This is a genomic window from Burkholderia sp. BCC1644, from assembly GCF_902833225.1.
In the GTDB taxonomy this organism is placed as follows: domain Bacteria; phylum Pseudomonadota; class Gammaproteobacteria; order Burkholderiales; family Burkholderiaceae; genus Burkholderia.
Map to the genome: position 1 here is coordinate 1 of NZ_CADFEI010000015.1, position 57,671 is coordinate 57,671.

General features: G+C 67.5%; 49 protein-coding genes (1 of these 49 running past the window's edge). 32 read left to right on the forward strand and 17 right to left on the reverse strand.

Annotated elements, in window-relative coordinates; translation table 11 throughout:
* The first annotated feature begins 140 nt into the window (after positions 1-140).
* Entirely contained in the window at positions 141-1,007 is an 867-nt protein-coding gene (locus tag HWX87_RS26495; RefSeq protein WP_176050042.1) for a LysR substrate-binding domain-containing protein, read from the forward strand.
* Positions 1,008-1,192: 185 nt separating this feature from the next.
* Here HWX87_RS26495 and HWX87_RS26500 read toward each other — a convergent pair whose 3' ends face one another.
* On the reverse strand, positions 1,193-2,911 hold the full coding sequence (locus HWX87_RS26500) for a SulP family inorganic anion transporter (protein WP_176050043.1): 1,719 nt from the start codon (positions 2,909-2,911) through the stop codon (positions 1,193-1,195).
* Positions 2,912-3,405: 494 nt separating this feature from the next.
* Here HWX87_RS26500 and HWX87_RS26505 point away from each other — a divergent pair, with 494 nt between their 5' ends.
* Positions 3,406-4,647 (forward strand): mechanosensitive ion channel family protein, encoded by a 1,242-nt coding sequence (locus HWX87_RS26505; RefSeq protein WP_176050044.1) that lies wholly within the window; start codon positions 3,406-3,408, stop codon positions 4,645-4,647.
* 57 nt (positions 4,648-4,704) lie between these two features.
* Here HWX87_RS26505 and HWX87_RS26510 read toward each other — a convergent pair whose 3' ends face one another.
* Complete coding sequence (locus HWX87_RS26510; protein ID WP_176050045.1) at positions 4,705-6,126, reverse strand: PLP-dependent aminotransferase family protein; 1,422 nt, start codon at positions 6,124-6,126, stop codon at positions 4,705-4,707.
* A gap of 155 nt (positions 6,127-6,281) precedes the next feature.
* On the opposite strand from HWX87_RS26510, the gene HWX87_RS26515 reads away from it, so the two are divergent.
* Both HWX87_RS26515 and HWX87_RS26520 read left to right on the forward strand, forming a co-directional pair.
* Complete coding sequence (locus HWX87_RS26515; RefSeq protein ID WP_176050046.1) at positions 6,282-8,606, forward strand: FdhF/YdeP family oxidoreductase; 2,325 nt, start codon at positions 6,282-6,284, stop codon at positions 8,604-8,606.
* A 12-nt stretch (positions 8,607-8,618) separates the two neighbouring features.
* A complete protein-coding gene (locus tag HWX87_RS26520; protein WP_176050047.1) occupies positions 8,619-9,539 on the forward strand; it encodes a bestrophin family ion channel in 921 nt (306 codons plus the stop codon).
* Positions 9,540-9,544: 5 nt separating this feature from the next.
* On the opposite strand, the gene HWX87_RS26525 is transcribed toward HWX87_RS26520, so the two are convergent.
* Entirely contained in the window at positions 9,545-11,575 is a 2,031-nt protein-coding gene (locus HWX87_RS26525; RefSeq protein ID WP_176050048.1) for an FUSC family protein, read from the reverse strand.
* Positions 11,576-11,721: 146 nt separating this feature from the next.
* Between HWX87_RS26525 and HWX87_RS26530 the strand changes: the two genes are divergently transcribed.
* The 6 genes from HWX87_RS26530 (at position 11,722) to HWX87_RS26555 (ending at position 18,837) form a co-directional block, all read left to right on the forward strand.
* Positions 11,722-12,624 (forward strand): LysR family transcriptional regulator, encoded by a 903-nt coding sequence (locus HWX87_RS26530; RefSeq protein WP_176050049.1) that lies wholly within the window; start codon positions 11,722-11,724, stop codon positions 12,622-12,624.
* A gap of 407 nt (positions 12,625-13,031) precedes the next feature.
* Positions 13,032-14,591, forward strand: coding sequence for a DHA2 family efflux MFS transporter permease subunit (locus tag HWX87_RS26535; RefSeq protein WP_176050050.1), 1,560 nt, complete (start codon positions 13,032-13,034; stop codon positions 14,589-14,591).
* 151 nt (positions 14,592-14,742) lie between these two features.
* Positions 14,743-15,072, forward strand: coding sequence for a hypothetical protein (locus HWX87_RS26540; protein WP_176050051.1), 330 nt, complete (start codon positions 14,743-14,745; stop codon positions 15,070-15,072).
* Between the two features lie 255 nt (positions 15,073-15,327).
* Positions 15,328-15,660, forward strand: coding sequence for a sugar ABC transporter ATPase (locus HWX87_RS26545; protein ID WP_176050052.1), 333 nt, complete (start codon positions 15,328-15,330; stop codon positions 15,658-15,660).
* A gap of 128 nt (positions 15,661-15,788) precedes the next feature.
* Complete coding sequence (locus HWX87_RS26550) at positions 15,789-17,378, forward strand: ABC transporter substrate-binding protein (RefSeq protein ID WP_176050053.1); 1,590 nt, start codon at positions 15,789-15,791, stop codon at positions 17,376-17,378.
* A gap of 205 nt (positions 17,379-17,583) precedes the next feature.
* The gene (locus HWX87_RS26555) at positions 17,584-18,837 is read left to right on the forward strand and encodes a hypothetical protein (protein ID WP_176050054.1); all 1,254 of its coding nucleotides are present in this window, start codon (positions 17,584-17,586) and stop codon (positions 18,835-18,837) included.
* A gap of 18 nt (positions 18,838-18,855) precedes the next feature.
* On the opposite strand, the gene HWX87_RS26560 is transcribed toward HWX87_RS26555, so the two are convergent.
* On the reverse strand, positions 18,856-20,163 hold the full coding sequence (locus HWX87_RS26560; RefSeq protein WP_176050055.1) for an Nramp family divalent metal transporter: 1,308 nt from the start codon (positions 20,161-20,163) through the stop codon (positions 18,856-18,858).
* 93 nt (positions 20,164-20,256) lie between these two features.
* Entirely contained in the window at positions 20,257-21,489 is a 1,233-nt protein-coding gene (locus HWX87_RS26565) for an oxalate decarboxylase family bicupin (RefSeq protein WP_244137772.1), read from the reverse strand.
* Here HWX87_RS26565 and HWX87_RS38115 point away from each other — a divergent pair.
* Positions 21,370-21,651: a hypothetical protein gene (locus HWX87_RS38115; RefSeq protein WP_244137775.1), complete on the forward strand. Its 282-nt coding sequence runs from the start codon at positions 21,370-21,372 to the stop codon at positions 21,649-21,651. The two genes, HWX87_RS26565 and HWX87_RS38115, sit on opposite strands and share 120 nt — an antisense overlap.
* Before the next feature lie 238 nt (positions 21,652-21,889).
* Here HWX87_RS38115 and HWX87_RS26570 read toward each other — a convergent pair whose 3' ends face one another.
* Together HWX87_RS26570 and HWX87_RS26575 are read right to left on the reverse strand one after the other, a co-directional pair.
* Complete coding sequence (locus HWX87_RS26570) at positions 21,890-23,224, reverse strand: type II toxin-antitoxin system HipA family toxin (RefSeq protein WP_176050057.1); 1,335 nt, start codon at positions 23,222-23,224, stop codon at positions 21,890-21,892.
* A gap of 3 nt (positions 23,225-23,227) precedes the next feature.
* Positions 23,228-23,476 carry a helix-turn-helix transcriptional regulator gene (locus tag HWX87_RS26575; protein WP_176050058.1) on the reverse strand — a complete coding sequence of 83 codons (249 nt, stop codon included), beginning with the start codon at positions 23,474-23,476 and terminating at the stop codon, positions 23,228-23,230.
* Positions 23,477-23,725: 249 nt separating this feature from the next.
* On the opposite strand from HWX87_RS26575, the gene HWX87_RS26580 reads away from it, so the two are divergent.
* The 9 genes from HWX87_RS26580 (at position 23,726) to HWX87_RS26620 (ending at position 31,639) form a co-directional block, all read left to right on the forward strand.
* Positions 23,726-24,613, forward strand: a complete 888-nt coding sequence (locus tag HWX87_RS26580) for a MurR/RpiR family transcriptional regulator (RefSeq protein WP_176050059.1) — start codon at positions 23,726-23,728, stop codon at positions 24,611-24,613.
* Between the two features lie 17 nt (positions 24,614-24,630).
* Complete coding sequence (gene ddpX / locus HWX87_RS26585; RefSeq protein WP_176050060.1) at positions 24,631-25,194, forward strand: D-alanyl-D-alanine dipeptidase; 564 nt, start codon at positions 24,631-24,633, stop codon at positions 25,192-25,194.
* A 61-nt stretch (positions 25,195-25,255) separates the two neighbouring features.
* A complete protein-coding gene (locus tag HWX87_RS26590; RefSeq protein WP_176050061.1) occupies positions 25,256-26,857 on the forward strand; it encodes an ABC transporter substrate-binding protein in 1,602 nt (533 codons plus the stop codon).
* Between the two features lie 10 nt (positions 26,858-26,867).
* On the forward strand, positions 26,868-27,938 hold the full coding sequence (locus HWX87_RS26595; RefSeq protein WP_176050062.1) for an ABC transporter permease: 1,071 nt from the start codon (positions 26,868-26,870) through the stop codon (positions 27,936-27,938).
* A gap of 66 nt (positions 27,939-28,004) precedes the next feature.
* Positions 28,005-28,919, forward strand: a complete 915-nt coding sequence (nikC, locus tag HWX87_RS26600) for a nickel transporter permease (protein WP_176050063.1) — start codon at positions 28,005-28,007, stop codon at positions 28,917-28,919.
* A 1-nt stretch (position 28,920) separates the two neighbouring features.
* Positions 28,921-29,814 carry an ABC transporter ATP-binding protein gene (locus HWX87_RS26605; protein WP_176050064.1) on the forward strand — a complete coding sequence of 298 codons (894 nt, stop codon included), beginning with the start codon at positions 28,921-28,923 and terminating at the stop codon, positions 29,812-29,814.
* Entirely contained in the window at positions 29,811-30,587 is a 777-nt protein-coding gene (locus HWX87_RS26610; RefSeq protein WP_176050065.1) for an ABC transporter ATP-binding protein, read from the forward strand. Before HWX87_RS26605 ends, HWX87_RS26610 begins: the two co-directional genes overlap by 4 nt.
* A gap of 130 nt (positions 30,588-30,717) precedes the next feature.
* Positions 30,718-30,972, forward strand: coding sequence for a GlsB/YeaQ/YmgE family stress response membrane protein (locus tag HWX87_RS26615; RefSeq protein WP_176050066.1), 255 nt, complete (start codon positions 30,718-30,720; stop codon positions 30,970-30,972).
* 331 nt (positions 30,973-31,303) lie between these two features.
* Entirely contained in the window at positions 31,304-31,639 is a 336-nt protein-coding gene (locus HWX87_RS26620) for a type 1 fimbrial protein (RefSeq protein WP_176050067.1), read from the forward strand.
* A 37-nt stretch (positions 31,640-31,676) separates the two neighbouring features.
* Here HWX87_RS26620 and HWX87_RS26625 read toward each other — a convergent pair whose 3' ends face one another.
* The 3 genes from HWX87_RS26625 to HWX87_RS26635 form a co-directional block, all read right to left on the reverse strand.
* Positions 31,677-32,549 (reverse strand): LysR substrate-binding domain-containing protein, encoded by an 873-nt coding sequence (locus HWX87_RS26625; RefSeq protein WP_176050068.1) that lies wholly within the window; start codon positions 32,547-32,549, stop codon positions 31,677-31,679.
* Between the two features lie 106 nt (positions 32,550-32,655).
* Positions 32,656-33,555: a class A beta-lactamase gene (gene bla, locus HWX87_RS26630; RefSeq protein ID WP_176050069.1), complete on the reverse strand. Its 900-nt coding sequence runs from the start codon at positions 33,553-33,555 to the stop codon at positions 32,656-32,658.
* A 210-nt stretch (positions 33,556-33,765) separates the two neighbouring features.
* Positions 33,766-34,617 carry a peptidoglycan DD-metalloendopeptidase family protein gene (locus HWX87_RS26635; protein WP_176050070.1) on the reverse strand — a complete coding sequence of 284 codons (852 nt, stop codon included), beginning with the start codon at positions 34,615-34,617 and terminating at the stop codon, positions 33,766-33,768.
* Positions 34,618-35,116: 499 nt separating this feature from the next.
* Here HWX87_RS26635 and HWX87_RS26640 point away from each other — a divergent pair, with 499 nt between their 5' ends.
* From HWX87_RS26640 to HWX87_RS26650, 3 genes are all read left to right on the forward strand, one after another.
* Positions 35,117-36,013 carry a LysR substrate-binding domain-containing protein gene (locus tag HWX87_RS26640; RefSeq protein ID WP_176050071.1) on the forward strand — a complete coding sequence of 299 codons (897 nt, stop codon included), beginning with the start codon at positions 35,117-35,119 and terminating at the stop codon, positions 36,011-36,013.
* A gap of 35 nt (positions 36,014-36,048) precedes the next feature.
* Complete coding sequence (locus HWX87_RS26645; protein WP_176050072.1) at positions 36,049-36,435, forward strand: ester cyclase; 387 nt, start codon at positions 36,049-36,051, stop codon at positions 36,433-36,435.
* Positions 36,436-36,933: 498 nt separating this feature from the next.
* Complete coding sequence (locus HWX87_RS26650; protein WP_176050073.1) at positions 36,934-39,099, forward strand: hypothetical protein; 2,166 nt, start codon at positions 36,934-36,936, stop codon at positions 39,097-39,099.
* A 117-nt stretch (positions 39,100-39,216) separates the two neighbouring features.
* Here the strand turns inward: HWX87_RS26650 and HWX87_RS26655 are convergent, their stop codons facing one another.
* Together HWX87_RS26655 and HWX87_RS26660 are read right to left on the reverse strand one after the other, a co-directional pair.
* Positions 39,217-39,957, reverse strand: coding sequence for a sulfite exporter TauE/SafE family protein (locus tag HWX87_RS26655; protein ID WP_176050074.1), 741 nt, complete (start codon positions 39,955-39,957; stop codon positions 39,217-39,219).
* A 133-nt stretch (positions 39,958-40,090) separates the two neighbouring features.
* On the reverse strand, positions 40,091-41,092 hold the full coding sequence (locus HWX87_RS26660; RefSeq protein ID WP_176050075.1) for an aldo/keto reductase: 1,002 nt from the start codon (positions 41,090-41,092) through the stop codon (positions 40,091-40,093).
* A gap of 142 nt (positions 41,093-41,234) precedes the next feature.
* Between HWX87_RS26660 and HWX87_RS26665 the strand changes: the two genes are divergently transcribed.
* On the forward strand, positions 41,235-42,146 hold the full coding sequence (locus HWX87_RS26665) for a LysR family transcriptional regulator (protein ID WP_176050076.1): 912 nt from the start codon (positions 41,235-41,237) through the stop codon (positions 42,144-42,146).
* Positions 42,147-42,211: 65 nt separating this feature from the next.
* Here HWX87_RS26665 and HWX87_RS26670 read toward each other — a convergent pair whose 3' ends face one another.
* Positions 42,212-43,366, reverse strand: coding sequence for a porin (locus HWX87_RS26670; protein WP_176050077.1), 1,155 nt, complete (start codon positions 43,364-43,366; stop codon positions 42,212-42,214).
* Between the two features lie 381 nt (positions 43,367-43,747).
* On the opposite strand from HWX87_RS26670, the gene HWX87_RS26675 reads away from it, so the two are divergent.
* Positions 43,748-44,845: an OpgC domain-containing protein gene (locus HWX87_RS26675; RefSeq protein ID WP_176050078.1), complete on the forward strand. Its 1,098-nt coding sequence runs from the start codon at positions 43,748-43,750 to the stop codon at positions 44,843-44,845.
* Positions 44,846-44,906: 61 nt separating this feature from the next.
* Positions 44,907-45,842, forward strand: a complete 936-nt coding sequence (locus HWX87_RS26680) for an alpha/beta hydrolase-fold protein (protein WP_176050079.1) — start codon at positions 44,907-44,909, stop codon at positions 45,840-45,842.
* A gap of 108 nt (positions 45,843-45,950) precedes the next feature.
* On the opposite strand, the gene HWX87_RS26685 is transcribed toward HWX87_RS26680, so the two are convergent.
* Positions 45,951-47,165, reverse strand: a complete 1,215-nt coding sequence (locus HWX87_RS26685; protein ID WP_176050212.1) for an FAD-dependent monooxygenase — start codon at positions 47,163-47,165, stop codon at positions 45,951-45,953.
* Positions 47,166-47,331: 166 nt separating this feature from the next.
* On the opposite strand from HWX87_RS26685, the gene HWX87_RS26690 reads away from it, so the two are divergent.
* The 3 genes from HWX87_RS26690 (at position 47,332) to HWX87_RS26700 (ending at position 49,981) form a co-directional block, all read left to right on the forward strand.
* Entirely contained in the window at positions 47,332-48,276 is a 945-nt protein-coding gene (locus HWX87_RS26690) for a LysR family transcriptional regulator (protein ID WP_176050080.1), read from the forward strand.
* Between the two features lie 140 nt (positions 48,277-48,416).
* Complete coding sequence (locus HWX87_RS26695; RefSeq protein WP_176050081.1) at positions 48,417-49,175, forward strand: SDR family oxidoreductase; 759 nt, start codon at positions 48,417-48,419, stop codon at positions 49,173-49,175.
* Between the two features lie 188 nt (positions 49,176-49,363).
* Entirely contained in the window at positions 49,364-49,981 is a 618-nt protein-coding gene (locus tag HWX87_RS26700) for a C39 family peptidase (protein WP_176050082.1), read from the forward strand.
* 6 nt (positions 49,982-49,987) lie between these two features.
* Here HWX87_RS26700 and HWX87_RS26705 read toward each other — a convergent pair whose 3' ends face one another.
* Both HWX87_RS26705 and HWX87_RS26710 read right to left on the reverse strand, forming a co-directional pair.
* Positions 49,988-51,082, reverse strand: coding sequence for a potassium channel family protein (locus tag HWX87_RS26705; RefSeq protein WP_176050083.1), 1,095 nt, complete (start codon positions 51,080-51,082; stop codon positions 49,988-49,990).
* Between the two features lie 60 nt (positions 51,083-51,142).
* Entirely contained in the window at positions 51,143-52,477 is a 1,335-nt protein-coding gene (locus tag HWX87_RS26710) for an FAD-binding oxidoreductase (RefSeq protein WP_176050084.1), read from the reverse strand.
* 224 nt (positions 52,478-52,701) lie between these two features.
* On the opposite strand from HWX87_RS26710, the gene HWX87_RS26715 reads away from it, so the two are divergent.
* Together HWX87_RS26715 and HWX87_RS26720 are read left to right on the forward strand one after the other, a co-directional pair.
* A complete protein-coding gene (locus tag HWX87_RS26715; protein ID WP_175840076.1) occupies positions 52,702-53,556 on the forward strand; it encodes a helix-turn-helix domain-containing protein in 855 nt (284 codons plus the stop codon).
* 123 nt (positions 53,557-53,679) lie between these two features.
* Positions 53,680-55,347: an ATP-dependent helicase gene (locus tag HWX87_RS26720; protein WP_176050085.1), complete on the forward strand. Its 1,668-nt coding sequence runs from the start codon at positions 53,680-53,682 to the stop codon at positions 55,345-55,347.
* 56 nt (positions 55,348-55,403) lie between these two features.
* Here HWX87_RS26720 and HWX87_RS26725 read toward each other — a convergent pair whose 3' ends face one another.
* Positions 55,404-56,963 carry a methyl-accepting chemotaxis protein gene (locus HWX87_RS26725; protein WP_176050086.1) on the reverse strand — a complete coding sequence of 520 codons (1,560 nt, stop codon included), beginning with the start codon at positions 56,961-56,963 and terminating at the stop codon, positions 55,404-55,406.
* 231 nt (positions 56,964-57,194) lie between these two features.
* On the opposite strand from HWX87_RS26725, the gene HWX87_RS26730 reads away from it, so the two are divergent.
* Positions 57,195-57,671 carry the 5' portion of an MDR family MFS transporter gene (locus tag HWX87_RS26730; RefSeq protein ID WP_176050087.1) on the forward strand. The gene runs 1,038 nt beyond the window's last position, so the window shows 477 of its 1,515 coding nt (coding positions 1-477); its start codon is at positions 57,195-57,197; its stop codon lies off the right edge, out of view.

Sequence of the window (57,671 nt, forward strand, 5' to 3'; positions counted from 1 at the left end):
AACCCGCGAATATCAGTGTGATCCACCGTCGAGTTTTACTGCTACGTCGCCCTCAGGAAATTCGTATGACATGTACTTGAGAAGCTGAAAACCGATCCCCATTGACACGCGAAGTCATATCAGTGTTCATAATATGAGGCATGGCACGCAATCTCGACATCGCGCTGCTGCGCGCATTCGTCTCGGTCGCCGATCATCGCAGCATGACGGCGGCCGGCCACGCGCTGCACCTGACGCAAGGCGCGATCAGCCAGCAGGTCGCACGGCTCGAAACGCTGTCCGGTCCGCTGTTCGTCCGCGAGCATCGCAACCTGCTGCTCACGGCGGCCGGCGAGCGGCTGCTCGAACAGGCGCGCCGGCTGCTCGCCGTACACGATGCGCTGCTCACCGACATGACGGCCGGTACGGTTGAAGGCGCCGTTCGTCTCGGCGCGCCGCAGGATCTGGTCGGCACCTGTCTCGCGCCGATCCTGAAGAACTATGCGCAGGCGCATCCGCAAGTCGCGCTCACGCTCGTGTGCGCGGCATCGCCGGAACTGCGGCGCGGGCTCACGCGGGGCGACCTCGATGTCGCGCTGACCGAGGCGCCGGCCGGATCGTCGCGCGGCGAGTGCATCGCCGTCGACCGGCTGGTCTGGGTCGGTGCGAAAGGCGGCACCGCGCACCGCAACACGCCGCTACCGGTGTCGATGGTCGCGCAGACCTGCGCATTCCGTCCGTCCGTGCTCGACGCGTTGCGCGGCTGCGATCGCGCCTGGCGCACCGTGTTCGAGAACGGCAGCTTCGATGCGACGGCCGCGACCGTGCGTTCCGATCTCGCCGTGACCGTCTGGCTCGCGTCCACCGTGCCGGCCGACCTCGACATCCTGCCGGCCGGCAGCGGCCTGCCCGCGCTGCCGAACTTCTCGATCAACCTGCATGTGCCGCGCGGCCAGCGCACGCCGGCCGCGACGGAACTGGCCCGCTACCTGCGCAACGGCTTCGCGCGCCTGCGCACGGCCGCCTAGGGCCTGTTTACGCGAATAACGGGCTTGCGAACGTGCCGTTCCGCCCGTCCCCCAAGGAGACTTCCTTCGGGACGCGTGCAAGGAGTAAGGAGCGCCGTTTGGCCGTGCCAAACGCACCGAAGGAAGTCCCCTTGGGGGACAAGCGACGCACGACGCCGCAATGTGGGCGGAAAGGCACGTTCCCGCTACACCGTGCCCGGCTCCTGCGGTGCGGGCGTCGTGCCGGCCGCCTCCAGCGCCTGATGCAGCGTCGCGAAAATGCACGACGCGCCGACGACCTCGGTGATCCCGTGACGATCCATGTCCGCGCGCAGGTAGCGGTTCACGCGCCCGAACAGCACGCCGATCCCGCGCGCGTGCAACGACTTGACGAGGTCGGTCAGCGTCCGCGCGGCCGAATAGTCGACATCGGTGATCGCCCCCGCATCGACGACGAACCAGCGCGGCGGCACCGGCGCCGCGTCGACGAGCTCGGTGATTTCGCCGGCAAACAGATGGTCGTTCGCGAAGAACAGGTCGGAGCCGAACCGATAGACGATCAGCCCCGGCGCCGTCATCGCACCGCGCCGCGCGGGCACCGGCTGCCACCGCCCGTTGCCCGCGACGGGTTCGAGCACCATCGTGTGCGGCTGGTAGCTGTGGCGCACGTGCCGCATCAGCGACAGCGCAACGGCCAGCAGGATGCCGTGTTCGACGCCGACGGTCACGACGGCCGTGGCCGTCACGAGCGCGAGCGTGAATTCGCCGGGACTTTCCTTGCGGATCGCCGCGAGGCTGCGCACGTTGATCAGCCCGAGCGCGATCGTGAACACGATACCGGCCAGCACCGCATGCGGCAGATACTGCAGGTAGGTGCTGAAGAACAACAGCACGACGGCCACGACGGCCGCGAACGCGAGATGGCCGATCTGGCTGCGCACGCCCGCGCCGTCGGCCATCGCCGTCTGCGTCGGGCTGCCGTTGACGACGAACGCGCCGCCGACCGCCGCCGCCGCGTTCGCGGCCGCGAGGCCGAGGATGTCGGCATTGGTGTCGACGTCTTCGCCGTACTGCTGCGCGAAGACGCGCGCGGCGGCCGCGCTCTGCGCGATGATCATCACGAAACACGAGGCGGCGACCGGCACGAGATCGAGGAACTGCTGCCACGTGACGGACGGCCAGCGCAGCGGCGGCAACCCGCCCGCGACCGGCCCGAGCACCGCGATGCCCTGTGCGGCGAAGCCGAACACGTTGCTCGCCGCGATGCTTCCCGCGACGACGATCATCGGCATCGGCACGTGCGGCAGGAACCGCTTGCACGCGAGAATCGCGACGACCACGAGCGCCGCGAGCGCGAACGTCGGCCGGTTCGCGTGGACGAGATGCGTGACGACGTAGTCGAGTTGCGCGAGGCTGCGCGACGCCGGATACGGCACCGCCAGCCCGAGCATGTCGCCGAGCATCGCGATCGACACCTGGACGCCGACGCCGGCGAGAAAGCCGACCAGCACCGTGCGCGACAGGAAATCGGCGAGAAAGCCGAGCTTGAAGATGCGCGCGAGCAGCAGCATCGCGCCGGTCAGCAGCGCGACCATGCCGGCCAGCGCCGCATATTCCGCGCTGCCGGCCGGCGCCATCGACGACAGCCGGCTCGCGAAGATCGTCGCGGTCGCGGAGTCGGCGGCGACGACGAGATGGCGCGATGCGCCGAAGCACGCGAATGCAATGAGCGGCAGGAACACCGTATAAAGACCCGTAACGGCCGGCATCCCGGCGATGCGCGCGTAGCCGAGCACCTGCGGGATATCCATCGAGGCGAGCGAGATGCCCGCGAATACGTCGCGGGTGACGCCTGCCCGGCGGATCGGGAGGATGCCTTTCAGCAGCCGCACACCTGACGGGCGGCTTTCGTTGGAATCTTGCATGCGTGAAATGCGTGAAGTCGAAGTGACGGGGTTCGCGAAGTGGTTCGCGCATCGTGCCCCGGGCGGGCCTTGCATGGCAAGTGCGCGAAGGCGTCGCGTGTCGCTCACCGTGGGCGAATCGGTCGCACGCCTGCGCGAGCGACGCACCGACAACACATGCGCCGCCCGCATGATTGCATGGATCGCCGGTCACGCGCTTCGGCGCGCGAAGGCCCGCCGCCACGGGCTCGAGCCGATCGTCGGCATGCGCACAATGCCTCCGCGCAACCGGCTCGCACACCGAGTTGCGGTGACGCGCGCTCACCTTCCGTCCTCACCACGATGCAGAGGACACCTGTACAAAGGTGAGCCGATTCGGGAGCCGTTCGACACGCCTTCACCGCACACGTCCGGAACCCGATGGCACAATCACGGTCCCTTTCATGCGCCCTTCACCGGGCGCGCGCCGCATCGCGGCGCCGATTCAACGCACGAGAAGGCCCCTGTCCGCCCCTATGACCCTGAACGAATCCTGGTTGACGCCGCTCGTCGGCATCCTCATCCTGCTCGCCGCTGCCGGCGCGATCACCGCCGCCGTCCATTTCCTGCTGTTTCGCGTGGTCGCGCGGCTCGCACGACTGTCCGCCACGCGCGTCGACGACGCGCTGTTCGAGTTCGGCGCGTTCAAGTGGCTGAACCGCATCGTCCCGTTCGTCGTGATCAAGCTCGGGCTCGGCGCGGTGCCCGGCATTCCGGAGCGCGCGACGCAGGCCGCCGACAAGGTGCTGTTCGCGCTGATCGTGTTCCTCGTGACGATGACGATCAGCGCAACGCTGTCCGCGCTCGAGCACACGCACCGCACGCATCAACGCGACCAGCCGCGCTTGTCGCTGAAAGGCGCGATGCAGCTCGTCAAGCTCGTGATGTTCATCACGGCGGCGCTCGTCGTGATCGGCGATGCGACCGGCAAGCAGATCGGCCTGCTGCTGTCGGGTATCGGCGCGATGTCGGCGGTGCTGATGCTGATCTTCAAGGACACGCTGCTCGGCCTCGTCGCCGGCGTGCAACTGTCGTCGAACGACATGCTGCGGATCGGCGACTGGATCACGATGCCGTCCGCCGGCGCGGACGGTACCGTCATCGACATCACGCTGAACACCGTCAAGGTCGCGAACTTCGATCACACGATCATCACGGTGCCGACGTGGAAGCTGATCACCGAGAGCTACCAGAACTGGCGCGGGATGACCGAAGCGGGCGGGCGCCGCATCAAGCGCGCGCTGTTCGTCGACGCGACGAGCGTGCGTTTTCTGTCGAACGACGAAATCGAACGGCTCGAACGCCTGACGCTGCTGAAGGACTATCTCGAGGACAAGGTCGACGCGATCGAGCAATGGAACGGCACGCTCGGCGCGGCCGGCGACTGCCCGGCGAACCGCCGCCAGCTGACCAATCTCGGCACGTTCCGCGCGTATGTCGCGAACTACCTGAAGGGTCATCCGCGCATCCGCCGCGACATGACCTGCATGGCGCGGCAGCTGCCGCTCACGGCCGAAGGCATTCCGCTCGAACTGTACTGCTTCACCGATACGACATCGTGGGTCGACTACGAAACCATCCAGTCCGACCTGTTCGATCACCTGATCGCGGTGCTCCCGGAGTTCGGGCTGCGCGTGTACCAGCACCCGTCGGGCTTCGACATGCGGCAGATGGCCGGCGCAGCGCAAGCCGGGCTGCAGGCGCCGCGCGCGGGTTGACGCATGTCACACGGCGGCCGCCCACCGGCCGCCGCCTGCCGTCGCGCGCGGCCGCATTTACCGCGCCGCGCACTCCGATGCGAGCCGCCCGAGCACCTTCAATGCTTCCTCGATCTGCCGCGACCACGGATAGCTGTAGTTGAGCCGGATGAAATGCCGGTAATCGGTGCCCGCCGAGAACATGTGGCCCGGCCCGACCGTGATCCGCTGCGCGAGCGCGAGCGTGTACAGCTTCATCGCATCGACCTGCGGCGGCAGCTCGACCCACAGCACGTACCCGCCCTGCGGCTGCGACAGCCGCGTACCTTCCGGAAAGAAGCGCCGCACCATCGCGCTCATCAGGCTCGCCTGCTGCGCGTATTGCTTGCGCATGCGCCGCAGGTGGAAATCGTAGCCGTCGTATTTCAGGTACTCGGCGATCGCCAGTTGCTCGATCGCGGGCGTCGCGAGCGTGTTCAGGAATTTCAGCTTCTCGACCTGGTCGCGGTAGCGGCCCGGCATCGCCCAGCCGATCCGGTAGCGTGGCGACAGGCTCTTCGTGAACGACGCGCAATGCAGCACGAGACCGTCGCGGTCGAATGATTTCAGCGCGCTCGGCGTCGTGTCGCCGAAATGCAGCTCGTGATAGACGTCGCTCTCGATCGCCGGCACGCCGTGCTTCGCCAGCAGCTCGACGAGCGCGCGCTTGCGCGCATCGGGCATCTGGAAGCCGAGCGGATTCTGGAAGTTCGGCATCACCATGCACGCGGCGATGCGCTCGCGTTCGAGAATCTGTTCGAGCGCGTCGAGATCGATGCCGTCGCCCGGGTGCGTCGCGACTTCCAGCGCGCGCATGCCCATCCGCTCGATCGCGTGCAGCATCGCGTAGAACGTCGGCGATTCGACGGCGATCGTGTCGCCCGGCTTCGCGACGGCCTGCAGGCACAGGTTGATCGCCTCGGTCGCGCCGATCGTCATCACGATCTCGCCCGGCTCGACCGCGATCCCGCGTTCCGCGTAGCGCCGCGCGATCTGGCGGATCAGCTCCTGGTTGCCGGGCGGCAGGTCGTCGATCACGCCCCAGCGCGTGCGGCGACGCCCGATCGCCTGCGCATAACGCGCAAGGCGCTGCACCGGGAATTGCGATGCGTCGGGATACGGCGAGCCGAGCGGCACGGCGTCGTCGCGCGCGATCGAGCGCAGCGTCGACAGCACGAGCCGGCTCACGTCCACGGCCGACGGCTCGGCCGTCGGCGCCGACGTGTGCAGCTCGGCCTCGGCCGGCGCCGCCGCGCGCGCACGCACGAAATAGCCCGACTGCGGCCGGCTCTCGATCAGGCCGCGGCTTTCCAGCACGAGGTACGCGCGCAGCACGGTCGTGACGCTGAGCTGCTGCTGCCGGCTCGCCTGCCGCACCGACGGAATCCGCTCGCCCGGCCGGTACACGCCACGCTCGATCTGCGCCTGGAGATCGTCGGCCAGTTGTTCGTAACGCTTCACGCGCCTCCCTTTCAACTTCCCTTCAACAACACAGTTGCGATCCGCACTGTATGAATGGCCGCAACTGTACTCTTTTTTGAAGTGAACAGGTGTACACACAGCCGGACGGGTGCCGCGCGTACTCTGCAGCCATCGACCCCGACACCCGCTGCATCATGAAAAAGAAATCCGCCACCGCGCGCATCGAACCGTACACCCACCCGGCCGCCGGCTGGGGCGCGCTGAAAGCCGTCACGATCAACCTGATCAAGGAAAAGGTCGCCGGCGGCAACTACCGTACGCTGCTGCGCCAGAACCAGCCGGACGGCTTCGACTGCCCCGGCTGCGCGTGGCCCGACCGCCAGCACGCATCGACGTTCGAATTCTGCGAAAACGGCGTGAAGGCCGTGGCCGCCGAAGCGACGAGCAAGCGCGTGACGCCCGAATTCTTCGCCGCGCACACGGTCACCGAGCTGCTCGAACAGTCGGATTTCGAACTCGAACAGCACGGCCGCCTCACCGACCCGATGGCGTACGACGCGCAAACCGACCGCTACGTGCCGATCGCATGGGACGACGCGTTCGAACTGATCGCGCGCCACCTGCGCGCGCTGCCCGACCCGAACCAGGCCGCGTTCTACACGTCCGGGCGCGCGAGCAACGAAGCGGCGTTCCTGTACCAGTTGCTGGTGCGCCTGTACGGCACGAACAACTTCCCCGACTGCTCGAACATGTGTCACGAGGCGACGAGCCGCGGGCTGCCGGCCTCGGTCGGCGTCGGCAAGGGCACCGTCACGCTCGACGATTTCGAGCACGCCGACACGCTGCTGATCTTCGGCCAGAACCCCGCGACCAACCACCCGCGGATGATGGGCGAGCTGCGCGAATGCGCGAAGCGCGGCGCGACGATCGTGTCGATCAACCCGCTGAAGGAGCGCGGCCTCGAACGCTTCGCCGATCCGCAAAGCCCCATCGAGATGCTGACGATGTCGGGCACGAAGATCGCGTCGACGTTCATCCAGCCGACGATCGGCGGCGATTTCGCGCTGATCAAGGGAATGGCGAAGCGCGTGCTCGAACTCGACGATGCCGCGCGCGCCGCCGGTGCGCCGCGCGTGCTCGACACCGCGTTCATCGGCGAGCACACGGCCGGTTTCGACGCGTTCGCCGACGATCTTCGCAACGAAAGCTGGTCCGCGCTGACCGCCGAAAGCGGCGTGCCGTACGAGCAGATCGACAGCCTCGCGCAGCTCTATGCGCGCAGCGAACGCGTGATCGCGACGTGGGGCATGGGCATCACGCAGCACAAGCATTCGGTCGCGACCGTGCAGATGCTGACCAACCTGATGCTGATGCGCGGCAACATCGGCCGCCCCGGCGCGGGCCTGTGCCCGGTGCGCGGGCACTCGAACGTGCAGGGCAACCGCACGGTCGGCATCGAGGAAAAGCCGTCGCAGGCGTTCCTCGACCGCCTCGGCCACGTGTTCGACTTCGAACCGCCGCGCCACCACGGCCTCGACGTCGTCGAGACGATCGAAGGGATGCTCGAAGGCCACGTAAAGGTGCTGATCGGCCTCGGCGGCAACTTCGCGATGGCGACGCCCGACACGCCGCGCACGTGGGAAGGCATGCGCCGCTGCGACCTGTCGGTGCACATCACGACCAAGCTGAACCGCAGCCACCTGATCCACGGCCGCGACGCGCTGATCCTGCCGACGCTCGGCCGCACCGAGATCGACCTGCAGGACAACGTCGCGCAAGGCGTGACGGTCGAGGATTCGATGAGCATGGTTCACGTGTCGTACGGGATGAACAAGCCGGCGTCGCCGAACCTGATGTCGGAGCCTGCCATCGTCGCGCACATGGGCCATGCGCTGTTCGGCAGCGGCAAGATCGACTGGCTCGCGTACAAGGACGACTACGCGAAGATCCGCGACGCGATCGAGGCGACGCTCGACGGCTTCTACGACTACAACACGCGCATCGCGCGGCCGGGCGGCTTCCACCTGCGCGTCGCGTCGCGCGACCGCGAGTGGCTCACGCCGACGGGCAAGGCGAACTTCATCGCGCACGCATTGCCGACCGACACGCCGATCCAGCGCGCCCGCGCGCTGCACGGCGAACGGCTGATGACGCTGATGACGACGCGCTCGCACGACCAGTACAACACGACCGTCTACGGGCTCGACGACCGCTATCGCGGCGTGTTCGGCCAGCGCCGCGTGGTGTTCGCCAACCGCGACGATCTCGCGATGCTCGGCCTGCAGGCCGGCGAATGGGTCGACATGGAAACCGTGTGGCACGACGGCATCGAGCGGCGCGCAAACGGCTTCCTGCTGGTCGAGTACGACATCCCGCGCGGCTGCATCGGCGCGTACTACCCGGAAACCAACCCGCTCGTGCCGCTCGACAGCGTCGGCGACGTGTGCAACACGCCGACGTCGAAGTCGGTGCCCGTGCTGCTGCATCGCGCGGCCGCGCCGGCGTCGATCGCCGCCTGACGGAGCGCGACGATGATCGTTCGTCCGCGCGAGCACTGGCTGCGGATGCTGCTGGTCTGGAACGGCTCGGTGCTGCCGACCATCCTGCCGCAGCTCGTGCTGACGCTCGCGATCAGCCTCGTCGCGGTATGGGGCGGCGGCCGCGTGCTCGGCGAGAAGGTGCCGCTGAACCCGACGCCGTTCACGCTGATCGGGCTCACGCTGGCGATCTTCGCCGGGTTTCGCAACAACGCGAGCTACGAACGCTACCGCGAGGGCCGGCAATTGTGGGGCGGCGTACTGACCGCCACGCGCACGCTGGTCTCGCAGGCACTCTGCTACGGCGCGGTCGACCGTGACGACGCGTCGCGGCGCGCCTTCGTGCGCACGGTCGTCGCGTTCGTTTATGCGCTCAAGCATCAACTGCGCGGCACCGATCCGGCCGCCGATCTGCGCGGGCTGCTCGACGAGGCCGCCTACGCGCGCATCTCCGGTTCGCGGTTCCGCCCGGTCGTCATCGTGCACGCGCTGCGCGAAGCATTCGCCGCACGCGCCGATGCGGGCCGCCTCGCGGACACACGCCTGTGGATGCTCGATGCGCGCCTCGACGATCTCGTGTCGATGGTGAGCGGCTGCGAACGGATCGCGTCGACGCCGATCCCGTTTTCATACGACGTGCTGCTGCACCGGACCATCTATGCGTACTGCGTGCTGCTGCCGTTCGGCCTCGTCGACTCGATCGGCGCGGCGACGCCATTCGTCACCGTCTTCGTCGCCTATACGCTGATCGCACTCGACGCGATCGCGCATGCGATCGCCGAGCCGTTCGGTGACGGGCCGAACCATCTCGCGCTCGATGCGATGACGCGGCAGATCGAGCGCACGCTGCTCGAACTGAACCGCGAGCCGCTGCCGGCCGAAGTGACGCCCGGCCGCGCGTACCGCCTCACCTGAACCGCTCAGTCGCTGCGGCCGCGCAGGAAGCGGCCATGTTCGGCGGCTGCGTCGGCGATCCGCCGCAACAGCACGACGCCGCGCAGCAACGCGTTCGCGTCGTCGCCGTCGAGAACGGCCGCGCGCCGCCGCAGCACGCGCGCCGCCGCGTCGCAGGTCCGATCGAGCTGCGCGAATTCCGCCCGCGCGACTCGCCCTCGCACCACGGCCACCGCACGGCGTGCGGCCGGCTCGCGCGATGCCAGTCCGGCGAGCGACAGCAGGCTGTCGCCGATTCCCCAGATCGCGAGCAGGTCGCTCATGTCGCGCTCGATCAGCGTCTGCGGCAGGCTGCCCGCGAAGCCGAGTTCGCGCGCGAGACGGTCGGCCGTCCGGCTCAGCCACACGCTCTCCGGCCACGCGCGCGGGTCGCGTGCGATGTCGGCCAGGTCGCGGCGCACCGCACGATGCAACCGCTGCCGGCTCGTGCCGGGATCGCCGGGAAACACCAGCGCGAAGATCAGCGCGCCGAACGCGATGCCGAGCATCGTGGCGAGCGCGCTGTTCAGGAACGCGGCGTCGCCGATGCGCGCGGTATTGTCCGGCGACGTGAAATTCCAGAAGAAGATCGCGAATGCGCTGCCCATCGCGGCCGTGCGCGGATGACGCATCGCGATGCCGTTGGCGACCAGGAACACGCCGAGAATGTACGCGAGCATCTCGAAGCCCGACACCGCGGGCAGCAGGATGAAGTTGCAGACGACGCCCGCGACCGCCGCGCATGCCGTGCCTTTCAGGAAGCCGACGGCCGCGCGCACCGAGTTCGGCCGCGTCGAGAACAGCGCGCCGACCACGGCGGTGATCGCAACGAAGCCGGCACCCGACGGCCACGCGGTGACGATCCAGATCGCCGACGCGGCCAGCACCGCGATGAACGCGCGGACACCGTTGTGCCACGCGAGCACCGGATCGTGGTGGAACGCGTAGCGCACGCGCGAAGGCGGCGGCTCCGGCCGGTCGAGCAGCGCCTGGCTCGCGAACGCGCGCTCGAACCCGCCGAGCAGCGCCGCCAGCCGGTCGAGCGTGAGCAGGCGCGACGTGTCCGGGCCGCGCTGCGCGGCTGCCTCGGCGTGCAGCGCTGCGTCCACGCGCGCACGCAGCGCCGCGATCTCGTCGCCTGCATCGCCCGAAGCGGCGCCACCCTCGAGCACGCGCGCGACCTCGTCGACCAGCGGATCCGTCGCATCGCCGGCGCGCGCCGCATGCTCGCGGATCGCCTGTCCGGCGGCCTGCGCGGTGAGCACGCCGAGCGCCGCCGCGCGCAGATGGCCGATCGCGTTGCGCACCGGCGGTGCGCCTGCCGCCGCATATTCGGCCGCCGTGTCGAGTTCGAGCGCATCCGCAAACAGGCGGTGCACGGCCGTCCCGTTCGGCTCGCGGCGCAGCGCGCCCGCGCCGACGGCCACCGCACGGTCGAGATAGCGCGCGAGCCGCGTCCGGACATCGCGCAGCGGCGTACCCGGCGAGAAGACGGTTTCGAACAGCGCGCCGCACAGGATGCCGACCACCACGTACAGGAACCGCGCGACCGCGATGTCGAACGCGTGCAGCGGCGCCGATACCGCATCCATCGCGATGATCGCGGCCGTATAGCCGGCAAGCACCGCCGCATACGCGCGGAAATTCCGCTGGAACGTCGCGACGCCCGCGCACAGCCCGATCCAGGCGGCGAGCGCCGGCAGGAACAGCTCGGGCGTCTGCGCGAACGCGCCGGTCAGCGCGAGCGCGACGGCCGCGCCGACCGCAGTGCCGAGAATCCGGTACTGGCTCTTCGACAGCCCCATCCCGCGGCTACTCTGCGCGACGATCCACACGGTCGACGCGGCCCATTTCGGATCGTCGAGATTCATCCGGAACGCAATATAGAGCGCGAGCAACGACGCGGCCGTGTTGCGCAGCGCGAACGCGAGCGCGCCGGGCGGCAACGTCGGGCGCGCATCGCTCAGCGCGGCCCGGACGGCCGCGAGCGGCGGCACGCTGGGGAAGGCGAATTTCATCCGGCGAGCATACGGTCGCGCGCCGGCCGCCACTACGGGGCGGCGACGGGATGCGTTATTGCACCGGGCAGGATAATCGGCCCGACCCGCTGCGATCCGGCGCGCGACGGTAAGATGCGCGCAGGTCGAACCCTGAAATGCCCTGTATGGACCTCGAAAGCATCCGGATATTCTTGCGCGTGGTGGAACGCGGCAGCTTCACCGCCGCCGCCACGCAACTCGACATGCCGCTCAGCCGCGTGAGCCGCAAGGTCAGGCAGCTCGAGGACGACCTCGGCGTCCAGCTGCTGTACCGCACGACGCGCCGCGTGTCCGTCACCGAAGCCGGGCGCGACTATTACGAGCGCTGCCTGCGCGCCGAGGAAATCCTGCTCGACGCCGACCGCCAGGCACGCGCGCTGCGCACCGAGCCCGAAGGCACGCTTCGCGTGCTGGTGCCCTACGCGATCGGCCTGCTGGAACTGGAGCCGGCGCTCGCCGAGTTTCGCCGGCGCTACCCGCTGGTCCAGCTCGTGCTGATCTACGACAACAGCGCGCTCGACCTCGTCGAGCACGGCTTCGACGTCGCGCTGCGCACCGGCGTGCTGACCGATTCCGGCTACGTCGCGCGCTCGCTCGGCTGGTCGCACGCGAAGCTCGCGGCCAGCCCGCACTATCTCGACCGCGTCGGACGGCCGCGGACGCCGCAGGATCTCGCCGATCACGACATCCTGTTCGTCGGCCGCGACACGCCCGGCCTGACGCTGCGCCTCACCAACGCGGCCGGCGACGTCGCCGACGTGCCGGTGCGGCCCGTGCTGATCTCGAACGAGTCGGTCACGGTGCTGCGTCAGGCCGCGAGCGGCGGCGGCATCGCGCTGATCTCCACGCACTTCACCACGCGGCGGCTCGCGAACAACGAACTCGAGATCGTACTGCCCGACTGGCACCGCACCGACGACGTCGAGCTGCACGCGCTCTACCCGAAGCGCGCGACGCTCGACAGCAAGGTGCGCGCATTCGTCGAATTCCTGACGGACGTCTTCACCGCGTGGCGGACCGCGCCGTAACCGGCGCCGCGCGACCGGCCGTCGATGCGCGTCGGCTGCATTATTGCGGCGCACGAAAGGAATTAATGAGCGCGCAAGCGTTGATCGGCGCTCGTCGCGTCGTTAGCCTGTGCCCATGAAAAATCACCACGCACGCTACGGCGGCCACGTGCCTGCCGCCCGCCGACGCGTCACGCGCGTCGCGCCTTCCTGACCGGCCTGCCCGCGTCCCGAAGCCCGCCACGGCTTCGCCGAACCGATTGAACGCCTGAACCGCACGCTGCGCGCGGACGGCCCCGTTTGCCGGGCCGCCCGCGCGTGGTGCGTGTCCGTCCGCATCGCGGACCGCCCGCGCGGGCGTCGCGCGCGTGCGCGTGCGCGACTGCCCGCGCACGCCGCCCGGCCCCCTTTCATCACGCAGGAACACCATGTCATCTCCGTCACCCCAGGCGCCGCTGTCGGGCGGCAAGCTCGCGATCGGCACGATCGCGGTATCGCTCGCCATGTTCATGAACGTACTCGACTCGTCGATCGCAAACGTCGCGATCCCGACGATCTCGGGCGACCTCGGCGTGTCGGTCGACGAAGGCACGTGGGTGATCACGATCTTCGCGGCCGCGAACGCGGTATCGATTCCGCTGACCGGCTGGCTCACGCAGCGCTTCGGCCAGGTGCGCCTGTTCGTCACGTCGATCCTGCTGTTCGTGTTCGCGTCGTGGCTGTGCGGGATCGCGCCGAACCTGCCGACACTGCTCGCCGCGCGGATCCTGCAGGGCGCGGTCGCGGGGCCGCTCGCGCCGCTGTCGCAGGCGCTGCTGCTCGGCGCGTGGCCACGGCAGAAATCGTCGAGCGCGCTCGCGCTGTGGTCGATGACGGCGCTCGTCGGCCCGATCGCCGGGCCGTCGCTCGGCGGCTGGATCACATACGACTACAACTGGTCGTGGATCTTCTACATCAACATTCCGGTGGGCTTCTTTGCGGCGGCCGTCACGTGGATCGTGTTCCGCGACCGCGAATCGGCCACGCGCCGCCTGCCGATCGACACGGTCGGCCTGCTGTTGCTCGTGCTGTGGGTCGCGTCGCTGCAGATCATGCTCGACAAGGGCAAGGATCTCGACTGGTTCAACTCGCCCGTCGTCGTCGCGCTCGGCATCGTCGCGCTGATCGGCTTCGCGTTCTTCCTCGTGTGGGAGCTGCACGAGGCCAACCCGATCGTCGACTTGCGGCTCTTCACGCAGCGCAACTTCGCGGGCGGCACGATCGCGATCTCGGTCGCGTACGGGATGTTCTTCGGCACGCTCGTGCTGCTGCCGCAATGGATGCAGGGCTATCTCGGCTACCGCGCGGTCGATTCGGGGCTCGCGACCGCGCCGCTCGGGTTGTTCGCGGTCCTGCTCACGCCGGTCATGGGGCGCCTGCTGCCACGCACCGACCCGCGCTATATCGCGACGCTCGCGTTCGTCGGCTTCGCGGTCGTGTTCATGATGCGCACGACGTTCTACACCGACGTGTCGCGCTGGGACCTCGTGCTGCCGACACTGCTGCAAGGCATTCCGATGGCGATGTTCTTCGTGCCGCTGACGTCGATCATCCTGTCCGGCCTGCCGCCCGAAAAGATCCCGGCCGCGGCCGGCCTGTCGAATTTCGGCCGCACGTTCTGCGGCGCGGTGGGCACGTCGCTGATCAGCAATGCGTGGAACGACCGCACGATCCTGCATCACGTGCGGCTCACCGAACAGGCCAGCGTCACTAATCCGGTCTTCACGCAGCAGGTCGACGCGACGCGTTCGCTGCTGCACCTGAGCCCCGATTCGGCGCTCGGGCTCTTCAACGCATCGGTCGATTCGCAGGCGGCCGTGATGGGGTTGAACGACATCTTCTACGTGTCGGCGATCATCTTCATCGCGATCATCCCGCTGATCTGGATCACGAAACCGTCGCGCTCGGGCGGCGGCGACGCCGATGCGGCGGCGGCCGGCGCGCACTGATCCGGACCCGCCGCGGCGCGTGCCGCGCGCCGCGGCGGCCGTAATAAAGACTTGCAATCGATACAGGCGGAAACGTCAACAGCCGGCGCCCGCCCCGCGTTTTTTCGTCATGCGCCCACGATCCGGACGCGCAACGACAGGAGAAACCACCATGCGAGCCCTTACCCGCCACATCGCGATCGCCGCCACCCTGATGTCGGTGCTGACCGGCACCGCATTCGCCGACACGCCGTGGCAGCAGGCGCATCCGCGCCGCGAAGAGGTCAACCAGCGTCTCGCCAACCAGAATCGCCGCATCCATCACGAAGTGAAGGAAGGCGAGATGTCGCACGCCCAGGCCGCGCGCCTGCACCGTGACGACCACCAGATCCGCCGGGAAGAGCGGGACATGGCTGCGCAGGATCACAGCCACATCACGAAGAGCGAAAAGCACGTGCTGAACCAGCAGGAAAATGCGGTCAGCAACAAGATCGGCCAATAACACCGACAACACCGGCAAGCGCCCATTCGCCACGACCTGAAACGCCCGCTGCCGCGATGCGGTAGCGGGTGCTTGTTGTATCGAATCGTTTCAACGCGCCAACGGCGTCAGATGCCACGGGTATACTCCGTCGTCAGCCGCCTGTCGCATCGTCGCCCGTCAAAAACGGCCCGATTCCGGGCGGTTTCGTCGCGAAGCTTCGCGTTTCGCCTACCCCGCGCCCCAGCCTCGATACGAGACACCCGACGACCGACCATGAAACGATTCCTGCTGCTCCTTCCCGCCGCCCTGCTCGCCGCCTGCGGCTCCGCTCCCTCGTCCGACTCGGCCTCGTCGGGCGCCGCGCCGATGATCTACGTATCGTCGCAACGTCCGGCCTACGCGATCGCGAACTGCCTCGACAGCCGCCTGTCGGGCACCGAACAATCGCAGCACAACGGCGTGACCGACATCTCGGTCGGCTCGAATTCGTACTTCGTCACGCTGACACCGTCGGGCAACGGCTCGGTCGTCAAGGTCGTGCGCGGCTCGGGCAGCGAGCCGGCCGAAGAAGCGATGCGCTTCGCGATCGCGCGCTGCGTGATCTGATCCCTGCCGGCGCCGGGCGCCCGCCCGGCCCACCGCTGCGCGCCGCACCGCGCGCACGCCGAATATTTTCATCCGGGTGGCCGTCGATGAGAGAATCGCACCCACGATTCCCTTTCGAAGGAGCCCGCATGAAGCACCTGCTGTCCCGGCTGTTCGTCAGCGCCGCGCTCGTCGCGCTTGTTCCGGCGCTGCCGGCGCAGGCTGCCACGCCGCCCGGCATCTTCGTCGTCGCCACGCAACTCGGCGAATTCACGACCCTCGACCCGAGCGGGATCTACGAACTGGTGCCGTCCGAATACGTGGCGAACACCTACGAACGGCTGGTGCGCGTCGACCTGAAGGACCCGACGCGCTTCGACGGGCAGATCGCGCAATCGTGGACGGTCGGCTCCGACGGCACGACCTACACGTTCAAGCTGCGCCCCGGCCTCACGTTCCATTCCGGCAACCCGGTGACCGCCGACGACGTCGCGTGGTCGCTGCAGCGCACCATCCTGCTCGACAAGGGGCCGGCCGGCGTGCTCGCCGACCTCGGCCTCACGAAGGCAAACGTGATGCAGAAGGTGCGCGTGGTCGATCCGCAAACCGTCGTGCTCGAAACCGACCGCAAGTACGCGCCGAGCTTCGTGCTCAACGTGCTGAGCGCCTGCCCGGCATCGGTGTTCGACAAGAAGCTGCTGCTGTCGCACCAGCAGGGCAACGATTTCGGCAGCGCGTGGCTGCGGACCAACGACGCGGGCTCGGGTCCGTACCAGCTCGTCAAGTGGACGCCGAACGAGACCATCGTGCTGCAGCGCTTCGAGAAATACCGCACGCCCTACCCGATGAAGCGCGTCGTGCTGCGCCACGTGCCCGAAGCGTCCGCGCAGCGGCTGCTGCTGGAGAACGGCGACGCCGACGCCGCGCGCAACCTGAGCCCCGACAGCCTCGCCGCGCTGACGAAGGCCGGCAAGATCAAGGTCGCGTCGTGGCCGGTATCGGCGCTGCTGTACCTGAGCCTGAACACGAAGAACCCGAACCTCGCGAAGCCTGAAGTGCAGCAGGCGATGAAATGGCTGGTCGACTACGACGGCATCCAGCGCAACATCGTCAGCACGACCTACAAGGTGCATCAGACCTTCCTGCCCGAAGGCTTCCTCGGCGCATCGAACGCGCGACCGTACAAGCAGGACGTCGCGAAGGCGAAGGCGCTGCTCGCGAAGGCCGGTTTGCCGAACGGCTTCGACGTGACGATGGACATGCCGAACGACTATCCGTACCTCGAGATCGCGCAGGCGCTGCAGGCGAACTTCGCGCAAGGCGGCATCCGCGTGAAGCTGATCCCCGGCGATGCGAAGCAGGCGATCGGCAAGTACCGCGCGCGCCAGCACGACATCTTCATCGGCGAATGGTCGCCCGACTACATGGACCCGAACAGCAACGCGCGCGGCTTCGCGTGGAATCCGGACAACTCGGACCAATCGCCGACCAAGATGCTCGCGTGGCGCAACAGCTGGGACATTCCGCAACTGACGAAGGACACCGAGGCAGCGCTCGTCGAGCCGTCGCCCGCGAAGCGCGCGCAGCGTTACGAAGCGCTGCAGAAGGCCGTGCTCGCGAACTCGCCGTTCATCATCATGTTCGAGAAGGTCGTGCAGGTTGCGACGCGCCCCGGCGCGACCGGGCCGGAGATCGGGCCGATCAACGACCTCGTGTCATACCGGACGCTCGCGAAGTAATCGCGGCGGCCCGCGCGCGTGGCCCTGCCGGTGCGCGGGTAATCGCCGCCGGCCGCCGCGCCGGCGCTATGCCGTGCGGCGGCGGCGATCTACAATGGCCGTCGACGCGGGGCCGGCTGCGCCCGGCGGTGATCGAAGTCGCCGAATTCGCGTCACCAACGAAAACAGGATGCGCACGCCCGAGTGCGCACAACGGGAACCGAACATGCATCCGAGCGAGCACGCGGTCTGCGTAGCGATCAACGACAACAACCGCGCGTGGTATGAAATGCTCGTGCCGTTCCTGCTGTCGCTGCGGCAGACCGGCTACGACGGACGGATCGCGGTGATCGGCTACGGGCTGTCCGAACGCAAGCGGCAGATCCTCGCGAGCCAGTCGGTCGATGTGATCGACGCATCGAGCGCGTATGCACTGCCGGTGGGCCGCTTCATCGAGGCCGCCGGGTATTGCGCGCGCAATCCGCAGATCCGCAAGCTCGCGCTGTACGACGCCGACATCTGGTTCTGCGCGCCGCAGTTCGACCTGTTCTCGCAGATCGGCGACGACCGGATTCACGTGTGCCCCGACCCGCTGTTCTGCACGTTCGTCGTCACGCCGCTGATCGGCGAGCGGCGCGACCAGCACTGGCGTCTCGTCGTCGATGAAGTCACCGCACGCCACGGCGGTGCGCTGCAGGCCGGTCTCGTGGCCGGGACCGCCAACGCCTGGGCACGCTACGCGGACCACCTGCGCGACTGCATCGCGCGCGTCGGCACCGATTTCCAGGAATGTTTCGGGATCGACACGACGTTCCTGCATCTGTGGAGCGCACAAGGCGAAACGGCGCTGCTCGATCCGGTCCAGAACTTCGTCAGCAAGTACGGCATTCACGAGTCGTTCGACGCAGGCAGCGGCACGACGACGCTGTGTTACCAGGACGAACCGATCCGCGCGCTGCACATGACCGGCGACATTCGCTTCTTCGACCGCTGGCGCTACTACGCGAACCACACCGACGCCGCGCTGCGCGACGGCGCGCCGTTCGCGCTGTCGGACGGCACGCCGGCGCCCTCCGACGCGCTCGCCGCACGGATTGCCGCGGCGGACTACGTGCAATCGGCCGGGCTGACCGTTTCCGCGGCGGCGATCGAGGCAAGCGCCGGCGCGTACCTTCAGGTGATCGACGAACCGGGCGGCACGATGCTCGTCGGCAGCGGGAACCACGAAGTCGCGTTCACCGCGACCCGCGACATCGCGCGGCTGAACGTCTACGCCACGCACCCGTCCGGTTCGCCGTCGCCGTTGCTGTGCGAAGTGCTGGTCAGCGGGCAGGCGCAGCGCAAAGGCACCGAGCTGATGGCGCATTTCTGGTACCAGGTCGCGGCCGGCACCGTCATCACGCTGCGCGCGACGAGCCTCGGCGGCCAGCAGTGCAACGCGATCTGGCGGCTGCGCGAGGCGCCGGACATGCAGCAGTAGGCGCCGGGCCGCGGCCGGTCAACCGACTGCCGCCCACACCAGGTACGCATTCAACCCGACGATCACGACCGTCGCCGCGCCGGCGACGATCCGCAGCGGCATCCGCATCGCATAAGCGCCCATCACGTCCTCGCGCGCCGACAGCATCAACAGCGCGATCATCGGTATCGGCAACACGAAACTCAGCACGACCTGGCTCGCGACCATCGCGCGCGTGACGTCGCAGCCGAGCGCGACCACCACGAACGCGGGCGCGATCGTCACCGCACGCCGCACCCAGACCGACATGCGGCGGTGGATGAAGCCCTGCATCACGACCTGCCCGGCCATCGTGCCGACCACCGAGCTCGACACGCCCGACGTCAGCAGCGCGACGAGAAACAGTGCACCGGCCGCCGGCCCGAGCACCGGGATCAGCGTGTGATACGCGTCGCCGATGTCGGTCATGCCCGGCGCACTCGAATGGAACGCCGACGACGCCATCATCACCATCGCGAGATTCACGAACCCGGCGAGCCCGAGCGCGACGACGACCTCGCGGTTCGAGAAACGCACGAGCCGCCGCCGCTCCCCTTCGTCGCGCGGCGCGGTGCGATCCTGCGTGAGGCCCGAATGCAGATACAGCGTGTGCGGCATGATCGTCGCGCCGATGATCCCGACGGCGATCGTCAGCGCCGCGTGATCCGGAATCTGCGGGACGACCAGATGAAACGCGGCCGCATGCCAGTCCTGCGGCGCGATCAGCAGTTCGCCGAGATAACACGCGCCGATCACGCCGACCAGCGCCGCGATCGCGGCTTCCAGCGGCCGGAAGCCGCGCTTCTCGAGCGCCAGGATCGCGCAGGTCGCCAACGCCGTCGCGATCATCCCGGCAAACAGCGACAGGTGGCACAACAGCCCGAAGGCGAGCGCCCCGCCGAGGAATTCGGCAAGATCGGTCGCCATCGCGGCGATCTCCGACGCGATCCACATGCCCAACACGACCGGCGCGGGGAAACGGTCGCGGCACAGCTCGGCGAGATTGCGGCCGGTCACGATGCCGAGTTTCGCGGACATCGCCTGGAACAGCATCGCGATCGCGTTCGCGGCCAGCACGACCCACAGCAGCCGGTAGCCGTACGCAGCGCCGGCCTGGATGTTGGTCGCGAAGTTGCCGGGATCCATGTAACCGATCGACGCAATCACGGCCGGGCCGACGAACGGCAGCAGCGCGGCGACGCCGGTGCGGCGCCCTTCGAGCGCGGCGCGCGCCGCGCCATCGGTACGTTCGGGGGACAGGCCAGGCAGCGCGAAGCCACCGGCGGGTTTGCTCGGGACAGGAAGCATGGTGGAGTTTCCGTTCGAATGAGGAAGGCCGATTCGGGCGCGCGTGCCGCGGCCGGCATGCCGCCTGCCGGCCGCGGCTACGCGACCATCGCGTTACAGCGGCACGACGTCGGGACGATTGCGCGGAAACTGCGCGATCACGTCGGGCGCGACGTTCAGGTGCGCTTCGACGAGCTTCGGCGGCGTATGCGCGAGCCAGTCGGACAGCGACACCTCCGCGTAGCGGTCGGTCTTGAAGATCTCCAGGAACACGAGATCGGTCTTGCCGGTGTTCTGCACGTAGTGCCCGAGGCTCTTCTTCACATAGCCGACGTCGCCCGCGCGAAAGTCGGCCGTCTGCGCCTTCGGCCCCGTATCGAACACGGTCATCCGCGCCTCGCCCTGCAAGTAGTACTGCCATTCGTCCGCGTTCGGGTGCCAGTGCAGTTCGCGCATGCCGCCCGGATGCACGGTGACGAGCGCGGCCGCGACGGTCGTCGACACGTTGAAGTTGGTGCTGTCCGCGATCCGCACTTCGCCGCCGCGCGTTTTCCTGACCGGCTTCATGTCGCCGAGCGAGAAAATGAACGGATGCGGCGGCGCCCCGGCCGACGAAGCCGATGCGCGCTGCGCGTCCGCGAGCGGGCCCGGTTCGTCGCCCTGGAAGATCCACAGGTTGTCGAGCGGAACGTTCCTGAACGCATCGGCCGGTACGCCGAAGTTGAGCGCGAGCACGTCGGGCGGCGTATGCGCGACCCAGTCGGTCAGCAGCAGCGTGTTGAATTCCGATGCGCGGCCGTTGTCGAACGCGAGCAGGAATTCGGCGCCGTCGGTGCCGAGGCCCTGCAGCGAATGCGGCAGGCCGGGCGGGAAATACCAGAGATCGCCGGTCTTGACGTCCTGCACCGACGGCCGCCCGAGTTCGTCGAGCACCGTGATCCGGCACCGGCCGTCGAGCATGATCGCCCACTCGGCCTGCTGGTGCCAATGCATCTCGCGAATGCCGCCGCGCGTCAGGCGCATGTTCACGCCGGAAATGGTTTCGGAAATCGCAAAATCGTCCTGCGTGACTTCGCGCGCCCACCCGCCATTTTGAATGCGTTTATGGGCATTATTGAAAGACGCCCAGAATAATGGCATCCCGTTGATATCGGTGGCCGGCGGATCCTGAAAAGACGGAAACTGATTCGCGATTGCCGGATTTTTCGGCCCCGGGTCGGTCAGGCTTTGGCGGTTGAGCGCATTCACCGCGCCTTCCGGCGGGCGATCCGGATTGCCGAACGAAGCCGCCTTGGCGGATACCGCGATTCCTGCGGCGGCAATGGCGCCAGCCGTACCCGCCAGCATCTTGCGTCGAGAAAGATTCGTCATGATTTCCTCTTCATTCTTGCGATTAAGCGAATTCCCATTACGGAATACTTGCCGTTTTTCGGATTATCGAAAATCAAACATCCCGTCACGCAAGTTAAATACAATTCGACGGATAACTTAAATGAATTATCAACCTGAATTGATGATTTAATCTGATCGCCTTTAATTTTGTAATTATTGCGATGCAGCGGGATGGCAGGTGGCGACGGATTTCGGTGATTGAGGGATACGCTTGCGCCCGGTCGTGATGACATGCATTGCGACAACGCGGGATCGGGATACGATCCAGTCGATTCGGATCACTGATCGTATCGAGCGGGCCCGTACGGATGCCGATACGCCGGATACCGGTTACCGTGCCGCGACCGGAAGCGGTTCACTCCAGCGGCATCGCGTCGAGCCGTTGCGCGGCGAACCTCAAGCCGCCCAGAATCCGTTCCGCGACCCGCGCCGGAAAGCCGGGCGGCAACGCCGCGCCAACCGATTCGATCACATGCGGCGTCATCGCGACGAGCCGTTCGACGATCGGCGTCGCGATATCGCCGAGCAGGCAGTGCTCGGCCATCGCGCTGAAGTGCCGTCGCGTGATATCGCGCATCGCATAGTGCTTGCGCTTGCCGTGCACGGCCATCGCGAGCTTCGCCTTGTGCCACGACCACTGGTTCGCGCCGTCGCCTTCGACCGGCCAGATCGACATCACGTCGTAAAGCGGCGTCAGCCGGAAACGGCCGCCGGGCAGCAGGCGCAGGCTGAAGTTCTTCGCATGCCCGTCCGGTGCGGCGAGCATCCAGAACACGATCAGGGCGGCGAACAACGTGTCGAGATCCTCCCGCGCCGTTTCGGAACGGCGCAGGAGGCCGGCGAGATCGGGTACGCCGGGGCCGCCCTGCGACTCGTACTTCAGATGAGGCGGCACGCCGAGCGCCTGGCAGAAGTCCTCCTGCGGCAAGCGCAACAGCCACCCGCCATCGCGATGCAACGCACGATCGAAGCGTGCGACGGACAAAACCTTGTACGCGCCGAAACGCTCGATTTCCGCCTGCGCGCCCGGCAGGCCGAACGCGCGCAGGATCGCGAGGCACAACCACTCGTTCTCGACGGAGGCCGTCAGATCGGCCCGCTTGTTACCGACCAGCCCGAGCGGCAATTTCAGGATATGCGTCGTCGGCGTCGCGCCATGCGGGCGCATCCAGCGCCCGTCATGAAACAACAGTGCGGTCTTTTCCTGCGCGCCGGCCAGCGACAGCCGGAAATCGTCGTCGTCCCCGCCTGCCGTCGCCACCCCGCTCGCCTGATCGAGCACACGTGCCACGTCGTCGTCCGACAGCGGCGTACCGTCGATGCGATTCAGGCCGGCCGGCGCATCGTCCTCGCCGAGCAATTGCACCGCGCCGATGCAGTCGCGGCCGAGCGCGGCGAGCAGATCGAACGGCTCGGTCGTCGCCGTGCCGAACCGGGTGGCCAGGCGGCGCCGAATGGCATCGCTGTCCGGCAAGAGGTTGTCGAAGAAGTGATTCACGCGTTCGCCGCGCAGCGGTGCGTCGCCGACACCGAACGGCAGCGACAGCGATAACGGGCGGCCGACGGCCGATTGTTTCCAGCCGGCGTCGTACAGCAGTTCCATGTCGCCGCGTGCGGGAATCCGCCACGTGCCGACCCGCTGGCCGTTCGTCCAGATCGACAACGCGCGCGTGTGCGTTTTGCGTCCCATCGCTTACCACTCGACGTCGGCTGCGTCGCGCCCGTCCTTCGTGCGGATGCTGAGTTCGAGACCGTACAGCGCGGTCAGCTCGAGCAACTGGCTGAGCGACAGGCTTTCGGTACGCGTGGTTTCGAGCGACGACAGGCGCGACTGGCCCACGCCGATTCTCCCGGCCGCTTCCGCTTGCGTCAGGCCCTTTGCCTGACGCGCGGAAGACAGGATTTCGCCCAGTTGCGCGGGCGTATTGACGATGAAGTTCACGGCGTGGATCCCCGAGGACAATCAATGCAGTATATGCCTGACAGACATAAACGCAAATTATTCCTGTCAGACATAAACTCGAAATATGCCTGACAGACATAAATGCGCCCTGAAGTACCACCCCCCTCTAACGCGTTTTCGACCCTATCACCTATCCTCACACCATAGTTTTTCTCCGCTGGCGCGAATGATTTTGGCTTTGTTAGATGGATGACATTCGATCATCAGACGACAACGATCTAACAACCGATGACCTGCGCGTTCGCCCGTACCGTCGAATCCCGTTATGCCGAGCTGACGCCGACCGCCAAGCGCATCGCGAGCTACATGCTCGCGAACCTCGACCGGCTCGGGCTCGAAACGGCCGACCAGATCGCGCAGCAGGCCGGCACCAGCGGCATCTCGGTCGGGCGCTTCCTGCGCAGCGTCGGCTACCGCAATCTCGACGACCTGAAACGCGAACTGCGCGGCGGCGGCGATCGTCCGTGGATGATCACCGACCGGCTCGACGAATACCGCCGCGTCGCCGGCACGCAACCGGCCGAACGCAACGGCAACGCCAACGGCAGCGCCGGCACGCTCGCGTCGTCGCTCGAACGCGAACTCGATGCGATCCGGCACGTGTACCGGCTCGCCGAAGGCCCCGTGTTCGCGCAGGTCGCCGACCGGATCGCGCAGGCCGACGCGGTGTTCATCCTCGGCATCCAGTCGACGCGCGGGATCAGCAACGCCTTCAGCAGCTACCTCGAATACCTGCGCCCGCGCGTGTTCTATTCCGACGGCCAGTCGGGTTCGTACGTCGATTCGCTGAACTCCGAATTCGAGCGGCCGTACTGCATCGTCACCGATACGCGCGCGTATTCGCGCGGCGCGCGCCGCTATTGCCAGGCGGCCGCCGAGCGCGGGCAGCCATTCGCGCTGGTCACCGATCTGTCGTGCCCGTGGGCGCGCGACTGGCCGGCCGACTTGCTGCAGGTGAAGACCGACGTCGGCCAGTTCTGGGATTCGCTCGCGCCGCTCACCTGCCTGTTCAACCTGCTGATCACGGCCGTGGTCGACCGCCTCGGCCCCGCGATCGACCGGCGCGTCGCGCGCAACCGCGAACTGCAGCACACGTTCGACCAATTCGAATCCTGAGCGAGCCCGCCCTGCCGATGAACGATCACCGCCTCGTCGAAATCACGCCCGCTACGCATCGCGTCGACATCGATCTCGTCTACGCGACCGAGCGCAACCTGACCGGCAAGCCGATCTACCGCCACACGCACTGCCTGCTGCTGGCGCCGGCCGAAGCCGCGCTGCGCCGCGCAGTGGACATTGCGGCGCAAGCCGGCGTCACGCTGCGCATCTACGACGCCTACCGGCCGCCGCAAGCGCAGCAGGTGCTGTGGGATTTCCTGCCCGATCCGGACTTCATCGCCGATCCCGGCCGCGGCTCGAACCACAGCCGCGGCACCGCGCTCGACCTGACGCTCGTCGGCGCGGACGGCGAACCGCTCGACATGGGCACGGGCTTCGACGAGATGGTCGCCGCGTCGGGCCACTTCCACGCGGGGCTGCCGGAAGCCGTGCAACGCAACCGCCTGCTGCTGCTCGGCGTGATGCATGCGGCCGGCTTCGCGCACGACGACGACGAGTGGTGGCACTACGAACTGCCCGGCTCGCACGCGTTGCCGCAGATCGACAACGCGGCAAGCGGCCCGTGGCGCCTGATGTGATGGCCATACGCATTCCCCTCACCGTTCACGTTCGACGACTTCAACGACACATGGAGCGCAGATGAAACCCCTGACATCCCGGCTCGTCGCGGCGCTGGCCGCCGCATCCGTTCTCGCCGCCGTTCCGCTTTCCGCCGCGCACGCGGAAACGCCGAAGGACATGTTCGTGATGGCCACGCTGCTCGACGAATTCACGACGCTCGACCCGGGCGAGATCTACGAGCTGGTGCCGGAGGAATACGTCGCGAATACCTATGACCGGCTCGTGCGCGTCGACCTGCGCGATCCGTCGAAATTCAACGGCGACGTCGCGCAGTCGTGGACGGTGAGCACCGACGGGCTGACCTATACGTTCAAGCTGCGCCCCGGCCTCAAGTTCCACTCGGGCAACCCGTTGACGGCCGACGACGTCGCGTGGTCGATCCAGCGCGCGGTGCTGCTCGACAAGGGGCCCGCGGCCGTGCTGACCGGCATCGGCCTCACGAAGGCGAACGTCGCGGCGAACGTGAAGAAGCTCGACGACCTGACGGTGTCGGTCACGACCGACCGCAAGTACGCGCCGACCTTCGTGCTGAACGTGCTCGGCTCGTGGCCCGCGTCGGTGCTGGACAAGACGCTGCTGCTGTCGCATCAGCAAGGCGCCGACTTCGGCAATGCGTGGCTGAAGACCAACGAAGCCGGCTCCGGCGCGTACAAGCTGGTCAAGTGGGCGGCCGGCGACAGCATCGTGCTGCAGCGCTTCGACGGCTACCGGCTGCCGCTCGCGATGAAACGCATCGTGCTGCGCCACGTGCCAGAAGCCGCGAGCCAGCGCCTGCTGCTGGAAAACGGCGACGTCGACGCCGCGCGCGACCTGAGTCCGGACGATCTGGCATCGGTCGTGAAATCGGGCAAGGCGAAGGTTTCGGCTTCGCCGCAAGCGACGCTCCTGTATCTCGGCCTGAACACGAAGAACCCGACGCTCGCGAAGCCCGACGTGCAGGAAGCGCTGAAATGGCTCGTCGACTATGCGGGTATCCAGGGCAACGTCGTGAAGACGACCTACAAGGTCCACCAGACCTTCCTGCCCGAAGGCTTCCTCGGCACGCTGAACACGAACCCGTACAAGCTCGATATCGCGAAGGCGAAGGCGCTGCTCGCGAAGGCCGGCGTGCCGAACGGCTTTTCGGTGACGATGGACGTGCGCAACGACTATCCGTACACGGAGATCGCGCAGGCCGTGCAGGCGAACTTCGCGCAGGCGGGCATCAAGGTGCAGCTGATCCCCGGCGACAACAAGCAGACGCTCGCGAAATACCGCGCGCGCCAGCACGACATCTACATCGGCGAATGGTCGGCCGACTACATCGATCCGCACAGCAACGCGCAGGGTTTCGCGTGGAATCCGGACAACGCCGACAAGTCGAGCTATAAAATGCTGGCCTGGCGCAACAGCTGGAACATCCCGCAACTGACCAAGGAAACCGACACCGCGCTCGCCGAGCCGACCGCCGCGAAACGCGCGCAGCTGTATCAGACGATGCAGAAGGAAATGCTCGCGCGCTCGCCGTTCGTGATCATGTTCCAGAAAGTCGCGCAGGTCGCGACGCGGCCCGGCGTGAGCGGGCTCGAAGTCGGGCCGATCAACGATCTCGTGTCGTACCGCAACCTGAAGAAGCAATAAGATTCGCCGCATGTCGACTCCCGCCTCCTCCCTCGAAGCACTGCGCACGCTGCCCGCGCGGCGCCCGGCCGTCCGCTGGGCACTGCGCGTGCTGCGCTGGGCGCTCACGCTCGCCGTCACGTTCGCGGGGCTGCTCGCGCTGACGTTCGTGATCGGCCGCAAGGTGCCGATCGATCCCGTGCTCGCGATCCTCGGCGATCGTGCGTCGGCCGAGGCATACGCGGCCGAACGCATCGCGCTCGGGCTCGACAAGCCGCTCGTCACGCAATTCCTGATCTATGTACGCGACGTGCTGCACGGCAATCTCGGCGTATCGCTGCTGACGGCGAACCCGGTGCTCGACGATATCAAGCGCGTGTTCCCGGCCACGCTCGAACTCGCGACGATCGCGACGCTGATCGGCATCGCGATCGGCGTGCCGCTCGGCGTCGCGGCCGCCGTGAAGCACAACCGGCCGATCGATCACATCGCGCGCTTCGTCGGGCTGATCGGCAATTCGGTGCCCGTGTTCTGGCTCGGGCTGATGGGGCTGCTGCTGTTCTACGCGCGGCTGCACTGGGTCGGCGGGCCGGGCCGGCTCGACCCCGCGTACGACGGGATGGTCGACCCGCGCACGGGCAGCCTGCTGATCGACGCGGCGCTCGCGGGCGAGTGGGACGTGTTCCGCAACGCGGTGTCGCACATCGCGCTGCCGGCCGCGATCCTCGGCTACTACTCGGTGGCCTACCTGAGCCGCATGACGCGCTCGTTCATGCTCGACCAGCTGAGCCAGGAATACATCGTCACCGCGCGCGCGAAAGGCTTGTCCGAGCGGCGCGTGATCTGGCGGCATGCGTTCGGCAACATCGCGGTGCCGCTCTTGACCGTGATCGCGCTCACGTACAGCAACCTGCTCGAAGGCTCGGTGCTGACCGAGATCGTGTTCGCGTGGCCGGGGCTCGGCTCGTACCTGACCGGCGCGCTGCTGAACGCCGACATGAACGCGGTGCTCGGCGCGACGCTCGTGATCGGCGCGATGTTCATCACCGTCAACCTGCTGACCGACGCGCTGTACCGCGTGTTCGATCCGCGTGCGCGCTGAGGGCCGCCCCGACATGACCGCTTTCCCCCCGCTTCTTCCATCGTCCATGCCGAAGGTCGTCCAATCATGAACGCCGAGCGCCTCACGCTGCGCGCGTGGCTGCTGTCCGATGCGCCCGCGTCGCGCTCGCAGGCCGCACTCGGCCTCGCGTACCGACGCTGGCGCCGGTTCGCCACGAATCCGCTCAACCTGTTCGGGCTCGCGATCCTCGTCGCGCTGATCGTCGTCGCGATCGTCGGCCCGCTGATCATGCCGCACGACCCGCTGCGCCAGGTGCTGTCCGACCGGCTGCTGCCGCCCGGCTCGCCGTCGCACTGGTTCGGCACCGACCAGCTCGGCCGCGACATCCTTTCGCGGCTGATCGCCGGTTCGCGCCTGACGCTCGGCATCGCGCTGCTCGTCGTCGTGATCGTCGTGCCGATCGGCCTGCTGATCGGCACGACGGCCGGCTATTGCGGCGGCTTCGTCGACAGCGTGCTGATGCGCATCACCGACATCGCGCTCGCGTTCCCGAAGATCGTGCTCGCGCTCGCGTTCGCCGCCGCGCTCGGGCCTGGCGTGATCAACGCGGTCGTCGCGATCTCGATCACCGCGTGGCCTGCGTATGCGCGGCTCGCACGCGCGGAGACGATCCGTATCGCGCAGGCCGACTACATCCACGCCGCGCGGCTGCAGGGCGCGTCGGGCCCGCGCATCCTGCTGCGCTACATCATGCCGATGTGCATGTCGTCGGTGATCGTGCGCGCGACGCTCGACATGGCCGGCATCATCCTGACCGTCGCGGGCCTCGGCTTTCTCGGCCTCGGCGCGCAGCCGCCGAGCCCCGAGTGGGGCTTCATGGTCGCGTCGGGCCGCAACGTGCTGCTCGACGCCTGGTGGGTCGCGACGCTGCCCGGCATCGCGATCCTGCTCGTGAGCCTCGCATTCAACCTGCTCGGCGACGGGCTGCGCGACGTTTTCGATCCCCGCCATGGAGCATGACATGCCGATGCATTCCGCCACCGCGCCCGCGCCGCTCTGCGAGATCGACGGGTTGAAGATCGGCTTTCGCGGCCACGACGGCGTCGTCACCGACGCCGTGCGCGACCTGTCGCTGACGCTCGCGCCCGGCGAACGGCTCGGCATCGTCGGCGAATCCGGCTCCGGCAAATCGCTGACGGGCCGCGCGCTGCTCGGCCTGCTGCCCGACGCCGCCCGCTGGTCGGCACGCACGATGCGCTTCGCGGGCCGCGACCTGCTCGCGATGTCGCCGCGCGACCGCCGGCAGCTGTGCGGCAGCCAGATGGGCATGATCCTGCAGGATCCGAAGTATTCGCTGAACCCGGTGATGACGGTCGCCAAACAGATGGGCGAGGCGTTCCGGCTGCACGAGCCCGGGCTGCGCGGCCGCGCGCTGCGCGAACGGATCGTCGATGCGCTCGAGGCCGTGCAGATCCGCGACCCGGCGCGCGTCGCCGATGCGTATCCGCACGAGCTGTCGGGCGGCATGGGCCAGCGTGTGATGATCGCGATGATGGTGTCGACCGGCCCGCAACTGCTGATCGCCGACGAGCCGACGTCCGCGCTCGACGTCGCGGTGTCGATGCAGGTGCTCGCGGTGCTCGACGCGATGATCGCGCGCCACGACACGGGCCTGATGTTCATCAGCCACGACCTGCCGCTCGTGATGTCGTTCTGCGACCGCGTCGCGGTGATGTATGCGGGCCGCGTGGTCGAAACCTGCGCCGCGCGCGACCTGCGCAACGCATCGCATCCCTATACGCGCGGGCTGCTCGCGGCGAACCCGCCGCTCGCGAACCCGCCCGACGAACTGCCGGTGCTGCGCCGCGATCCGGCGTGGCTCGAGCCCGCCGACCGACAGGAGGCCGCACGATGATCGACGTCGATCACGCTTCGATCCGTTTCCCGACCCGCACGGGTCACGTCGACGCCGTGCGCGACGCGAGCTTCGCGGTGCGCGACGGCGAAGTGTTCGGGCTCGTCGGCGAATCCGGTTCCGGCAAGTCGACACTGCTGCGCGCGCTGACGGGCCTCGTGCCGCTCGCGTCCGGCAGCCTGTCGATCGACGGCCGGCCGGTCGGCGGCACGCCCGATCGCGCGTTTCGCCGCCACGTGCAGATGGTGTTCCAGGATCCGTACGCGTCGCTGCATCCGCGCTTCACGGTCGACCAGACACTGCGCGAGCCGCTGTCGATCCATGCGATCGGCGACGCCGATGCACGCATTGCCCGCGCGCTGTCCGAAGTCGGGCTCGGCCCCGCGTTCCGTTTCCGCTATCCGCACCAGTTGTCGGGCGGCCAGCGGCAGCGCGTCGCGATCGCGCGTGCTCTGATCGTCGAGCCGCGCGTGCTGCTGCTCGACGAACCGACATCGGCGCTCGACGTGTCGGTGCAGGCCGAGATCCTGAACCTGCTGCGCCGCCTGCATCGCGAACGCAAGCTGACGATGATCCTCGTGAGCCACAACCTCGCGGTGATCGGCTTCCTGTGCCAGCGCGTCGCCGTGATGCAGCAGGGCGAGATCGTCGAGCAGCTCCGGGTCGAGGACGTGCGCGCCGGGCAGGTTGCGCGCGACTACACGCGCACGCTGCTGAATGCGACCGAAGGTTATCGCCGTCTCGACCCGGTGGCCGGCGCGCCGGCCGCCTGACATCTGCGCGACGCGCCGGCATGCGATACTCGGCACGCCACGCGCCGGCCAGGCCGCCGCATGGAACCCTTGTGCGTCGCACGGGTCAACTTCCTTTCGTCAACAGCTCAACCGCAATAGGGAGGCGTTCATGCTGCAATTCATCGAAACCCTGGTCGTCGGGCTCATCGTCGGCCTCCTCGCCCGCGCGCTCAAGCCCGGCGACGACAAGATGGGCATCGTGATGACAACCGTGCTCGGCATCGTCGGCTCGCTGGTCGCCGGCTACGTCGGCCGCGCAGCCGGCTGGTACGCGCCGGGCCAGGGCGCAGGCTGGATCGCATCGATCATCGGCGCGATCGTGCTGCTCGTCGTCGTCGGTGCGATTCGCAAGCGCGCGGGCTGAACCCCGCACGCATCGCTTCAACGCAAAACGGCCGCTCATGACTGAGCGGCCGTTTTGCTTTCCGGGCAGCGCAAGGCCGTTGCCCGCGCAACGGTCACGGCGGCCGTTCGTCCCGCGATCCTATCCCACCCGGCATTTCCCCGACTTGCAGTCGCGCAGATTCGGCCTACATTGGTTGATGCAATTCGCGGTCATTTGCTTATTACCTTTATTTCCGTTTTTTGATTCAAGAGGTCCGATGGTTTTGCCGTTTACGCATACAGCACCGCAGCGTTGACGGACTGCCACCCGAGCGGCCCCGCTGCGACGCGCTTCCTCTCTGGAGCCTGTCATGAAGCATCGCCTGTTCGCCGCCTCGTTCGTCGTGGCTGCCTCGCTTCTGGCCACGTCCTCGTCCTTTGCCGGTGGCACGTCCGGCATCATTCACTTCTCCGGCATGATCGTCGAGCCACCCTGCTCGTTCGCGCTCGATACGGCCGATGCCGCTCACGCACACGTACGCGCCGACTGTCCGCGCCCTGCCAGCGGACAAGTCGCGTTCGTCGATGCGGCAAGCCTGCGCACGATCAAGACCACGACCTTTACGCAGGCCTCGCGCGCAATCGTTTTACCTGACCGTCCGGGCAGCGATCATGCACCGATGATCGCCGTCGTGACGTACCAGTAGAGCCCGCTGCCGGAGGCGCCCGCGCCGAGGCCGCGCGTCAGTCGCGATGACGCGCGATCCAGTCGCTGAACGCGCGGATCTTCTGCTGGCTGCCGATGGTCTCGGGATACACGAAGAAGTATCGCGCGCCGGTTTCGAGCACGATGTCGAATGGCCGTTCGAGCCGGCGTGCGCTGACGTCGTCGTCGACGAGCGTCACGTCGCCGATCGCGACGCCGAAACCCTGCATTGCCGCGTTCGTCGCGAGATCGAGCGTATCGAACGTCGGCCCGCGCGCGGGATCGACGCCGCGCTCGCCCGCATGATCGAGCCATGCACGCCAGTCTCGATGGTCGCGCGTCGGATGCAGCAGCGTGTGACGTGCGAGATCGCCGACCGCATCGAGCGGCGACGCCTGCCGCAATTCGGGCGAACAAACGGGCGTGAGCCGCTCGTCGAACAGCGGCAGCGCAAATACGCCCGGGCCCGGCGACGTGCCGTAGACGATCGCCGCATCGAACGGCTCGGTCGAGAAATCGACGACGTGCTGCCACGCGGTCGTGATCTGCACATGGAGATCGGGGTGCTCGCCCTGGAAACGCATGATGCGCGGCAGCATCCAGCGCATCACGCAGGTCGGCACCTTCAGCGCGAGATCGGTGCGCTGCCGCGTGAGCCTCATCGAGATGTCCTCGATCCGCGCGAAGCTCTCGTTGACGACCGGCAGCAGCTGCTCGCCCTCCGCCGTCAGCGTCAGGCCCTTCGCATGCCGCTTGAACAGCGGAAAGCCGTAATGCGCCTCCAGCGTCTGGATCTGCCGGCTCACCGCGCCCTGCGTGATGCACAGCTGCTCGGCCGCGCGCGTGAAGCTGCGGTGGCGAGCCACGGTCGAGAAGATCTGCAGCGCGTGCAGGGGCGGAAGTCGGCGCATGGCGAACGGAAACGGAAAAACGGCGCGGAAGGACCGCGCGCCGACACCGGCGCGCGCAGACCGACACGATAAGCCAAACGCCCGCTTTGCGCGAGCCGCCGGACGCTCAGGCCGTCGCGGTCAGCGCACCGGCCGCGATGCGCGCCGCCGACGCGACGACGTCCGCGCGGGCCGCCGCGTCGGCCTGCTGCTGCGTGAACGACACGGCCATCACGATCGGCGCGCGCGACGGTGGCCACAGCACCGCGATGTCGGTCGTCGTGCCGTAACCGCCGGTACCGGCCTTGTCCGCGATGCGCCAGCCCGGCGGCACGCCCGCCGCGATGCCGGTCGCGCCGCGCGCGCCGCCGACCATCCAGTCGGTCAGCTGCGTGCGCTGCGGCTCCTGCAGCGTATTGCCGAGCAGCAGCCGCTGCAGCGTGTCGACCATCGCGACCGGCGTCGACGTGTCGCGTTCGTCGGCGGGCGCGGCCTTGTTCAGTTCGGGCTCCCAGCGATCGAGGCGAAACGTCGTGTCGCCGCTCTCGCGCGCGAACGACGTGACGGCCTGCGGGCCGCCGAGCACGCCCATCAGCAGGTTGCCCGCGCCCTTGTCGCCCGCTTGCAGCATCGCCTCGCACAGCTGCGCGATCGTCATGCCCGTGTCGACGTGGCTTTCGGTAATCGGCGAGCCCGACACGACTTCATAGCGGCGATACAGGATGCGGCGCGGCAGCAGCGACGCGTCGAGCGAACCGCGCGCGAGTATCGCGGCGGCCGCCATGACGGCATACGTGCCGCACAGCGGGAAGCGTTCGCGTGCGTGGTGGGCGATGCGCACGCCGTTCGACGTGTCGAGCGCGGCGACGCCGAGCCGGCCGTTCGATGCTTTTTCGAGCGCGGCCAGTTCGGCTTGTGCGGTGTGGGCGCGCCCCTGGTCGGCGACCGGCGCGGACGTGCACGCGGCGACGAACGGCGCGGCGACGGCGGCAAGCAACAGCGAGCGGCGTGTCGGAGAGTGTTCCATGAATGAGGTGTGTTCTGTCGGAAACGGTGGCACGAAGCGACGCGGGCGCGCCTCGGCGAAGCGCGCCCGTTCACGCCGACGGCCGGCCCGCGACGGCATTCGCCGCGCATCCCCGTAAGACGCCCGTCGGCCCCGCAATGCGCGGGACTCGCATGAACAGGCCCTAGCGTAGCAGCGACCGCCGCCACGTTCCAGCAAAACGGCCCTGCTTCACCCTTGCGACGAAGGCAGGTACGGCATCGGATTCACGGGCTTGCCGTCGCGCCGCACCTCGAACAGCAGCGCGACGCGCGAGTTGTCGAGGTCGCCCATCTCGGCGATCTCGTCGCCCTGGCGCACGATGTCGCCCGTCTTCACGAGCAGCTTGCGGTTGTGTGCATACGCGGTCAGGAAATCCGCGTTGTGCTGGACGATGATCAGGCTGCCGTAATCGTTCAGGCCGGTGCCCGCATACATCACGCGGCCGTCGGCCGCGGCGCGCACGGGGTCGCCCGGCCGGCCGGCGATCTGGATGCCGCGGTTCTGCCCCGGCCGGAACCCCTCGACGATCTTGCCGCTGGCGGGCCACTTGAGCGCGACGCCGCCCGCATGACGTTTCGTTTCCTTGACGACCTGGCGATCGTTCGCGTTCGATGCGGTGGCTTGCGACGTTGCATGACTATCCGCGGCCCCGTTGCCCGCGGCCGTTTGCGTACCGGCCGCGCCCGCCGGCGGCAGCGGCTGCTGTTTGACGATGCGCAGCACCTGCCCCATCCGCAGCCTGCCGTTCGCGGTCATCTTGTTCCAGGTGCGCAGGTCGGCAACGCTGCAGTCGTTCGCGGACGCGATGCCCGACAGCGTGTCGCCACGCTTCACGACGTACTTCTGCGCGACGAGAATCGGCGCCGGCGGCAACGCGGCGGACACGGTAGCCGACGGCGCAGCAGCCGGCTGGCCCGACGACGAGCCCGCCAGCGTATCGCTCGGCGGGACGGACTGCGTGCCTGCACAACCGGCCATGACGAGCACGGCTGCCAGGCCTGGCAGCCACGCCGCGTTGCGGTAAATCTCGCGCGTTTTCATGGACGATCCGACTCCGGTTTGACAATCTTTCAAGCATCTCAAAAACGGAACGGCCGACGTGTAACCGGATGCAAACAATGATGACAAACGATCACGAACCGGATGCCGGCCGGCATACGCTACCGGTAATACGGTCCGATTCAGAAAAACTTGATGGTCTTTTTGCAGGAAGGCGGAAGAATTTTCGTCGATAAAAACTATGACAGATTTGTTTCAATAGACGCGAATCGACACTCAGCGCAACCATCGGACGAATTCGGAACAGGCCCACGCGATGCCGACGCACAGGAACAGCAGATGCAACGCGATCTTGAACGACACGCCCCACGACGAATCGATCTGCATGACAGGCTCCCCGGTTGATGTGCATTCATGATCGGCCATCGATCGCGCCCCGAAAATGCGGAACCGGCGAATCGGGTCTCAGGCTGAGCCTGAGACCGGCGCGGCGGTTCCTGCTAACTTATCGGCCATTCAACGCCTTCACTCCCGGCCCATCATGCGCTTCGACCTGACCGACCTGCGGCTCTTCCTGAACATCTGCGAGGCCGGCACGATCACGAGCGGCGCCGAGCGCACGCACATCACGCTGCAGGCCGCGAGCGAACGCATTCGCGGCATGGAGGACGAGCTTGGCGTGCCGCTGCTGCACCGGACCAAGTCGGGTGCGCAGGCGACCGACGCGGGCCGCGCGCTCGAACACCACGCGCGCACCGTGCTGCAGCAGATCGACCACATGCGTGGCGAACTGCAGCAATACGGCCAGGGGCTGCGCGGCCATATCCGGCTGCTGTGCAACACGGCTTCGCTGAGCGAATACCTGCCCGACGCGCTGGCCGATTACCTGCCGCACCATCCGAAGCTGTCGATCAGCGTCGAAGAGCGCTCGAGCCAGGAGATCGTGCATGCGATCCGCAACAAGACGGCCGAGGTCGGCATCGTCGCCGATTCGGTCGGGCTCGGCGGGCTCGAGCAGAAGCCGTTCCGCGAGGACTGGCTGATCGTCGTCGTGCCGGCCGCGCATCCGCTGGCGTCGCACCGGAAAGTCGCGTTCGACGACATCGCCGGCGAGGATTTCATCGGCCTCACCGACGGCAGCGCGCTGCAGGTGCATCTCGCCGACCAGGCGCGCGCGCTCGGCAAGCGGATCCGTTATCGCGTCCAGCTGAAGAGCTTCGATGCGATCTGCCGCGTGATCGCGAGCGGCGTGGGCATCGGCATCGTGTCGCGGCATGCGGCCGAGCGCGCGATGCAGACGATGGACGTGCGGCTCGTCGAGCTGTCCGATCCGTGGAGCCACCGGAATCTGACACTGTGCGCGCGGTCGTTCGATGCGCTGCCGAAATACACGCGGGAGTTCGTCGCGTTTCTGTCCGGCGCGACACCGTCGCGGTGACGCGCGCCGCATCGTCGATATACGGAGGCATGACCATGACCGAAACCGATCTCGCCACCCGCTATCGCGCGTATATCGACTGCCTGAACCGCCAGGACTGGCCGGCGCTCGGCGAGTATGTGTCCGACGACGTGATCCACAACGACCGGCCGCTCGGCCTCGCCGGCTACCGCGCGATGCTCGAGCAGGACTACCGCGACATTCCCGATCTCCGCTTCGACATCCGGTTGCTCGCGTGCGAGCCGCCGCGTGTCGCGTGCCGGCTGCGCTTCGCCTGTTCGCCGAAGGGGACGTTCATGGGGCTCGCTGTCGACGGCCGGAAGGTCAGCTTCGCCGAGAACGTGTTCTACGAATTTCATGACGGCAAGATCCGCCAGGTCTGGTCGGTGATCGACAAGGCGGCGATCGAGGCGCAGCTTTAGCCCCGTCGCGGCGGCCGCTCGCCGGTCGCGACCGACACACCGATACCCGTCGTGATACGCCTCGATCCTTATGGATAACGTTTTCTCTCGCCATCCACCTTAAGCAAGTCGACATTCAGCCCTGCCGTCTGCCGCTCCAGCGCACGCCACCCGCACAATACCCGCTCACTCATCGCGAGAATTTCGCGCGATTCCCGCGCGTTTCTGGTCAGAACTTCTCCCTCTTCATTCCCACTATCCGGGTTTTCACCGGCGCATCCTGCGTGAAAGATCATTGACATCGCGTCGCTGGATGCCTAAATTTGGAAAACGTTTTCCAATGCTTCAGCGCGACGCCGGTCACGGCCCGCGCAGGGGGAACGCTTGCCCGCTCGAGTTGTGATTCAGGCCGTCCGCCTTCAGGGATCAGGGTTTCAAGGCAACGGTCGGGTACGGGCATCGAGCGCGGCAACGGTCACACCCGCCCGTCCTTCATCACTATTCAAAACTGGAGACACAATGCATCCGCGCAGCAGATTCGCGCTCGGCGCCGCGCTCAGCGCCCTTTCCGTCGTGTTCGTCAGCGCGTGCGGCGGCAACGACGTGACCGACACGCCACCGTCATCGCCGCCCCCGTCCACGACACCGACGCTCGCAGCGAACTCGCTGCAGGCGCTCGTCTACGGCGCGCCCGACACGAGCGTGCCGGCCGGCACGAACATTCCGGTCACGATGATGGGCCAGATGCGCGCGCTGTTCGACCTGATCCGGAAATCGCCCGACTTCACGCAGGTCGTGATGGATCTCGGCGACGGTACGCCCGTCCACGTGCTCGACACGAACACCGGCGACAAATTCCTGCCCGGCAAGCTCGCGCTCGGCCTGTCGTACATCCTGATCGACATGAAGTCGAAGAACGACCCGCAGTACGCGAGCTACCTCGCGACGTACCAGACGATCACGACCGCGATGATGGCGCAGTCGGGCGGCAACTACACGTATGCGAACACGTCGTGGGGCGAGTACTACTACCTCGTCGCGCTGAACAACCTGAAGGCGCACGGGATGCTCAACGAAGTCTTCAGCGACGCGATGCTCGCGACGCTGCAGCAGCGCCTCACCTTCTGCGACATGTTCGGCCCCGATGCGAGCGGCAAGACCAGTACGTGCCCGGCCGCCGGCACGCCGATCGACATCGCCTCGCTCAACACCGCGCAGAATTACTATGCGGTGTCCTACGGAATTGCCGGGCTGCGCCAGAAGCTCGGCTGGAGCAGCCCGACGTTCGCGTCGAAGACCGATCCGTCCGTCGCGACGATGGGCGCGCGCGACGCGCTGCTGTACACGCTGACGAACCACATCCGCAACGACTCGTCGGGCGGCTTCTCCGATGAAGCGTCGAACACGCACACGACCTACTACGACCAGGCGCGCTTCGACCGCTACAGCACGCTGCTGATCGGCGAAGTGGTCGAGCGCACGTTCGAGATGGACAACGTGGCGAATCTCACGCCCGAACTGAAGGGCTATCTGCGCAAGTCGGTCGACCTGATCCTGCCGCAGCTGAACGCCAACGGCCAGGGCTTCAACTACGGCCGCTCGATCGGCCCGTACGGCGATTCCGCATTCATGGAAGTGCTGACGGCCGCCGCCAACGCCGGCGTGCTGACCGACCAGGAGAAGCAGGTCGCGTATGCGTTCATCTACCAGGCCGCGCATCGTTTCGACACGTACTGGTACGACCCGTCGCTGCCGACGCCGTCGGTGAACATGTGGGTCAAGGGCCGCGGCACCGACGCGTATCGAGGCAAGCCGCGCGTGATGGGCGAGAACTTCAGCCTGCTGCACCAGTACCTGTATGTGAACGCGTGGTGGAACAAGCTCGGCTTCGGCGGAAAGGCGCCGATGGCCGATGCGGACTACGGCACATGGCTCGACGCGCTGCCGCGCTACACGCTCACCTGGTACAACCAGCCGACCGATGCCGCCCATCCGTACAGCGCCGCGCTGCTCACCGTGCGCGACGGCCGGCGCGTGATCAACCTGAACCTGAGCCAGGCGCCCGACTACAACTCGTACACGCCGTACTACCCGGTACCGTTCTCGGACAAGCTGATCTACGGCACGACCGATCTCGGTTATGCGCTGCTGGTGCCGCAGGTGACGTACAACGCGAAGACGTACATTCCCGTCACGTACTACAAGAACCTGAACGTGCAGCAAAGCAACGGCCAGGTGATCGTGTCGTTCGATACGACGAAGTTCCGTCTCGCATCGAAGAACGCGGCATACACGACGGATCTCGACCTGCAGGTGCATACGGTGCTGACGTTCGCGCACGGCACCGTCTCGCGCAGCGATACGCTGAGTTCGGGCACGCTCACGGGCAACCTCGCGGTCGAGACGGACTTCACGTCGTTCGCTGATTTCGCGTCGACGCAGGCCAACGGCGACGGCGTGTCGGTGACTTACGCGAACAGCGCCGCGACCGGCTACGCGGCATCCGGGTTCGACACCTGCGCGCTGTCCGCCTTCGACACGGCGAACGGCACGACGAACCCGCTGTCGACGACGCCGATCGGCCAGCTGCATTCGAACTTCGCGTGCACGACGAAGCCGTTCGCACTCGGCGCAGGCACGACGCGCACGTTCGGGTGGTCGCTGAAGTACGCCGATCCGGCCTGAGCCGTGTGATGCAAGCCATCTGATCCACGCTATGTGAACACGCCCGAAGCCGGTCGCTTAAACCGGCTTCGGGCGCTTCGGAACACGACCGGCATCACCCTTACCCGCGATACCCGCTCACAGCCACTCCGCTGCCGCCATATACGCGCCGAGCGCGATCAGCCCGACGAAGAAGCAACGCCTGAACGCCTTTTCGCTCATCACGCGTCGCGCATACTGCCCGCCCGCCATCCCCGCCAGCGCCGGCACGAGCGCGAGTGCCGACACGCCGAGATCGACCGTCTGCAACGCGCCCGACACGTGCAGCTGAAGGCCGAGCGCGATCGTCGACGCGGTGAACGACAGCCCGAGCGCCTGGATCAGGTCGTCCTTCGACAGGCGCAGCGCCTGCAGATACGGCACGGCCGGCACGACGAACACGCCGGTCGCGGCCGTCACGACGCCCGTCAGGTAGCCGACCACGGCCGACAGCCATTTCTCGTGGCGACCCGGCGCGGGCAACCGCGCGGCGGCCAGCCCCCACAGCCCGTACAGGATCAGCACGACACCGAGCGCCGCGTGCGTCCACGTGCTGCCGGCCGCGAGCGCGGGCAGCCCGCCCGCCAGCGTGCCGATCGTCAGACCGGCGAGCAGCGGCCACAGCCGGCGCAGCAGCGGCCCGAACGACGGGCCGAGCCACAACTGCCACACGTTGGTGATGAACGACGGCACGAGCAGCAGGCTGGCCGCGGCCGACGGCGGCATCGCGAGCGTCAGCAGCCCCATCGCGATCGTCGGCAGTCCGAGCCCGATCATGCCCTTGACCGCGCCGGCGAGCAGGAACACCAGCACGATGATCGTCAGCGTATGAGTTTGCATGGAAGGCCTTCCGTCCGGTTGAGTACGGCGCCGATGGTGCCTCCCCGCCATGCTGCCGGCCATCTGGTTTTGCCTGAGGCTGGCTAGGGCCCGCCGCACGGGCCTGTCACGCCCGCCGATCCGGCCCCACGGATCACCCCCGGCCCTGCTCGCTGTCGAGGTGTGCCATCTGCGCGACCGGATAACGCTCGCCGGCAGCCGCCCCGGCGGGCACCGCCGCTTCGATGCGAGCGAGATCATTGACCGTTAGTTGCAATTTAGTCGCCAGCAAGCCGTCCTGCAGTTGCGTGCGCTTGCGCGCGCCGACCAGCGGCACGATGTCGGCGCCGCGCGACAACGCCCATGCGATCGCGACCTGCGCCGGATTGCTGCCCTTCTCGTCGGCGATCGCGCGCAGCGCGTCGACGAGCGCGAGGTTGTGCGCGAGGTTTTCGCCCTGGAAGCGCGGGCTCGCCGCGCGGAAATCGCGCTCGCCCTGCCGTGCCGTACTCCAGCGCCCGCCGAGCAGCCCGCGCGACAGCACGCCGTAGGCCGTCACGCCAATGCCGAGCGCGCGGCAGGTCGGCAGGATGTCGGCTTCGATGCCGCGCGACAGCAGCGAATATTCGATCTGCAAATCGGCGATCGGCGCGACGGCCGCCGCGCGGCGGATCGTGTCGGCGCTGGCTTCGGAGAGCCCGATATGGCGGACGTACCCGGCTTTCACGAGATCGGCGATCGCGCCGACCGTGTCCTCGATCGGCACGGCCGGATCGACGCGCGACGGCCGGTAGATGTCGATGGTGTCGGTGCCGAGCCGCTTCAGCGAATACGCGACGAAGTTCCGGATCGCGTCGGGCCGTGCGTCGTAGCCGGCAAACCCACCGGCCGGATCGCGCAGCGCGCCGAATTTCACGCTGATCAGCACCTGGTCGCGCGTGCGGCCGCGCAGCGCGTCGCGGATCAGCATCTCGTTGTCGCCCATCCCGTAGAAATCGCCGGTGTCGAGCATCGTGATGCCGTTGTCGAGCGCCGCGTGCAGCGTGGCGATGCTTTCGTCGCGGTCGGCCGGCCCGTAGAAATCCGACATCCCCATGCAGCCGAGCGCGATCGCCGAAACCTGCGGGCCCGTGCGGCCCAGTTGACGCGTGTCCATGTCCGTTTCCTTCAAGTGGTGAGTGGATGGACCGGATTCTGGGCGCTTCGTCATGCGCGATAAACGCGAAACGCTCCACCAAACCATTCGACGCTGATTAACAATGGAGCCTGTTCCCATCCCCGCCGAGACTTCCGCCCGCATGGACCATCTGCAAGCAATGCGCATCTTCGCGCGCGTCGCCCATCTCGGCAGCTTCACGAAGGCGGCCGAGCAGCTGCAGCTGCCGCGCCCGACCGTCAGCAATGCCGTCCAGTATCTGGAGAAGCACCTGAAGGTCCGCCTGCTGCAGCGCACGACGCGACGCGTCGCGCTGACGGCCGAAGGCGCGACCTACTACGAGCGCTGCGCGCGGCTGCTCGCCGATCTCGACGATGTGGAAACGCTGTTCGAGGATGCCGGCACATCGCCGCGCGGCGTGATCCGCGTCGACCTGCCCGAACGTTTCGCGCTGAACCAGGTGATCCCGGCGCTACCGGATTTCCACGCGCGCTACCCCGACCTGCGCGTCGTGATCAGCACGACCGACCGCTTCGTCGACCTCGTCGCCGACGGCATCGACTGCGCGGTACGCGTCGGCGTGCTGTCCGACACGTCGCTCGTCGCACGGCGCGTCGGCGAGATGGCACAGATCAACTGCGCGTCGCCCGCGTATCTGGCGCGCCACGGCACGCCGCGCTCGCCGGACGAGTTGCCGGACCACATCGCGGTCGGCTATTTCTCGAGCCGGACGGGCCGCGAGCTGGACTGGGAATATGCCGACATGGATTCGGGCGAGGTGCACACGGTGAAGATGCAAAGCGTCGTGTCGGTCAACAGCTCGCAGGCGTATCTCGCGTGCTGCGTCGCGGGCCTCGGACTGATCCAGGCGCCGCGCGACGGGCTCGCGCCGCTGCTCGCCAACGGATCGCTGGTCGAAGTGCTGCCGGAATGGAGTGCCGGGGCGCTGCCGGTATCGGTGGTGTTTCCGACCGGCCGGCACCTGGCGCCGCGCGTGCGGATTTTCGTGGACTGGCTCGCGGAAACGCTCGGCGGCATGCACCGGGCGGGCTGACGCGAGCCAGCGCCGGGGCGCCCGGCCCCGGTCACCGGTCGCCGGTCGCCGGCCGGTCGAAACGATCAGAACTTGTGGCGGATCGCGGCGCGCACCGCGAACTGGTTCGACGACGCGGACGGGCCGTCCGTCCCGACGACATAACCGCCGTCGGCCGCCGTACCGGTCTTGTCGCCGGCCACCTTCTGCCACGCGCCCTGCAGGTACACGTCGGTGCGCTTCGACAGGCTGTAGTCGGCCATCAGGCCGACCGTGTGGTACTTCGGCTTGAACGAGCCGGCAGCCGCATCGAACTTGCCGTCCGTGTACACGTACTGCGCGCCGAGATAGAAATCGGGCGTGAGCTGGTACTTGCCGTTGATCTCGAAGTTCTGGAACTTGGTCGCGGTCAGCCCGAGGCCGGCGAACGTCGAGGCCGGCAGGTAGACGGTCGACACCGGGTTCTTCACGTCCGTCTTCGTGTAGACGAAGCCGACGGTGGCCGGGCCGAACGTGTAGTTCACGCCGCCGCCGAAGATGCGCAGGCGGTCGGCGACGAAGTTCGCGTCGTCGGCCGCGATCGCGCCCGCATTGCCGATGCCCGGGTTGTTCGCCTGCAGGTACGCGGCCGCGACCTGCAGCCCGGCCAGCGAATACTGCGCGCCGATGCTGTACTGGCGGTTGTTCGAGAAGCCCGTGCTGTTGCTGAAGCTGTACGTGCCGCCGAACGTCAGGCCGTTCCAGTCGGGGCTCGCGTACTTGACCGTGTTGTTGACGCGGAACGAATTGTCCGTGTTGTCGTTGTCGAACGGGTGCGAGAACAGCGTGCCGCCCCAGTTGCCGTTCGCGGTCAACGGCGCGAGATAGTCGACGACGGAGTCGTACTGGCGACCGAAGGTCAGCGTGCCGAAGCGCGACTGGCTCAGCCCGACGAACGCCTGGCGGCCGAACATGCGGCCGCCCTGGCCGAGCCGGCCGTTGTTCACGTCAAAACCGTTTTCCAGCGTGAAGATCGCCTTCAGCCCGCCGCCGAGATCCTCGCTGCCCTTCAGGCCCCAGCGGCTGCCCTGGGCGTAGCCGCTCGCGAGCTGGTAATTCGTCTTTCCGACCCCATTGACGTTGACGTTGTTCGTGTAATTGAAGCCTTCGTCGATCAGGCCGTACAGCGTCACGCTGTTCTGGGCAAAGGCCGGCGCGGCGAAGGCAGCGAGCGCGGCGGCAAAAATGACGTGCTTCTTCATGACGGATCTCCGGAGCCGAGGGCCGGGCGGGCCGAGCGCCCGGCGAATGTTTGATCTGTTGTATGTGTGGCCCGCAGGGCGGACGACGCGGTGTGCGGCCGCGTGAGGACAAAATGGTGTCACGTCGCAAACCGTCCGTCCATCGGGGGTTCGTCACCGCGCGCAAAGCGTTGCGCTCGTCCAACTGCCCCGTTGCGCGGATAGCCTGACCGGGCTTATCGGCAGCGGCAGGCAGGCCCGCCATCCGCGTAAACCCGGCAGGCGTCGCATCGGTGGCACAATGCGCATCCGTTCGCCATTTCTTCACGAAGTCATGCTTCACCCCGATTCATGCGCGGCATGCGCCGGCCGCGCCCGCGGCCCGCGCCGGCAGGCGGCCCGATGACCGCGCCCGCCCGGGCCGGCCGCTACGCCGAACTCGATTTCTTCCGCGGCCTCGTGCTGCTCGTCATCGTCGTCGACCATATCGGCGGCAGCATCCTGTCGCGCGTGACGCTGCATGCGTACGCGCTGTGCGACGCGGCCGAGGTGTTCGTGTTCCTCGGCGGCTTCGCGACCGCCATTGCGTACAACTCGCTCGCCGAGCGGCACGACGAGGCCGCCGCGCGTCAGCGCTTCATCCGGCGCGCGTTCGAGATCTATCGCGCGTTCCTCGTGACGGCCGGGCTGATGCTGCTGATCACCGCCGCGCTGAACGCGTTCGCGATCGACGGCCCGAACATGCCGACCAACGACCTCGACGGCCTGCTGCACAAACCGCTCGCCGCGCTGCGCGACATCCTGCTGTTCCGCCGCCAGCCGTACCTCGCGTCGGTGCTGCCGATGTACGCGTTCTTCGCGCTGCTCGTCCCGCTCGCGCTGCCGCTCGCGCGCACGCAGCCGTGGCTGATGCTCGCGTTCAGCGGATCGCTCTGGTATGCGGCGCCGCACGTCGCGCGCTTCCTGCCGACCGTCGAAGGCGCGCCGTGGGATTTCAACCCGTTCGCGTGGCAGTTCCTGTTCGTGCTCGGCGTGATTGCGCGCTGCCAGCCCGTGTACCAGACGCTCGCGCCCAAGCCGCAGGGCTGGCTGCTGACGGCCTTGTCGATCGCGATCGTCGCGGCCGGCGCGTACTACCGGCTGCGCATCGAACCCTTCCCGACCGATCCGTCGATCAAGCAGAACCTCGGCGCGCTGCGCCTCGTGAACTTCCTCGCGATCGCATGGCTCGCCGCCAAGCTCGTGCACCTCGGCTGGATGAAGAAGGTCGCGCACGCGATGCCGTGGATCGGCACGATCGGCCGGCAGGGGCTGCTGTGCTTCGTCGCGGGCACCGGCATCTCGCTCGCGGTCGATTCGCTGCTTTACCAGGCGACCGAAGGCTATCTCGACGTGAAGCTCGGCCTGGCCGCCGACGTCGTCGCGATGGGCCTGCTGTATCTCGTGGCCAAACTCTACGGGCCGCTCGTCGCGCGGCTGCCGTTCCGTTCGCGGCGATGACGCGCCGCGCCGTCATGCGCCGCTGCTACGATAGCCGGCGCCTCTCCTGAAACGTTTCGCCATGCGCCGACTCGCCCTTCCGTTCGCCATCGCCCTGATCGCCGGCTCCATCGCCACCGCCCGCGCCACGCCGGCCGCGCCGCCGGTCTCGCCCGTGCCGCCGCCACCGGCCGTCCAGACCGCGACGACGCCGTCGACCGCCCAGGAGCCGCCGGTCAACCCGGGCAGCAGCATCGTGCTGCGCACGTTCCGGTCGGCGTCGCTGAAGCGCGAATGGTCGTACACGGTCTACCTGCCGCCCGGCTACAACCCGGAAGGCGCGCGCTACCCCGTGATGTATCTGCTGCACGGCAATGCCGGCAATGCGAACGACTGGGTCACGCAGGGCCGGCTGCAGGCCACCGCCGACACGCTGATCGAGCGCCGCGAGATTCCGCCCGTCGTGATCGTGATGCCGCAGGGCGGCACCGACTGGTACGTCGACCGCAAGGAGAAGATGCAGAGTGCGTTCCTCAACGACCTGCTGCCCGAGGTCGAAGCACACTTCGCGGTGTCGAACCAGCGCGCGGGCCGCGCGATCGGCGGCGTGTCGATGGGCGGCTTCGGCGCGCTGCGCTTTTCGCTGCTCGAGCCGGGGCTGTTCTGCGGCGCGATGCTGCTGAGCCCCGCGATCTATGCGAACGAGCCGCCGCTCAATTCCGCCGCGCGTTATGTCGGCGTGTTCGGCGACCGGCAGTTCGACGCGCGCGTGTGGCACGAGCTCAACTACCCGGCGCTGCTGCGTGGCTATTTCGCGCGCACCTGGCGCGTGCCGATGTTCATCGCGGCCGGCGACGACGACCTGACGATCCAGGCGGAGTCGAGCGTGCTGTACACGCACCTGCGCCGCGCGCAGAACCCGGCCGAGTTGCGCATCGTCGACGGCGGGCATACGTGGGACGTGTGGCGCGGGTTGCTCGGGCAGGGGCTGAAGTACGCGCTCGAGTGCGTGAAGTAAGTGCGGGCGGGCGTTGCCGCGCCCGCTTTCTCTTGACCGGCAGAGAGCCGGTGAACGCAAGATCCTGCGCGAGTCATCCCCACGCGCCTGTCGCGCCCGCCATTGCGTTCAAAGCCACGTGCCGCCCTGCCGCTCGCTCGGCTCCTCGTCGAGCGCGTCGAAGTCGTGAATCCAGTCCAGGTGATGCAGCACGCTCTCGCGTTCGGCCAGACGCGCGTTGCGCGCCTGCGCGGCCGGTCCATCCGGCAGGTGCAGCACGTCGGCCGCCGAGATCGACGCGTACTGCACCTTGCGCGTGCGGCCGCGACGCAGCCGCTCGTAGGCTTCCTGCGCTTCGCGCCAGTTGCCCGGCCCGGCCTTCGCGAGCTGCGCCGCCAGGACCACCGCATCCTCGATCGACTGATTCGCGCCCTGCCCGTGGTGCGGCACCAACGCATGCGCGGCATCGCCGATCAGCGTCACGCGCCCGCGGCTCCAGCGGCCGAGCGGCGGACGGTGGAACAGCCCCCAGCGCTGGCTGACCGGCACCGCGGTGATCATCTGCACCACGGCCGGATGCCAGTCCCTGAATACCCGCAGTTGCTCGCCCTCTTCGGCCGGCATGACCCAGTCGCGCGACGGCCACGGTGACGGATGCCGCTCGACCAGCAGGAAGTTCTGGTCGCCGTCGTCGCCGATCGGATAGTGCAGCAGATGCCCGTGCGGCCCGACCCAGAACTGGATCGTGTCGGGATCGGGCAGCAGGTCCATGCGCGCGGCCGGCACCACGCCGCGAAAGCCCGAGCAGCCCGAATACAGTGCATCGTCGTAGCCGAGCATCCAGCGCCGCGTAATCGAACGCGCACCGTCCGCGCCGATCACGAGATCGGCCTCGACGCGCGCGCCGTTGTCGAACGACAGCGTGACACGATCGGGATGCTGCGCGAGATCGACCAGACGATGGCCGAGATGGATGCATTCGAGACCGACCGCCTTCGACAGCACGGCCTGCAGATCCGCGCGATGCACACCCCAGTACGCGCCGCCGAATTGCCGGCGATAGTCGGGTTCGCCGCGATGATGGCCGATCACCGCGCCGCTGCGCCCGTCGCGATACACGAGGCCCGGGATGTCGGCACACACCGCATCGAAGGCCGCGCGCAAGCCCATGCGTTCGTAAAAGCGCGTCGCATTGGCCGACAGCGCGACGGCCGCGCCGACTTCGCGCAATTCATGAGTCTGTTCGTAGAGTTGTGCGTCGATGCCGTGCTCGCGCAATGCGAGCGCGAGGGTCAGGCCGCCGATGCCGGCGCCGACGATCGCAATCTTCAGGTTCGTCTGCATGATGAAGGTGTCTCCGATCTTCATATGTGGGGTCCGCGACTTGCGCAGCGGTCATGTCGAATGCATGTGCCGTATCGGTATTTTCAGGAGTGGACTTTCATCCCGCAATAAAATGAAATGAATCTGCTTCATCACGGAATGCAATGAACCGGGCCACGCAAAACCCATGGAACTGAGCGAGATCGACCTCAACCTGCTGCTGCTTTTCCAGCGGCTGATGCAGGAGCGGCGCGTGTCGAGCGTCGCCGAACAGATGAACATGAGCCAGCCGGGCGTCAGCAACGCGCTCGCCAAACTGCGCCGCCGGCTCGGCGATCCGCTGTTCGTGCGCGGGCCCGGCGGCGTCGTGCCGACGCCATTTGCGCTGCAACTCGCCGAACCCGTGTCGCAGGCGCTCGCGACGCTGCACGCCGCGCTGAATCCCGAGACCGGATTCGACCCGCTGCGCGCCACGCGCACGCTGACCATCGGCATGACCGATATCGGCGAAGTCGTGTTCCTGCCCGCGCTGCTCGAATACCTGTCGCATGCGGCGCCGGGCATCGCGCTCAATACCGTCCGCGACACGAGCGTCAACCTCGGCGACGAGATGGCCGACGGCCGTGTCGATCTCGCGATCGGCCTGCTGCCGCAGCTCAAGGGCGGGTTCTATCAGCGCCGGCTGTTCGATCAGCGCTACGTGTGCCTGTTCAGGCGCGGCCATCCTCTCGAGGAAGCGCCGCTGACGGTCGAAGCCTGGCGCGACGCCGAGCATCTGGTCGTGGTGTCGGCCGGCACCGGACACGGGCAGGTGGACGAATGGCTGCAACGGCGCCGCGTGAAGCGCCAGGTGCGGCTGACGGTGCCGCATTTCATGAGCGTGGGCTACATCCTGCAACGCACCGACCTGATCGCAACGGTGCCCGAGCATCTCGCGCTGCAGCTCGCCGCGCCGTTTTCGCTCGGCTGGCGTGCGCTGCCCGTCACGCTGCCCGGTGCGCCGATCCACATGCTCTGGCATACGCGCGTCAACCAGGACGAAGGGAACCGGTGGCTGCGCGACGTGGTGGTCGACCTGTTCGCGGAGACGGGCGCGCGAGCGCGGAAGGCCTTGCCCGGCCGGAAGAAATAATCGCCGTCGCCGCGCGGTCGCACGCGCTTTGCGACATCGCTCGAATCCGTGCGCCGCGCATTTCGACTACATTGCCGAAGGGGTGACGCCCTCGAACCTCGGCCGCCTCGCTCCTCATTCAACCAGCAGGAAATCAAGCCATGTCTGTCTCGAAGAAATTCGCAGCCGTCACGGGCGCCGGCTCCGGCATCGGTCGCGCAGCGGCCATCGCGCTCGCCCAGGCGGGATTCACCGTCGCGCTGCTCGGACGCAAGGAAGCATCGTTGCGCGAAACGCAGGACGCGATCCGCACCGCCGGCGGCGACGCGCAGGTGTTCCCCGCCGACGTCACCGACGAAGCCTCGGTCGACCACGCGTTCGCGCAAATTGCGCAGCAGTTCGGCCGGCTGGATGTCCTGTTCAACAATGCCGGCCGCAATGCGCCTGTCGTGTCCCTCGACGAATACGACATCGACGTGTGGAACAGCGTCGTCGCGACGAACCTGACCGGCGTCTTTCTGTGTGCACGGGCCGCGTGGCGCCTGATGAAAGCGCAGACGCCGCAGGGTGGCCGCATCATCAACAACGGCTCGATCTCCGCGCACGCGCCGCGCCCCGATACGATCGCGTACACGGCCACCAAGCATGCGGTCACCGGCATCACCAAATCGCTGGCGCTCGATGGCCGCCGGTACAACATCGCGTGCGGCCAGATCGACATCGGCAACGCCGCGACGTCGCTCACGGAACGGATGACGCAAGGCGTCCCGCAAGCGGACGGCAGCCTCGCGCCCGAGGCGCGCATGGACGTCACGCATGTCGCGAACGCGATCGTCCAGATGGCGAACCTGCCGCTGGACACGAACATCCTGACCATGACGATCATGGCGACCGCGATGCCGTTCGTCGGTCGCGGATAGAAACGCGCCGTGGCCTGCACGGGCGGACACGCTCACGGCAGCGGGCGATGCTCCCCCGCGCACAACACGGCGTTCCCTCGCTCATGTGGGTCTCGGCCGTCCACTATGGAGAGGGCAAACTCCGCGAACAACTCGTCTTTAGGGTGACAGCGGCCATCGGCGCGGCAATGCTGCGTATCGGATGAAAAATGACTGACGTACCGTATTTCTCCCAATGGGAGTCACGGATGCTGATCGACAAGTTTCTGTCCGGCGAACTTCGCTCGGAAGACGATCCGCTCTGGCACGAGTCGGGCGCCGGTAGCCCCGAGGAGTATGCTCAATGGAGTCCTCACATCTGCGGCATCGCATGCCTGAAGATGATGCTCGCGCATCGCACCAGACGCGTGGTCCCGCTGCTTGATCTGGTTCGCGATGCGGTGACCTTCGGCGTGTATCGCCCCGAACTGGGCGATGGCGGCAAACGTCTGTTATACCGCCCCTTCGTGCAATGGCTTGGCGAGCGCTTCGGGATTCGGGGCAGCGTCGTCGAGCATACGGAATCGGCGGGCCTCGAAGAAAGGCTTCGCGACGGGCACATGCTCATGGCCTCGGTCCATCCGGGAATCCGGCATCGCGATTTCGAGCCGCCGGGGCGTGGTGGCCATCTCGTACTTGTGCTCGGTGTGGACGCACAGTCCGGCGACTGGATCTTTCATAATCCGTCGGGATTTGAACTGCACACGCAGGAAAACGTGACGATGCGGCGCGACACCTTCGATCGTTACTTTGCCAATCGAGGGATCCTGATCGCCCCGCAGGATTGACTATCGTCAAACATCCGGATCCGGAATCCGCGCCGACTGAATCACCACCAGCGTATCGCCCGCCTCGATCCTGCACGGCGGGTCCTCGTAGAACGAAAAGATCTTCCCGCAGCGATCGAGCCCGACCACGATCGCACCCGGCACGACGTTCGTCATGCAGCCGACCTCTTGCGGCATCGCCTCGCGCTCCAGCAGCGTCGCGCGCCCGCGCGTCGACAGCATGTCGTTCACGAACGGCACGATGTAGCGGCTGTGCACCGCATCCGCGAGCAGCAGCGCGCCGATCTTCGTCGACGACACGATCACGTCCGCGCCGGCCTGCCGCAGTTGCCGCTGATACAGGTTCTCCTGGATCCGCACGACGATCTTCGTGTCGGGTGCAATGCTGCGCACCGACAGCGTCAGCAGGATCGCGGTCGGATCGTCGGTCACCGAAATGATCACGGCTTTCGCAGCACGCACCTGCGCCTGCTGCAGCAGATCCTCATGGGCAGGATCGCCAAGCAATCCGGTCACGCCGAGCGACGTCGCGGCTTCGAGCGCCTGCTGCTGCGAATCGATCACGATGATCGTCGCGGCATCGACGCCGCTTTCCAGCAGCTCGCGCACCGCGATCGACCCCGACAGGCCATAACCGCACACGACGATGTGATCGGACAATTGCTTCTGCAGGCGTTTCATGCGGAATTCCTCGATGACGCGCTGGATCACGAACTGATACGCCGTGCCCAGGAAAATGAACCAGATGACGATACGGATCGGCACGATGAAGAACGCATCGAGCAGGCGGGCCCGCGCGGTGACGGGCACGATGTCGCCGTAGCCGACCGTCGCGACCGTCACCATCGTGAAGTACACGAGATCGGCGACGGTCATCGGCGTGCTCTTGGTCGAATCGCGCAGGCCATCGCGATCGAGATACAGCACGATGAAAGCGAGCGTGCACAGCAGCACGACCGCGCCGAGGCGGAACATCAGCGTGCGCCGCGGCGACGTCGCGGGACGCGTGAACAGCGTGCGCGTGCGCGGCGCCTGCCACGGATTGCGGGCGCGACGCAGGCGCAAGCGCAACGAGCGGCGCTGGTCGGAAGGCGAGGCCAACGGGAAGTCTCCTGATGAATGCGGGCTCGATTCTACGACGGGAACATGCTCACCCGGCCGTCACAGCATGCTGCGCGGCCGCACCATCGTTCCGTCGACGAAGCGCTGCGCGCGAAACGCCGACAGGTCGAGCGACGGCGCGCCCGTGTCGATCCATTCGGCGAGCAGCCGCCCGACGATCGGCCCCATCGCGAAACCGTGACCGCAGAACCCCGTCGCGATCGCGAGCCCCGACGGCGTGCCCGGCGCATCGATCACCGGAATGCCGTCGGGCAGCACGTCGATCAGGCCGGCCCACGCCTCGACGATCTGCGCATCCTTCAACGCTGGGAAGATCGCCTTGAGCTTCGCGAGCGCGCGCGGCGCATGCGCGCGATTCGGCTGCGGCTGCGGATCGCGCGGCTCGATCGGCCCGGCCGCGCCGTTGATGCGTGCCAGCACATCGCGCCACGCCGCCGCGCTCACGTGCAACCGGAACTTGTCGCGCTGCGACCAGAACTCCGGCCAGAAGAGACTCAACCCGCGCAGATGGCCGAGCGTCAGGTCGACGTCGACCTGCATGTCGTCGGCGAGATTGATCGCGCCGTTCGTGCGCTGCCGGATGCCGAGGCCATGCCCCCACACCGTTGCCGCCGACACCGGCGGCACCACATTGGTGCGCATGCAGGTGCCGCGCACGGCCTGCTGCGGCAGCCGGATGCCGACCCCGTCGAGCAGCCGGAAGCTGGTCGCACCGGCCGCGCAGATCACGCGTCGCGCGCGGATCGTGCCGCGCTCGGTCGCGACGCCGACCACCGCGCCGCCTGCCGTCTCGATCGCCGTCACGCCGCAGCCTTCGAAGAAACGTGCCCCGCCCTCGGCAGCACGCGCGGCAAATGCGGCGGCCACGCGACGCGGCTCGGCCTGCCCGTCGGTCGCGGTGTACAACCCGCCGAGCGTACGCGCCTGCGGCGAAAGGCCGCTGACGCGCTCGTCGATCTGCGCGCGCGTCAGCGTGCGCGTATCGAGCCCGTGCTCGCGGGCGACGGCGAGCCACGCATTGAACGACGACCAGTCCGCTTCGTTGTCCGCAATATAGAGACAGCCGCCCTGCCGCCATTCGAGATCGAAACCGAGGGTTTCCTCTAACCCCTCCCAGATCCGCATGCCGGCCATCATCAGCGGCACTTCGGCCGACTCGCGGCCCTGCTGCCGCACGAAGCCCCAGGCGCGTGTCGACTGCTGTCCGGCGATGCGCGACTTGTCGAGCACGACGGCCTTCAACCCGCGCAGGCTCAGGTAGTAGGCGGCTGCGCAGCCCATGATGCCGGCACCGGCGATCACGACATCGGCTTCGGCCGGGAACGCCGTTTCGGGTCGGGTCAGGGCATCGTGCAGCGGATAGGTTGTCGTCATTGTTTCCTGTCAGTCGTTAATTCCTGCGAGATGCGGGCGCGACGGTAACGTCGTGACACACCTTTCACACAAACGCACCTTACGCGACACTGAATGACGACCATTTTGCGGTAAAGTTATCTTTTCCGCGCGTGGCCGGTCGGCTCGCCATTGGACGTCATGAAGACTGTCCGTCGAGACTGCCGCAAGGCGTCGTTCTGAACGTCACGATCCGTTCCCGTAGCATGACCATTGAAGCAATCACCACGGATTCCCTCGCGGTCGCCGAGCGCGTGCGCGAGCTGATGACCCGCAACGGCATCGGCAAGCGCCAGCAGACTACCGAGCTGTGTCGCATCCTCGACCTGAGTTTCTCGCAAGGCCACCGCAAACTGCGCGGCAGCAGCCCCTGGACGCTCGCTCAGATCAAGAAAGTCGCCGAAGCGTACGGCGAACCCGCCGCGCAGCTGTTCGGCGCGCAAACGCTCGACCCCGGCATGGTCGGCGCCTATTCGCAGGAGGCCGTACTTTATGCGGGCGTCGCGGAGATTCCGTGCACCGCATGGATCGGCGCGCCGCTCGAAGCCGGCGCACGCCCCGAGTTCGTCGCGTACGAACAGAACGGCCGCTGGCGCGTGCTGCGCCACACCGGCGTGCTGTATCAAAACGCGTACGACGTGCACAAGATCGAAATCTATCCGCGCCGCGCGGAGAGCGACAAGCTCGTCGTCGCGGTGATCGACCCCGATCGCGTCAGCGCAACCGAACTGTGCCGCTACCTTGAACGGCAGGGTTTCGCGACGGCCGCGTTCGACGGTCTCGCGCCGTTCGTCGACGCGCTGCAGGGCCAGGCCTTCGACGCCGTGCTGACCGAGTGGCTGTTCGACGACAGCACGGCCGCCACCGCGATCAAGGCCGTGCGCACGTCCGACAATCCGGGCGCGCCGATTTTCGTGCTGACGGGCGACCTGCTCACCGGCCGCGCGAGCGAAGCCGACATCAGCGAAGTGATCCGCGCGTTCGACGTCGTCTGCTACGAAAAACCCGCGCGCATGGCGATCCTCAGCGCCGATCTCGCGAAACGGCTCGCACGCGGATAACCTCCGCCGGGCCGGCCGCCCTTCGTGCGGCCAGCGCACGCGCGGCGCCGCGGGCACGAACAGGTTCCTCAGTACAATAGCCGCACCTGTTCACGCCCACGCCGGCATCCGCCGCCCGACTCCATGGCCCGCCTCATCCCCGACGACTGGAAAAGCCTCGCCGCGACCGGCGCAGCCGAACGCGAGCGCGAAACGCTCGCCGCGCTCGAACACGCGCTGCCCGACAGCTACACCGTGTATCACGGCGTCCACTGGACGCGCGCCGACCAGGCGTTCTCGGTATTCGGCGAAGCCGCGTTCGTCGTCGTGAGCCCGGCCGGCCGCGTGCTGCTGATCGAGCAGAAAGCCGGCTTCCTGCGCGAAACCGCGAAGGGGCTCGTGAAGGTCTACCTGCAGAAAGAGCGCAACGTCCCGATCCAGCTCGCGCGCACGCAGGAAACGCTGCACCGGCGCCTGACGGCCGCGCTCGGCGCGGGCGTCTACGGCGTCGAGGCGCTGCTGTATTGCCCCGACTACTCGATCCGCGACGCATCGATCGCGGGTGTCGCGGCCGACCGCATCGTCGATGCGTCGCGCAAGGCACAGCTCGCGCACGTGATCCTGCAGATCCTGCCCGAGGACGACGAACACCTGCCGAATGCGTCGAAGCTCCACCATTTCCTCGCGGACGAGCTCGCGCTCACGCCCGACACGAGCGCGCTCGTCGGACAGGCCGGCACGCTCGTCACGCGGCTGTCGGGCGGGCTCGCCGCGTGGGCGCGCCAGCTCGAATTCGCGCCGTTCCGGCTGCGCGTCACCGGCACGGCCGGCTCGGGCAAGACGCAGCTCGCGGTGCAGGCGATGCGCGACGCCGTCGCGGCCGGCAAGCGCGTGCTGTACGTGTGCTTCAACCGGCCGCTCGCCGACTACATCGCGCGCATCGCGCCGCCCGGCGCGAAGATCGCGAACTACCACCAGTTGTGCGACTGGGTCGCGCGCGACGGCGGTTATACGCCCGACTTCCAGGTGCCCGGCGAATTCGAGCGGCTCGAAGCGCGCTTCGCGGAAGCGCCGATTCCCGAGCGCTGGCGCTTCGACGTGCTGGTCGTCGACGAAGGGCAGGATTTCCACGCGCCGTGGGCGGCCGCGCTCGAGCGCTTGCTGGCGCCGGACGGCGCATGGTGGTGGCTGGAAGATCCGCTGCAGAACCTGTACATGCGCGAGCCCGTCGCGCTGCCGGGCTGGGTCACGTTGAAGGCGCTGACGAACTACCGCAGCCCGCGCGACCTGCTCGAATTCGTGCGCGACGTGGTCGGCCGGGTCGAGCCGCTCGCGGCCGAACTGCGCTCGGGCAGTCCGTTCGACGGATCGGATCCGTCGGTATCGGCATACGGGGAAGCAGGCGCGTCGGCCGACGCAATGTCGGAAGCCTGTATCGACGCGACCAAGCGCGCGGTCACGCAGGCGCTGTCGCTCGGCTTCCGCAAGCAGGACATCGCGGTACTGTCGTATCGCGGCCGCGAGGGCTCGGTGCTCGCCCCGCTCGACCAGCTCGGCCCGCACCGGATCAAGAGCTTTACCGGCAAGTACGACCTGTTCGGCAACCCCGAATACCGCGAAGGCGACGTGCTGCTCGATTCGATCTACCGCTTCAAGGGCCAGTCGGCGCCGTGCGTGATCCTCACCGAGGTCGACTTCGACACGCTCGACGCACGTGCCGCGCGCAAGCTGTTCGTCGGTGCGACGCGCGCGACGATGAAGCTGCTGATCGTCGCGTCGTCGCGCGCGGCCGCGCAACTCACGGCCGTCTGACGTAATCGGCGGACGACCGGCGGGCAAGCGCCCGTCCCGTCGCCGCCCACGGTCGATCAAGCCACCCGGAACGCCCCCACCGCACGACGCAAGCCGTCGGCCTGCTCCTCGAGCGACGCCGCCGCTGCCGCAGCCTGCTCGACGAGCGCCGCGTTCTGTTGCGACACCTGATCCATCTGCGACACCGCGCGGTTCACCTGCTCGATCCCGTCGCGCTGCTCGTTCGATGCGGACGCGATCTCGGTCATGATGCCCGTCACGCGCCCGATCGCCTGCTGGATGTCCTGCATCGTCGTGCCGGCCATGCCGACGAGCCGCGAGCCGGTTGCGACGCGCTCGACCGATTCGCCGATCAACGTGCGGATTTCCTTCGCCGCGGATGCCGAGCGTTGCGCGAGCGTGCGCACCTCGCCGGCGACCACGGCAAAACCGCGGCCCTGCTCGCCTGCGCGCGCGGCTTCGACCGCCGCATTCAGCGCAAGAATGTTGGTCTGGAACGCGATGCCCTCGATCGTGCCGATGATGTCGGCGACCTTCTGCGAGCTCTGGTCGATCTCGTTCATCGTGCCGATCACCTCGCCGACCACGGTCGCGCCGCGCGTGGCGATCTCGCTCGCGGTGTCAGCACAGGCCTGCGCCTCCATCGCATTGTCCGCGTTCTGCTTCACGGTCGCGGTGAGCTGCTCCATGCTCGCGGCCGTCTCCTGCAGGGCGGACGCCTGTTCCTCGGTGCGCTGCGACAGGTCGGTGTTACCGGCCGCGATCTGGTGCGTCGCCGTCGAGATCGCCTCGGAACCCTGGCTGACCTGGCGCACGGTATCCGCGAGGCTGCGCTGCATGCCCGTCACGCCCTTGACCAGCTCGGCCATCTCGTCGCGCGACGACCAGCGCACTTCCGACGTCAGGTCGCCTTCCGACAGGCGGCGGAAATGAGACAGCAGCCGGTTCACCGGCTGCGTAATCGCGAAATGCAGGCCGATCGCGCAGCCGAGGCACGCGGCCAGGCCGAATGCGATGCCCGCGATCGCGCCCATGCGCATCCAGCCGTAATAGGTCTGCGCGGTGTCGTACACGTCCTTGCCGCGTGCGACCTGGTACGCATCGAGCGCATCGGTCGCCTGCGTGAGCGCAACCGACAGCGGCGGCGCGACCGACATCAGCAGCCGGTCGGCCTCGTCGCGACGGCCGTCGCGGACCGCGTCGATCATCGGTTTCAGCGCCTGCCCGATCAGCGCCTGGCGCGCGGCGTCGAGGCGGCTCGCGAGCGGGCCTTCGTCGCCGTCGTGCGGCATCGCCGCGTAGCCGCGCCACGCGGTGTCGGCCTTCGCGAGATAGTTCTCGGCCTTCTTGACGAGATCCGGCACTTCCGGCGCTTCCGGATGCAGCAGCGCGCGATCGAGCGTCGTACGCACGATCGTCAGGTTCAGGCTTGCCGAGGACAGCGCGGTCTTCGCAGCCAGTTGCTGCGTATAAGCCTCGTCGAGCGCGCGGTTCGAGCTCTGCATGCCGGCGAGGCCGATCAGCCCCGACACGACGAGCAGCACGGCGACGAGACCGAGCGTGGAAAAGATCCGCGTACGGATCGAGAAACGGGAAAACAAGGCGTTCAGGTTCATGACGGCACGTGAGCGGTGAAAAATGCCGCGGCAATCGGTCCGCAGCACTCTGGATTACGGTTTGCCTGCAAAAAACTTGAGTCCGGCCCCGCTTTCCGCCTGATCGCGGTCAATTTTTCTCGTCGGCAATCTCCTGTTACGGCTGCAACATATCAAGGCTGAGCAGAAATTGACTGGTCAACTATCTGTCGCTATAGTTCGAACCAATTCCCTGCCATGGCAGATATTTCGATGACAACCGACACCCTCCTCACCCCACCGGCCGCCGAAGCGGCCCGCCGCGACGCGCCGACCGGGCTGATCGTCGCCGCGCTGCTGCTCGTCATGCTGCTGTCCGCGCTCGACCAGACGATCGTGTCCACCGCGCTGCCGACGATCGTCGGCGAACTCGGCGGGCTCGACCAGTTGTCGTGGGTCGTCACCGCGTACCTGCTGTCGTCGACCGTCGTGCTGCCGCTGTACGGCAAGCTCGGCGACCTGTACGGCCGCAAGATCGTGCTGCAGGCAGCGATCGTCCTGTTTCTCGCGGGTTCCGCGCTGTGCGGCATCGCGCAGGACATGACGCAGCTGATCGTGCTGCGCGCATTGCAAGGGCTCGGCGGCGGCGGCCTGATGGTCGTCACGATGGCCGCGATCGGCGATCTGGTGCCGCCCGATCGCCGCGCGCGCTACCAGGGGATGTTCGGCGGCGTGTACGGCCTCGCGACG

What these genes read in the sequence shown, in the direction of transcription:
- HWX87_RS26640 (WP_176050071.1), top strand. Translation starts at nt 35,117, where the DNA reads ATGCGCTTCGACCTGACCGACCTGCGGCTCTTCCTGAACATCTGCGAG.
- HWX87_RS26505 (WP_176050044.1), top strand. Translation starts at nt 3,406, where the DNA reads ATGACCCTGAACGAATCCTGGTTGACGCCGCTCGTCGGCATCCTCATC.
- HWX87_RS26610 (WP_176050065.1), top strand. Translation starts at nt 29,811, where the DNA reads ATGATCGACGTCGATCACGCTTCGATCCGTTTCCCGACCCGCACGGGT.
- HWX87_RS26590 (WP_176050061.1), top strand. Translation starts at nt 25,256, where the DNA reads ATGAAACCCCTGACATCCCGGCTCGTCGCGGCGCTGGCCGCCGCATCC.
- HWX87_RS26545 (WP_176050052.1), top strand. Translation starts at nt 15,328, where the DNA reads ATGAAACGATTCCTGCTGCTCCTTCCCGCCGCCCTGCTCGCCGCCTGC.
- HWX87_RS26715 (WP_175840076.1), top strand. Translation starts at nt 52,702, where the DNA reads ATGACCATTGAAGCAATCACCACGGATTCCCTCGCGGTCGCCGAGCGC.
- HWX87_RS26650 (WP_176050073.1), top strand. Translation starts at nt 36,934, where the DNA reads ATGCATCCGCGCAGCAGATTCGCGCTCGGCGCCGCGCTCAGCGCCCTT.
- HWX87_RS26595 (WP_176050062.1), top strand. Translation starts at nt 26,868, where the DNA reads ATGTCGACTCCCGCCTCCTCCCTCGAAGCACTGCGCACGCTGCCCGCG.
- HWX87_RS26635 (WP_176050070.1), bottom strand. Translation starts at nt 34,617, where the DNA reads ATGAAAACGCGCGAGATTTACCGCAACGCGGCGTGGCTGCCAGGCCTG.
- HWX87_RS26520 (WP_176050047.1), top strand. Translation starts at nt 8,619, where the DNA reads ATGATCGTTCGTCCGCGCGAGCACTGGCTGCGGATGCTGCTGGTCTGG.
- HWX87_RS26540 (WP_176050051.1), top strand. Translation starts at nt 14,743, where the DNA reads ATGCGAGCCCTTACCCGCCACATCGCGATCGCCGCCACCCTGATGTCG.
- ddpX (WP_176050060.1), top strand. Translation starts at nt 24,631, where the DNA reads ATGAACGATCACCGCCTCGTCGAAATCACGCCCGCTACGCATCGCGTC.
- HWX87_RS26645 (WP_176050072.1), top strand. Translation starts at nt 36,049, where the DNA reads ATGACCGAAACCGATCTCGCCACCCGCTATCGCGCGTATATCGACTGC.
- nikC (WP_176050063.1), top strand. Translation starts at nt 28,005, where the DNA reads ATGAACGCCGAGCGCCTCACGCTGCGCGCGTGGCTGCTGTCCGATGCG.
- HWX87_RS26605 (WP_176050064.1), top strand. Translation starts at nt 28,921, where the DNA reads ATGCCGATGCATTCCGCCACCGCGCCCGCGCCGCTCTGCGAGATCGAC.
- HWX87_RS26680 (WP_176050079.1), top strand. Translation starts at nt 44,907, where the DNA reads ATGCGCCGACTCGCCCTTCCGTTCGCCATCGCCCTGATCGCCGGCTCC.
- HWX87_RS26725 (WP_176050086.1), bottom strand. Translation starts at nt 56,963, where the DNA reads ATGAACCTGAACGCCTTGTTTTCCCGTTTCTCGATCCGTACGCGGATC.
- HWX87_RS26535 (WP_176050050.1), top strand. Translation starts at nt 13,032, where the DNA reads ATGTCATCTCCGTCACCCCAGGCGCCGCTGTCGGGCGGCAAGCTCGCG.
- HWX87_RS26690 (WP_176050080.1), top strand. Translation starts at nt 47,332, where the DNA reads ATGGAACTGAGCGAGATCGACCTCAACCTGCTGCTGCTTTTCCAGCGG.
- HWX87_RS26525 (WP_176050048.1), bottom strand. Translation starts at nt 11,575, where the DNA reads ATGAAATTCGCCTTCCCCAGCGTGCCGCCGCTCGCGGCCGTCCGGGCC.
- HWX87_RS26515 (WP_176050046.1), top strand. Translation starts at nt 6,282, where the DNA reads ATGAAAAAGAAATCCGCCACCGCGCGCATCGAACCGTACACCCACCCG.
- HWX87_RS26580 (WP_176050059.1), top strand. Translation starts at nt 23,726, where the DNA reads ATGACCTGCGCGTTCGCCCGTACCGTCGAATCCCGTTATGCCGAGCTG.
- HWX87_RS26665 (WP_176050076.1), top strand. Translation starts at nt 41,235, where the DNA reads ATGGACCATCTGCAAGCAATGCGCATCTTCGCGCGCGTCGCCCATCTC.
- HWX87_RS26685 (WP_176050212.1), bottom strand. Translation starts at nt 47,165, where the DNA reads ATGCAGACGAACCTGAAGATTGCGATCGTCGGCGCCGGCATCGGCGGC.
- HWX87_RS26560 (WP_176050055.1), bottom strand. Translation starts at nt 20,163, where the DNA reads ATGCTTCCTGTCCCGAGCAAACCCGCCGGTGGCTTCGCGCTGCCTGGC.
- HWX87_RS26720 (WP_176050085.1), top strand. Translation starts at nt 53,680, where the DNA reads ATGGCCCGCCTCATCCCCGACGACTGGAAAAGCCTCGCCGCGACCGGC.
- HWX87_RS26710 (WP_176050084.1), bottom strand. Translation starts at nt 52,477, where the DNA reads ATGACGACAACCTATCCGCTGCACGATGCCCTGACCCGACCCGAAACG.
- HWX87_RS26530 (WP_176050049.1), top strand. Translation starts at nt 11,722, where the DNA reads ATGGACCTCGAAAGCATCCGGATATTCTTGCGCGTGGTGGAACGCGGC.
- HWX87_RS26660 (WP_176050075.1), bottom strand. Translation starts at nt 41,092, where the DNA reads ATGGACACGCGTCAACTGGGCCGCACGGGCCCGCAGGTTTCGGCGATC.
- HWX87_RS26700 (WP_176050082.1), top strand. Translation starts at nt 49,364, where the DNA reads ATGACTGACGTACCGTATTTCTCCCAATGGGAGTCACGGATGCTGATC.
- HWX87_RS26675 (WP_176050078.1), top strand. Translation starts at nt 43,748, where the DNA reads ATGACCGCGCCCGCCCGGGCCGGCCGCTACGCCGAACTCGATTTCTTC.
- HWX87_RS26625 (WP_176050068.1), bottom strand. Translation starts at nt 32,549, where the DNA reads ATGCGCCGACTTCCGCCCCTGCACGCGCTGCAGATCTTCTCGACCGTG.
- HWX87_RS26670 (WP_176050077.1), bottom strand. Translation starts at nt 43,366, where the DNA reads ATGAAGAAGCACGTCATTTTTGCCGCCGCGCTCGCTGCCTTCGCCGCG.
- HWX87_RS26550 (WP_176050053.1), top strand. Translation starts at nt 15,789, where the DNA reads ATGAAGCACCTGCTGTCCCGGCTGTTCGTCAGCGCCGCGCTCGTCGCG.
- HWX87_RS26570 (WP_176050057.1), bottom strand. Translation starts at nt 23,224, where the DNA reads ATGGGACGCAAAACGCACACGCGCGCGTTGTCGATCTGGACGAACGGC.
- HWX87_RS26565 (WP_244137772.1), bottom strand. Translation starts at nt 21,489, where the DNA reads ATGCTGGCGGGTACGGCTGGCGCCATTGCCGCCGCAGGAATCGCGGTA.
- HWX87_RS26620 (WP_176050067.1), top strand. Translation starts at nt 31,304, where the DNA reads ATGAAGCATCGCCTGTTCGCCGCCTCGTTCGTCGTGGCTGCCTCGCTT.
- HWX87_RS26495 (WP_176050042.1), top strand. Translation starts at nt 141, where the DNA reads ATGGCACGCAATCTCGACATCGCGCTGCTGCGCGCATTCGTCTCGGTC.
- HWX87_RS26500 (WP_176050043.1), bottom strand. Translation starts at nt 2,911, where the DNA reads ATGCAAGATTCCAACGAAAGCCGCCCGTCAGGTGTGCGGCTGCTGAAA.
- bla (WP_176050069.1), bottom strand. Translation starts at nt 33,555, where the DNA reads ATGGAACACTCTCCGACACGCCGCTCGCTGTTGCTTGCCGCCGTCGCC.
- HWX87_RS26555 (WP_176050054.1), top strand. Translation starts at nt 17,584, where the DNA reads ATGCATCCGAGCGAGCACGCGGTCTGCGTAGCGATCAACGACAACAAC.
- HWX87_RS26695 (WP_176050081.1), top strand. Translation starts at nt 48,417, where the DNA reads ATGTCTGTCTCGAAGAAATTCGCAGCCGTCACGGGCGCCGGCTCCGGC.
- HWX87_RS26655 (WP_176050074.1), bottom strand. Translation starts at nt 39,957, where the DNA reads ATGCAAACTCATACGCTGACGATCATCGTGCTGGTGTTCCTGCTCGCC.
- HWX87_RS26615 (WP_176050066.1), top strand. Translation starts at nt 30,718, where the DNA reads ATGCTGCAATTCATCGAAACCCTGGTCGTCGGGCTCATCGTCGGCCTC.